The sequence below is a fragment of the Nonomuraea sp. NPDC004186 genome (genome assembly GCF_053603495.1).
This window is the reverse complement of sequence record NZ_JBSGFQ010000090.1, coordinates 1-53,725: the sequence shown is the minus strand read 5'-3', so window position 1 is coordinate 53,725 and position 53,725 is coordinate 1. Positions and strand designations below refer to the sequence as shown.

Annotated in this window: 48 protein-coding genes; 41 read left to right on the top strand and 7 right to left on the bottom strand. The window is 70.2% G+C overall.

Annotated elements, in window-relative coordinates; all coding sequences use genetic code 11:
• Positions 1-234: 234 nt before the first annotated feature.
• Complete coding sequence (locus ACWEPL_RS47600) at positions 235-1,806, bottom strand: glycoside hydrolase family 10 protein (RefSeq protein ID WP_363972135.1); 1,572 nt, start codon at positions 1,804-1,806, stop codon at positions 235-237.
• Between the two features lie 130 nt (positions 1,807-1,936).
• Positions 1,937-4,078 (bottom strand): elongation factor G-like protein EF-G2, encoded by a 2,142-nt coding sequence (locus ACWEPL_RS47595; protein WP_355198435.1) that lies wholly within the window; start codon positions 4,076-4,078, stop codon positions 1,937-1,939.
• 145 nt (positions 4,079-4,223) lie between these two features.
• Between ACWEPL_RS47595 and pgsA the strand changes: the two genes are divergently transcribed.
• From pgsA to ACWEPL_RS47485, 22 genes are all read left to right on the top strand, one after another.
• Positions 4,224-4,847, top strand: a complete 624-nt coding sequence (gene pgsA / locus ACWEPL_RS47590) for a phosphatidylinositol phosphate synthase (RefSeq protein WP_350727160.1) — start codon at positions 4,224-4,226, stop codon at positions 4,845-4,847.
• Positions 4,844-5,752, top strand: a complete 909-nt coding sequence (locus ACWEPL_RS47585) for a phosphatidylinositol mannoside acyltransferase (protein ID WP_363972131.1) — start codon at positions 4,844-4,846, stop codon at positions 5,750-5,752. The genes pgsA and ACWEPL_RS47585 overlap by 4 nt, the downstream gene beginning before the upstream one ends.
• Entirely contained in the window at positions 5,749-6,879 is a 1,131-nt protein-coding gene (locus tag ACWEPL_RS47580; protein ID WP_452440140.1) for a glycosyltransferase family 4 protein, read from the top strand. The genes ACWEPL_RS47585 and ACWEPL_RS47580 overlap by 4 nt, the downstream gene beginning before the upstream one ends.
• Positions 6,876-7,418: a hypothetical protein gene (locus tag ACWEPL_RS47575; RefSeq protein WP_355198438.1), complete on the top strand. Its 543-nt coding sequence runs from the start codon at positions 6,876-6,878 to the stop codon at positions 7,416-7,418. The genes ACWEPL_RS47580 and ACWEPL_RS47575 overlap by 4 nt, the downstream gene beginning before the upstream one ends.
• Positions 7,419-7,479: 61 nt before the next feature.
• Positions 7,480-8,499, top strand: a complete 1,020-nt coding sequence (locus ACWEPL_RS47570; RefSeq protein WP_363972127.1) for a DUF3048 domain-containing protein — start codon at positions 7,480-7,482, stop codon at positions 8,497-8,499.
• Between the two features lie 114 nt (positions 8,500-8,613).
• Positions 8,614-9,528, top strand: coding sequence for a pyridoxal 5'-phosphate synthase lyase subunit PdxS (gene pdxS / locus ACWEPL_RS47565; RefSeq protein WP_350727165.1), 915 nt, complete (start codon positions 8,614-8,616; stop codon positions 9,526-9,528).
• Positions 9,529-9,745: 217 nt separating this feature from the next.
• On the top strand, positions 9,746-11,422 hold the full coding sequence (locus ACWEPL_RS47560) for an alkaline phosphatase D family protein (protein ID WP_452440139.1): 1,677 nt from the start codon (positions 9,746-9,748) through the stop codon (positions 11,420-11,422).
• Positions 11,423-11,509: 87 nt separating this feature from the next.
• Positions 11,510-11,938, top strand: coding sequence for a MarR family winged helix-turn-helix transcriptional regulator (locus tag ACWEPL_RS47555; protein WP_185077116.1), 429 nt, complete (start codon positions 11,510-11,512; stop codon positions 11,936-11,938).
• A 47-nt stretch (positions 11,939-11,985) separates the two neighbouring features.
• Complete coding sequence (locus ACWEPL_RS47550) at positions 11,986-13,191, top strand: MFS transporter (protein WP_452440138.1); 1,206 nt, start codon at positions 11,986-11,988, stop codon at positions 13,189-13,191.
• Positions 13,192-13,203: 12 nt separating this feature from the next.
• Positions 13,204-14,052, top strand: coding sequence for an endonuclease/exonuclease/phosphatase family protein (locus ACWEPL_RS47545; RefSeq protein WP_452440137.1), 849 nt, complete (start codon positions 13,204-13,206; stop codon positions 14,050-14,052).
• Between the two features lie 63 nt (positions 14,053-14,115).
• The gene (pdxT, locus tag ACWEPL_RS47540) at positions 14,116-14,694 is read left to right on the top strand and encodes a pyridoxal 5'-phosphate synthase glutaminase subunit PdxT (RefSeq protein WP_363972120.1); all 579 of its coding nucleotides are present in this window, start codon (positions 14,116-14,118) and stop codon (positions 14,692-14,694) included.
• A gap of 3 nt (positions 14,695-14,697) precedes the next feature.
• Positions 14,698-15,450, top strand: a complete 753-nt coding sequence (locus ACWEPL_RS47535) for a YebC/PmpR family DNA-binding transcriptional regulator (protein ID WP_350727170.1) — start codon at positions 14,698-14,700, stop codon at positions 15,448-15,450.
• Positions 15,451-15,630: 180 nt separating this feature from the next.
• Positions 15,631-17,418, top strand: a complete 1,788-nt coding sequence (locus ACWEPL_RS47530; RefSeq protein ID WP_452440134.1) for a hypothetical protein — start codon at positions 15,631-15,633, stop codon at positions 17,416-17,418.
• A 60-nt stretch (positions 17,419-17,478) separates the two neighbouring features.
• Positions 17,479-18,621 carry a GNAT family N-acetyltransferase gene (locus ACWEPL_RS47525; RefSeq protein ID WP_452440133.1) on the top strand — a complete coding sequence of 381 codons (1,143 nt, stop codon included), beginning with the start codon at positions 17,479-17,481 and terminating at the stop codon, positions 18,619-18,621.
• 117 nt (positions 18,622-18,738) lie between these two features.
• Positions 18,739-19,269, top strand: coding sequence for a crossover junction endodeoxyribonuclease RuvC (gene ruvC / locus ACWEPL_RS47520; protein WP_192785834.1), 531 nt, complete (start codon positions 18,739-18,741; stop codon positions 19,267-19,269).
• Positions 19,270-19,453: 184 nt separating this feature from the next.
• On the top strand, positions 19,454-20,074 hold the full coding sequence (ruvA, locus tag ACWEPL_RS47515) for a Holliday junction branch migration protein RuvA (RefSeq protein ID WP_364257440.1): 621 nt from the start codon (positions 19,454-19,456) through the stop codon (positions 20,072-20,074).
• 498 nt (positions 20,075-20,572) lie between these two features.
• Positions 20,573-21,613, top strand: a complete 1,041-nt coding sequence (ruvB, locus tag ACWEPL_RS47510) for a Holliday junction branch migration DNA helicase RuvB (protein ID WP_363972111.1) — start codon at positions 20,573-20,575, stop codon at positions 21,611-21,613.
• Positions 21,614-21,831: 218 nt separating this feature from the next.
• Positions 21,832-22,215, top strand: coding sequence for a preprotein translocase subunit YajC (gene yajC, locus ACWEPL_RS47505; RefSeq protein ID WP_350727175.1), 384 nt, complete (start codon positions 21,832-21,834; stop codon positions 22,213-22,215).
• 43 nt (positions 22,216-22,258) lie between these two features.
• Entirely contained in the window at positions 22,259-24,073 is a 1,815-nt protein-coding gene (gene secD / locus ACWEPL_RS47500; protein WP_363972109.1) for a protein translocase subunit SecD, read from the top strand.
• 1 nt (position 24,074) lies between these two features.
• Positions 24,075-25,070, top strand: coding sequence for a protein translocase subunit SecF (gene secF, locus ACWEPL_RS47495; protein ID WP_363972107.1), 996 nt, complete (start codon positions 24,075-24,077; stop codon positions 25,068-25,070).
• Between the two features lie 292 nt (positions 25,071-25,362).
• Entirely contained in the window at positions 25,363-25,881 is a 519-nt protein-coding gene (locus tag ACWEPL_RS47490) for an adenine phosphoribosyltransferase (protein ID WP_350727178.1), read from the top strand.
• A 187-nt stretch (positions 25,882-26,068) separates the two neighbouring features.
• A complete protein-coding gene (locus tag ACWEPL_RS47485) occupies positions 26,069-28,258 on the top strand; it encodes a RelA/SpoT family protein (protein ID WP_355198457.1) in 2,190 nt (729 codons plus the stop codon).
• Between the two features lie 32 nt (positions 28,259-28,290).
• Here the strand turns inward: ACWEPL_RS47485 and ACWEPL_RS47480 are convergent, their stop codons facing one another.
• The 3 genes from ACWEPL_RS47480 to ACWEPL_RS47470 form a co-directional block, all read right to left on the bottom strand.
• Positions 28,291-29,382, bottom strand: a complete 1,092-nt coding sequence (locus tag ACWEPL_RS47480; protein ID WP_350727180.1) for a cupin domain-containing protein — start codon at positions 29,380-29,382, stop codon at positions 28,291-28,293.
• A gap of 150 nt (positions 29,383-29,532) precedes the next feature.
• Positions 29,533-30,762 (bottom strand): DUF349 domain-containing protein, encoded by a 1,230-nt coding sequence (locus tag ACWEPL_RS47475; protein WP_363972104.1) that lies wholly within the window; start codon positions 30,760-30,762, stop codon positions 29,533-29,535.
• A gap of 62 nt (positions 30,763-30,824) precedes the next feature.
• A complete protein-coding gene (locus ACWEPL_RS47470; protein WP_350727182.1) occupies positions 30,825-31,712 on the bottom strand; it encodes a peptidylprolyl isomerase in 888 nt (295 codons plus the stop codon).
• A gap of 138 nt (positions 31,713-31,850) precedes the next feature.
• Between ACWEPL_RS47470 and ACWEPL_RS47465 the strand changes: the two genes are divergently transcribed.
• Genes ACWEPL_RS47465 through aspS form a run of 3 tightly spaced genes read left to right on the top strand, consistent with a single transcriptional unit; the run spans position 31,851 to position 35,535 of the window.
• Positions 31,851-32,531 (top strand): MBL fold metallo-hydrolase, encoded by a 681-nt coding sequence (locus ACWEPL_RS47465; protein WP_350727183.1) that lies wholly within the window; start codon positions 31,851-31,853, stop codon positions 32,529-32,531.
• The gene (gene hisS / locus ACWEPL_RS47460) at positions 32,531-33,787 is read left to right on the top strand and encodes a histidine--tRNA ligase (RefSeq protein ID WP_363972101.1); all 1,257 of its coding nucleotides are present in this window, start codon (positions 32,531-32,533) and stop codon (positions 33,785-33,787) included. Before ACWEPL_RS47465 ends, hisS begins: the two co-directional genes overlap by 1 nt.
• Entirely contained in the window at positions 33,784-35,535 is a 1,752-nt protein-coding gene (gene aspS, locus ACWEPL_RS47455; RefSeq protein ID WP_452440132.1) for an aspartate--tRNA ligase, read from the top strand. The genes hisS and aspS overlap by 4 nt, the downstream gene beginning before the upstream one ends.
• Positions 35,536-35,588: 53 nt before the next feature.
• Here the strand turns inward: aspS and ACWEPL_RS47450 are convergent, their stop codons facing one another.
• On the bottom strand, positions 35,589-36,497 hold the full coding sequence (locus tag ACWEPL_RS47450; protein ID WP_363972097.1) for a peptidylprolyl isomerase: 909 nt from the start codon (positions 36,495-36,497) through the stop codon (positions 35,589-35,591).
• Between the two features lie 168 nt (positions 36,498-36,665).
• Between ACWEPL_RS47450 and ACWEPL_RS47445 the strand changes: the two genes are divergently transcribed.
• From ACWEPL_RS47445 to ACWEPL_RS47405, 9 genes are all read left to right on the top strand, one after another.
• Positions 36,666-37,148, top strand: coding sequence for a DUF2231 domain-containing protein (locus ACWEPL_RS47445; protein WP_350727187.1), 483 nt, complete (start codon positions 36,666-36,668; stop codon positions 37,146-37,148).
• An 82-nt stretch (positions 37,149-37,230) separates the two neighbouring features.
• Positions 37,231-38,472: a replication-associated recombination protein A gene (locus ACWEPL_RS47440; protein ID WP_452440141.1), complete on the top strand. Its 1,242-nt coding sequence runs from the start codon at positions 37,231-37,233 to the stop codon at positions 38,470-38,472.
• 450 nt (positions 38,473-38,922) lie between these two features.
• Positions 38,923-39,315 (top strand): DUF948 domain-containing protein, encoded by a 393-nt coding sequence (locus tag ACWEPL_RS47435; RefSeq protein WP_350727188.1) that lies wholly within the window; start codon positions 38,923-38,925, stop codon positions 39,313-39,315.
• Positions 39,312-39,542: a hypothetical protein gene (locus ACWEPL_RS47430; protein ID WP_350727189.1), complete on the top strand. Its 231-nt coding sequence runs from the start codon at positions 39,312-39,314 to the stop codon at positions 39,540-39,542. Before ACWEPL_RS47435 ends, ACWEPL_RS47430 begins: the two co-directional genes overlap by 4 nt.
• Before the next feature lie 17 nt (positions 39,543-39,559).
• Positions 39,560-42,232 (top strand): alanine--tRNA ligase, encoded by a 2,673-nt coding sequence (alaS, locus tag ACWEPL_RS47425; RefSeq protein ID WP_363972094.1) that lies wholly within the window; start codon positions 39,560-39,562, stop codon positions 42,230-42,232.
• A 1-nt stretch (position 42,233) separates the two neighbouring features.
• Positions 42,234-42,713: a Holliday junction resolvase RuvX gene (ruvX, locus tag ACWEPL_RS47420; RefSeq protein ID WP_363972092.1), complete on the top strand. Its 480-nt coding sequence runs from the start codon at positions 42,234-42,236 to the stop codon at positions 42,711-42,713.
• A gap of 160 nt (positions 42,714-42,873) precedes the next feature.
• Positions 42,874-44,241 carry an endolytic transglycosylase MltG gene (gene mltG / locus ACWEPL_RS47415; RefSeq protein ID WP_452440131.1) on the top strand — a complete coding sequence of 456 codons (1,368 nt, stop codon included), beginning with the start codon at positions 42,874-42,876 and terminating at the stop codon, positions 44,239-44,241.
• 211 nt (positions 44,242-44,452) lie between these two features.
• Positions 44,453-45,607 (top strand): endolytic transglycosylase MltG, encoded by a 1,155-nt coding sequence (gene mltG, locus ACWEPL_RS47410; RefSeq protein ID WP_363972086.1) that lies wholly within the window; start codon positions 44,453-44,455, stop codon positions 45,605-45,607.
• 431 nt (positions 45,608-46,038) lie between these two features.
• The gene (locus tag ACWEPL_RS47405; protein ID WP_452440130.1) at positions 46,039-46,893 is read left to right on the top strand and encodes a shikimate dehydrogenase; all 855 of its coding nucleotides are present in this window, start codon (positions 46,039-46,041) and stop codon (positions 46,891-46,893) included.
• A 176-nt stretch (positions 46,894-47,069) separates the two neighbouring features.
• Here the strand turns inward: ACWEPL_RS47405 and ACWEPL_RS47400 are convergent, their stop codons facing one another.
• Positions 47,070-47,417, bottom strand: a complete 348-nt coding sequence (locus ACWEPL_RS47400; protein WP_452440129.1) for a type II toxin-antitoxin system Phd/YefM family antitoxin — start codon at positions 47,415-47,417, stop codon at positions 47,070-47,072.
• Positions 47,418-47,574: 157 nt separating this feature from the next.
• Between ACWEPL_RS47400 and infC the strand changes: the two genes are divergently transcribed.
• The 7 genes from infC to ACWEPL_RS47365 all read left to right on the top strand — a co-directional run.
• Positions 47,575-48,219 (top strand): translation initiation factor IF-3, encoded by a 645-nt coding sequence (gene infC, locus ACWEPL_RS47395; protein WP_452440128.1) that lies wholly within the window; start codon positions 47,575-47,577, stop codon positions 48,217-48,219.
• Between the two features lie 125 nt (positions 48,220-48,344).
• Positions 48,345-48,539 (top strand): 50S ribosomal protein L35, encoded by a 195-nt coding sequence (gene rpmI / locus ACWEPL_RS47390; protein WP_043622108.1) that lies wholly within the window; start codon positions 48,345-48,347, stop codon positions 48,537-48,539.
• Between the two features lie 24 nt (positions 48,540-48,563).
• Positions 48,564-48,947 carry a 50S ribosomal protein L20 gene (gene rplT, locus ACWEPL_RS47385; protein WP_185077087.1) on the top strand — a complete coding sequence of 128 codons (384 nt, stop codon included), beginning with the start codon at positions 48,564-48,566 and terminating at the stop codon, positions 48,945-48,947.
• Between the two features lie 265 nt (positions 48,948-49,212).
• The gene (locus ACWEPL_RS47380) at positions 49,213-50,016 is read left to right on the top strand and encodes a TrmH family RNA methyltransferase (RefSeq protein WP_355198475.1); all 804 of its coding nucleotides are present in this window, start codon (positions 49,213-49,215) and stop codon (positions 50,014-50,016) included.
• Between the two features lie 50 nt (positions 50,017-50,066).
• A complete protein-coding gene (locus ACWEPL_RS47375) occupies positions 50,067-51,158 on the top strand; it encodes a sensor histidine kinase (RefSeq protein WP_350727196.1) in 1,092 nt (363 codons plus the stop codon).
• 130 nt (positions 51,159-51,288) lie between these two features.
• Positions 51,289-52,338: a phenylalanine--tRNA ligase subunit alpha gene (gene pheS, locus ACWEPL_RS47370; protein WP_363972913.1), complete on the top strand. Its 1,050-nt coding sequence runs from the start codon at positions 51,289-51,291 to the stop codon at positions 52,336-52,338.
• On the top strand, positions 52,338-53,725 hold a 1,388-nt coding region (locus ACWEPL_RS47365; RefSeq protein WP_452440126.1), incomplete at its 3' end, for a phenylalanine--tRNA ligase subunit beta. The genes pheS and ACWEPL_RS47365, both read left to right, overlap by 1 nt.

Sequence of the window (53,725 nt, the reverse complement as noted above, 5' to 3'; positions counted from 1 at the left end):
GCCGCGTTCGATGCCGAGGAGATCGAGCAGATCGTCACGGAGGAGCTGGGCGGGTCGGCCATGTTCGCCTCCCGGTTCAGTGCGGGTTCCGGCGTGGTGCGGGGCCGATGTGGTGTGCTCTCCGCGTGGTGCGGGCCCAGGGCGGCGCGGGCCCGGTGTGGTGCGGGCCCAGGGCGGCGCGGGCCCGGTGTGGTGCGGGCCCAGGGCGGCGCGCTTTCCGCGTGGGTGGCGGTGTCAGGGGGCCGGGGTCTTGACCTTGGTGGTCTTGCTTTCGTGGCCGAGCCGGTCCACGGCCGTGACCGCGTAGGTCCCGTCCGGCGCGGCCGTGAACGACGGGCTCGTCACGACGGCGACCAGGTTGCGGGCGTCCGTGCCGTGGCAGTCCTTGCCGGACTTCGGCACCTGGTACACCGCGTACGTCCGCGCCCCCTGGGACGGCTTCCAGGACAGCTGGGTGCCGTTGGCCTTGAGCCCGGCGGGGGCGGGAGGGGCGGAGCCGCCGCGTTCCTTGATCAAGGGCAGCAGGGCGGGGCGGGAGTAGTGGTTCTTGGCGACGCGGTCCACGGACCCGAGAGGGTTGTCCAGGAAGTTCTTGGCGCTGAAGTAGACCTCGCCCTTGACCTGCTTGTGGTCACGGTTGACGCCCACCTCGGCGGCCAGCTCGCCGGGCTTCGTCCAGGCCCGGTCGTCCTTGGCGCCCACCCGGTAGAGCCCCTGGCCGATGTACAGCTGCACGTCCGTGCCCTTGACCTCGTCGGACCACCAGGCCGCCAGCGTGTCGTAGTCGGCCAGCTTGTGGCCGCGCGGCCAGTAGAGCTGCGGGAGCACGTAGTCGACGGTGCCCGACTTGATCCAGGCGCGCGCGTCCGCATAAATCGAGTCGTACGCGGACATGCCCGAAGTGTCCGAGCCGGTCGGGTCGTTCGACTTGTTGCGCCAGATGCCGAAGGGGCTGATCCCGAACTTGACGTACCCCTTGGCGTCGTGGACGGCCTTGTCCACCTGGGCGACGAGCGTGTTGACGTTGTCGCGCCGCCAGGCGGCGAGCTTCTTGCCGTCGCCGTACTTCGCGAACGCCGCCGCGTCGTCGAACTTCTGCCCCGCCGCCGGATACGGGTAGAAGTAGTCGTCGAAGTGCACCCCGTCGATGTCGTACCGGGACACCACGTCCGTGATGACCTTGGTCACGTGGTCGCGGACGGCGGGCAGGCCCGGGTTGTAGTAGAGGCGGCCGCCGTACTTGATCGTCCAGTCGGGGTGCTTGCGCGCCGGATGGCCGGCGGGCAGCTTGGCGGTGCTGTCGCCGTAGGAGGCGCGGTACGGGTTGAACCAGGCGTGGAACTCCATGCCGCGCTTGTGCGCCTCGTCGATGAGGAACGGCAGCGGATCCCAGCCGGGGTCCTTGCCGGCCGTGCCCGTCAGATATTGGGTCCAGGGCTCCAGCGACGACTTGTACAGCGCGTCGGAGGCGGGCCGGACCTGGACGAAGACCGCGTTGAGGTTGCGCTTGGCGGCGCCGTCGAGGATCTTGACGTACTCGGCCCGCTGCCGGTCGGGCGAGAGCCCGGTCTTGGAGGGCCAGTCGATGTTCTGGGTGGTGGCGATCCACACCCCGCGCAGCTCGCGCTTGGGATAGCGGGCGTCGGCCTTGCAGGCCGCGGCGGATGCGTCGGGTGCGGCGGCGACGGCCGTCTTCTTCTTGGTCGCTGCTGGGCTCTCCCCGGCCCCGGGGCCGAACACGTAGGCGGCGGAGGTGGTGACGACCGCGAGAGCAGCAGCGGCTAGGAGTGGGCGTCCAGTTCGCATAATGCCACCCAGTGTGGCAGTTGCTCCGGCATGCTCGGTACGAAAAAAAGAAATCGACTCGTGATGCTTCTGTGACAAAAGTAAACGGCTGGGCCGGGAGGGAGCAAAGCCCTCCCGGCTCTGTCCAGCCTCAGTCCGCGGTGACGGCCACTTTGCTCGCGAGGTTCGGCGGAAGGGGCTCGTAGCGCAGGAAGGCCCGCTGGAACGTCCCGGTGCCGTGCGACATGGATCTCAGGTCGATGGCGTACCGGGTGATCTCCAGCTCGGGCACCTCGGCCTTGACCAGCGTACGACCCGTGCCGACGGGCTCCGTGCCGAGCACCCGCCCGCGCCGCGACGACAGGTCGGACATCACCGACCCCACGTAGTCGTCGGCGACGAGCACCGACAGCTCGTCCACCGGCTCCAGCAGCAGCGTCGGCACCTTCGCCGCCGCCTCCTTCAGCGCGAGCTGGCCGGCGATCTGGAAGGCCATGTCGGAGGAGTCGACCGAGTGCGCCTTGCCGTCGTACAGGGTGACGCGCACGTCCACCATCGGGTAGCCGGCCACGACGCCCCGCTCCATCTGGGCCCGCACGCCCTTCTCCACCGACGGGATGAACTGCCGCGGCACGACGCCGCCCACGATCTTGTCCACGAACTCGAACCCGCCGCCCGACGGCAGCGGCTCGACCTCGAGGTGGCAGATCGCGTACTGGCCGTGGCCGCCGGTCTGCTTGACGTTGCGGCCCATCGCCTGGCACTTGCCGCCGAACGTCTCGCGCAGCGGCACCCGCAGGTCGACCCGCTCGACCTCGACGCCGTGGCGCTTGGCCAGGCGGTCGAGCAGCACGTCGGTGTGCGCCTCGCCCATGCACCACAGGACGAGCTGCCTGGTCTCGGCGTTGTTCTCCAGCCGCAGGGTCGGGTCCTCGGCCACCAGCCGGGCCAGGGCCTGCGACAGCTTGTCCTCGTCGGCCTTCGACTTGGCCCTGATCGCCACCGGCAGGAGCGGGTCGGGCATGGCCCAGGCGGTCATCAGGAGCGGCTGCTCGACCTCGGACAGGGTGTCACCGGTCTCGGCCCGCGACAGCTTGGCCACCGCGATGATGTCGCCCGCGACGCCCTTGGCCGCGGGACGCTGCTGCTTGCCCAGCGGGCAGGTCAGGGTGCCGATGCGCTCGTCCACGTCGTGGTCCTCGTGCCCGCGGTCGGCCAGGCCGTGCCCGGACACGTGCACGGTCATGTCGGGGCGCAACGTGCCCGAGAAGACGCGTACGAGGCTGATGCGGCCCACGTACGGGTCGCTGGTGGTCTTGACGACCTCGGCCACGAGCGGGCCGTCGGGGTCGCAGGCGATGTTCTTGACCGGCTTGCCCGACAGGTCGGTGATCTCGGGCAGCGGGTGTTCGAGGGGCGAGGGGAAGCCCTGGGTCATGATCTCGAGGATCTCCGGCGCGCCGACGCCGAGCCCGCTGCACAGCACCGGGTAGAAGCTGCCGCGCGCGACGGCCTTCTCCAGGTCCTCCACCAGGACCTTGGTGTCGATGGGCTCGCCTTCGAGATAGCGCTCCATGAGCGATTCGTCTTCGCTCTCCTGGATGATCCCCTCGATCAGCTCGCCACGGCGCTCCTCGATCTGCGCCGCGTAGTCCGGGCCGGGCTCCTTCTCCGTGCGGGTGCCCGTGGCGTAGTTGTAGAACTTCTGCGACAGCAGCCCGATCAGGCCGTTCACGTGGCCGTTGGTGATGACGGGCAGGTAAAGGGGCGCGACGCCGTCGCCGAAGACGTCCTGGCACGTCACGAGGACCTCGTCGAAGTCGGCCCGCTGGTGGTCGATCTTGGTGATCACCACCGCCCGCGGCATGCCGACCTGGGCGCACTCCTCCCACAGCATCTGGGTGAGGCCGTCGATCCCCTCGGAGGCGGAGACCACGAACAGCGCGGCGTCCGCCGCGCGCAGTCCCGCGCGCAGGTCGCCCACGAAATCGGCGTAACCGGGGGTGTCGAGAAGGTTGATCTTGATGCCGTTGTGCACCAGCGGCGCCACGGCGAGGTTGACCGACCGCTGCTGACGGACCTCCACCTCGTCGAAGTCGCTGACCGTGTTGCCGTCCTCCACCCGGCCGGCGCGCTGGACGGTGCCGGTCGCGGCCAGCAGCTGCTCGGCGAGGGTCGTCTTACCCGCTCCTGAGTGGCCGACCAGCACGACATTGCGTATCGCATCCGCCCTGTCGGCCGTGGGTGCCCTGCCCGCGGCTCCCGCAGTGCCACCGGTGTTCTTCTCTGCCACAACAGCCTCCCACGTCGCCGGATGTTCCAACGACCGCGCCCCAGCGGAGGGTGTCTGGAAACCGCATGGACGCGGTGTGTTCACCAAATACCCCTGTGGCGGATATCACAAGGGGGGTGGGGCAAAGAAAGTTGTCAGGCGTTCCATGGCCTACGATCGGACCGCGATGCTCAAACTCCTGCGCCCGGCCATGACCCGGATACTCACCCCGCTGGGCAGGGCCCTCGTCGGCCGCGGGATCGGCCCGAACGCCGTCACGGCGATCGGCACCCTCGGCACGGTCGTGTCCGCCCTGCTCTTCTTCCCCCTGGGTCAGCTGACCTGGGGCGCTCTCGCGATCACCGTCTTCGTGCTCTTCGACCTGCTCGACGGCGTGGTGGCGAGGCTCGGCGGGAAGGGCGGCTCCACCTGGGGCGCGTTCCTCGACTCGACGTTCGACAGGGTGGCCGACGCGGCCATCTTCGCCGGGCTGATCCTCTACTTCATCTCCAAGCACGACACGCTCATGGCGGCCGTGACGCTGGTGTGCCTGATCGCGGGCTCCCTGGTGTCGTACGCCAAGGCCAGGGCGGAGGGGCTCGGGCTCACGGCCGACGTGGGGCTGGCCGAGCGGCCCGAGCGGCTGGTCGTCGCGCTCGTCGCGGCCTGTTTCGCGGGGCTCGGCGTTCCGTACATTCTTCCCGTGGGCATGTGGCTGCTCGCCGCGGCCAGCGTGTTCACCGTGGGGCAGCGCGTGGTGGCCGTCCACCGGCAGACGAGGGAGAGATGAGCGACAAGGCGTCCTTCGGTGATCGTGTCGTGGCCGCGGGGTTCGCGGCGGGCTGGAAGCTCGTGCCGCTGCTGCCCGAGCGCCCGACGGCCGCGGTCTTCCGCTTCCTGGCCGACCGGATCTGGAGCAGGCGGGGCAAGTCCGTACGCCGCCTGGAGTCCAACCTGGCCAGGGTGACCGGGCTCGACGCGGGCAGCCGCGAGATGCGCGAGCTCAGCAGGGCCGGCATGCGCTCGTACTTCCGCTACTTCCACGAGATCTTCCGGCTGCCGTCGATGAGCGTCGAGGAGATCGTGCGGCGCAGCCACACCATCGGGGCCGAGCACGTCCACACCAACGTGGCGGCCGGGCGGGGCGTGGTGCTGGCGCTGCCCCACATGGGCAACTGGGACCAGGCGGGGGCGTGGCTGGTGGGCATCGGCCATCCCTTCACGACGGTGGCCGAACGGCTCAAGCCGGAGTCGCTGTTCCGCCGGTACGTGGCCTTCCGCGAAGGGCTCGGCATGGAGGTGCTGCCGCTGACCGGCGGCGACGGGCACAACTTCGGCACGCTGGCCACCCGCGTGCGCAAGGGCGGCGTCGTGTGCCTGCCCGCCGAGCGCGACCTGACCAAGGGCGGCGTCGAGGTGCGCTTCTTCGGCGCGGCCACCAAGGTTCCCGCCGGGCCGCCGCTGCTGGCCGTGCAGACGGGGGCCGCGCTGCTCCCGGCCATCCTCTACAACGTCGGCGACGACTGGGGCATCCACATCCACGAGGAGGTCCCGGTCCCGGCCGAGGGCACCCGGCAGGAGAAGGTCGCGGCGGTGGCGCAGGGGCTGACCGACGTGTTCGAGAAGGGCATCTCCGAGCACCCGGAGGACTGGCACATGTTGCAGCGGCTCTGGCTGGAAGACCTCGCGCGATGAGGATCGGCATCGTCTGCCCCTACTCGTGGGACATGCCGGGCGGGGTCAAGCAGCACATCGACGACCTGGCCCAGGCGCTGATCGCGCAGGGGCACGAGGTGTCGGTGATCGCGCCGGCGGCCGACGACGACGAGCTGCCCCCGTACGTGACGGGCGCGGGCCGGGCGGTGCCGGTGCCGTACAACGGGTCGGTGGCCAGGATGTCGTTCGGCTTCCTGTCGGCCGCGCGCGTGCGGCGGTGGGTGCGTACGGGCGGGTTCGACGTGCTGCACATCCACGAGCCGCTGATCCCGAGCCTGGGCGTGCTGGCCTGCTGGGCGGCCAGGGGGCCGATCGTGGCCACGTTCCACGCCTCGTTCACGCGCTCGCGGGCCATCGCGGTGGCCGAGCCGTTGCTGCGCAGCGCGCTGGAGAAGCTGATGGGCCGCATCGCGGTCTCCGACGCGGCCCGCAAGAGCCTGGTCGAGCAGTTCGGCGGCGACGCCGTGCTGATCCCCAACGGCGTCACCGTCTCCCGCTACACCGACGCCGAGCCGCTCGACGGCTGGGGTCCCGACGGCGCCACGATCGGCTTCCTCGGCCGGATGGACGAGGAGCGCAAGGGCCTGCCGATCCTGCTCGACGCGTTCAGGACCCTCGCGGCCGAGCGGCCGGGCCTGAAGCTGCTCCTGGCCGGGCCCGGCGACGCCAAGGACGTCTACGAGCGGGTGCCGAAGGAGTTCCACGACCGGGTGACCGTGCTGGGCATGGTGAGCGAGGCCGACAAGATCCGCGCCTACCACTCGGTCGACGTGTTCTGCGCGCCCAACACGCGCGGGGAGAGCTTCGGCATCGTGCTGGCCGAGGCCATGGCGTCCGGGGCGACGGTGCTGGCCAGCGACATCCCGGCCTTCCGCAGGGTGCTGGGCGAGGGGCAGGCGGGCGCGCTGTTCGCCAACGGCGACGCCGGCTCGCTGGCGCGCGAGGCCGGCGCGCTGCTCGACGCGCCCGAGCGGCGGGCCAAGCTGGCCGCCGAGGCGCTGGTGGCGGTGCGGAAGTACGACTGGTCGACGGTGGCGCGGGACGTCGTACGCGTCTACGAGACGGTCGCCACGAGCGGGGCGGGGCGCGTGGAGGAAGATCTGTGACATCCACCATCATCGTGCTGGTCGTGGGCCTCGTCGTGGTGCTCACGGCCGTCTACATCTCCTGGCGCGCGGGCCGGCTCGACCGCCTGCACATCCGGCTGGAGCTGGCCCAGGAGTCGCTGGACGCCGCGCTGATGCGGCGCAGGGCGGTGGTGCTGGAGCTGGCCGGCTCGCGCCTGCTCGACCCCGCGACCTCCCTGGTGCTGGCCGCCGCGGCGCACGAGGCCAGGAGCGCGGGCCCGGAGGAGCGCGAGCACGCCGAGAGCGACCTGTCGCGCACCCTGCGCGCGGTCGTGGACCAGGAGCGGTTCAGGGAGAAGCTGGCGGAGTCGCCCGGTGGTGGCGATCTGCTGGACGAGCTCGACTCGGCGGTGGCCAAGGTCGTCTACTCGCGCCGCTTCTACAACAATGCTGTTGCGGTCACGCGGGCGGCGCAGCGGCGCTGGCTGGCCAGAACCCTCCGCCTGGCGGGCCATACCGAATATCCGCAATTCTTCGAAATCGATGACAATCCGCCGGCGGCTATGGCAACTGAATGACCTCATTTGAGGAAGCCAGTAAGCTTCATCCCGTTTTCGGGCTGAAGCGAGGAGTGTTCACGTGCGGCTACCCCGGATGATCACGGTCACACTGGCCGGAGCGGCGGTGCTGCTGCCTGTCGCGGCCTGCTCCTCCTCGGAGGCGCCCGCCCCGGGTAAGGCGCCCCAGGCCGCCACGGCCGCGCCCAGCGAGGAGCCCACCGAGGCGCCCGAGGGCCACCCCTTCACGGGCAAGCCGTACGACGGCCTGAAGCCGGTGCTCGCGGTGAAGATCGAGAACACCGCGGCGGGCAAGCCGCAGCTCGGCCTCAAGAGCGCGGACATCGTCTACATCGAGCAGGTCGAGGCCGGCCTGACCCGGCTCATGGCGATCTTCTCCTCCAAGGTGCCGGCGAAGGTGGGCCCCGTCCGCAGCGCCCGCATCTCCGACCTGCACATCACGCCGCAGTTCGGCAAGCCGGCCTTCGCCTACTCGGGCGTGCAGACCAAGATGCTGCCGTTCGTGGCCAAGGCGTCGCTGTTCGACGTCGGCGACACGCGCAACCCCGGCGCGTACTTCCGCCAGCCGGGCCGCTTCGCCCCCTACAACCTCTTCGCCAACACCAAGGACCTCCTCGGCAAGGCCCCCAAGGCGAGCAAGGCCAAGGACATCGGCTTCACCTTCGGCGACGCCCCGGCCGAGGGCGGCGTGGACAAGAAGTCGTACAGCGTCAAGTGGCCCGCGGCGCGCTTCACCTTCGCCTGGTCGGAGGAGAAGAAGCAGTGGCTGATCTGGCAGGACGGCAAGAAGGACATGGCGGCGGAGGGCGGCCAGCTCGGCGCGCCCACGGTGGTCATCCAGTACACCAAGACCGAGCGCTCGGAGTTCCACGACAAGAACCAGAGCTACACGCCGCTCGTGCACACCACGGGCAAGGGCAAGGCGATCGTGCTGCGCGACGGCAAGGCGTACAAGGCGAACTGGGAGCGGGAATCCGAGGACACCGGTACGACGTTCACCACGGAGAGCGGCGACCCGATGAACTTCGCGCCCGGCCAGGTCTGGGTGGCGCTCGCCAGCCGCAAACCCGTCATCCCCTAGCGCCTATCTGTCCAAGTATGGCGATAAATCCTGACATCTTGGCATGTCGGGGGAGGGGTCCTTCAGGACCTACCATGGGGTTGATAACTTACCGAAGCCGTGAGAGCCGTGAGGATGACCGTGTCGACCAGCACGCCTGAAAGCACCCCCGTCACCGGAACCGCCCGTGTCAAGCGTGGCATGGCCGAGATGCTCAAGGGCGGCGTCATCATGGACGTCGTCACCCCCGAGCAGGCCAAGATCGCCGAGGACGCCGGCGCGGTGGCCGTCATGGCCCTCGAGCGCGTGCCCGCCGACATCCGCGCCCAGGGCGGGGTGTCCAGGATGAGCGACCCCGACATGATCGACGGCATCATCGCGGCCGTGTCGATCCCCGTGATGGCCAAGGCCCGCATCGGCCACTTCGTCGAGGCCAGGGTCCTGCAGGCGCTCGGCGTCGACTACGTGGACGAGTCGGAGGTGCTGACCCCCGCCGACTACGCCAACCACATCGACAAGTGGCAGTTCACCGTGCCGTTCGTGTGCGGGGCCACCAACCTGGGCGAGGCCATGCGCCGCATCACCGAGGGCGCGGCCATGATCCGCTCCAAGGGTGAGGCCGGCACCGGCGACGTCTCCAACGCCGTCACCCACATGCGCACGATCCGCGCCGAGATCAAGCGCCTCACCTCGCTGCCCGAGGACGAGCTCTACGTCGCGGCCAAGGAGCTGCAGGCCCCGTACGAGCTGGTCGTCGAGGTCGCCAAGACCGGCAAGCTGCCGGTCGTGCTGTTCACCGCGGGCGGCATCGCCACCCCGGCCGACGCCGCGATGATGATGCAGCTCGGGGCCGAGGGCGTGTTCGTGGGCTCGGGCATCTTCAAGTCGGGCGACCCGGCCAAGCGCGCCGCGGCCATCGTCAAGGCCACCACCTTCTACGACGACCCCGACGTCATCGCCAAGGTCTCGCGCGGCCTGGGCGAGGCCATGGTCGGCATCAACGTCGACGAGATCCCGCAGCCGCACCGCCTGGCCGAGCGCGGCTGGTAGGCGGCGCGTCGTTGCGGCTCGCCCGGCCCGCCCGTGTGACATGATCACGTACGGCAGGCGGAGGCACACCACAGCGTGACGATGAAAATCGCCAGAAGAGGCGGCATCCGCGAAGGATGTCGCCTTTTTGGTGTTGTGTGGCGTTCACCAAGTAGTCATGATCTTCAGTAAAGCTACCTGGCGTCCCCCTCACCCTTGATCGTCACAGGAGCGTCTCGTGTCCAAGCTGAACCGCCGGCACTTTCTGGTCACAGGGTTAGCGGCGGGCGCCGCCGTGACCATCCCCGCGACCGCCGCCTTCGCCGATCCCGGCACCGATCCCGACGTCGCGGCGGCTTCGCGCGAGCTGCGTACCGACCCCTTCACGCTCGGCGTCGCCTCCGGCGACCCGGACCACGAGGGCTTCGTCCTGTGGACCAGGCTCGCCCAGGAGCCGCTGGCCGAGGACGGGTTCGGCGGCATGCCGCAGCGGCCGTTCCCGGTGCAGTGGCAGGTGTACGCCGACGAGAACTGCCGCCGCGTCGTCCGCTCCGGCGTGAGCGTGGCCACGCCCGAGTGGGGCCACAGCGTGCACGTCGAGGTCGACCGGCTGGGCTCCGACCGCGAGTACTGGTACCGCTTCCGCGTCGGCAAGTACGTCTCGCCGGTCGGACGGGCCCGCACCGCGCCGCACCCGCTCTCGTACGGGAGCTCGCTGGCCATGGCGTTCGTCTCGTGCGCCCAGTACGAGCACGGCTACTTCACCTCGTACCGCAGGCTGGCCGAGGACAACCCGGACCTCGTCCTGCACCTGGGCGACTACCAGTACGAGTACACCAAGGACACCTACACCATCCCCGGCGGCAACGTCCGCGACCACGAGGGCCCCGAGACCGAGACCCTGGCCAACTACCGCCAGCGCCACGCCCAGTACAAGGCCGACCCCGACCTGCAGGCCGCGCACGCCGCCGCGCCGTGGCTGGTGGTGTGGGACGACCACGAGGTCGACAACAACTGGGCCGACGAGATCCCCGAGAAGCCCGAGGTCCCCCAGCCGAACTTCCTGGCCAGGCGCGAGGCCGCCTTCCGCGCCTACTACGAGAACATGCCGCTGCGCCGCACCTCCATCCCGCGCGGCATCGACATGCAGCTCTACCGGCGGATCCGGTGGGGGCGGATGGCCATGTTCCACATGCTCGACACCCGCCAGTACCGCGACGACCAGGGCTGCGGTGACGGCTACCGCGACTGCCCGGCCGCCGTGGACCCGGCGCGCTCGATCACGGGGAACGAGCAGGAGTCCTGGCTGCTGGACGGCTTCCACCACTCCCGCGCGCAGTGGGACATCATCGGCCAGCAGGTCTTCTTCGCCCAGCGCGACAACAACGCCGGCCCCGCCAAGATCACCAGCCAGGACGCCTGGGACGGCTACGTCGCCTCCCGGCAGCGCATCACCCAGGGCTGGGTGGACGCCAAGGTGCGCAACGCCGTCGTGCTGACCGGCGACGTGCACGCCCACTGGGCCAGCGACCTCAAGCTGAACTACGACGACCCGACCGGGCCGTCGGTGGGCGCCGAGCTGGTGGCCACCTCGATCTCGACAGGCGGCAACGGGGCGGACTCCGACCCGTCCACGCACCCGTTCCTGGCGATCAACCCGCACCTGAAGTTCTACAACAACCAGCGCGGTTACGTGCTGACGAAGATCGAGCGGGACCAGATGACCGCGGACTTCAGGGTGGTGCCGAAGGTGCAGACCCCGGGAGCCGAGGTCTACACGCGGGCCACGTTCGTCGTGGAGGACCGGGTGCCGGGGGTGCAGCAGACGTACCTGAGGCCGCTCGACCCGACGCTGCGTGCCCAGCAGCAGCTGACCGTGGAGGAGACGGTCCGCCTGGAGACCGAGCGTCCCTGACGATCGTTCCGGAGAGCGGCACCCCGGCCCGGGGTGCCGCTTTTCTTTCGGCGGAATATTAGCCAGGCTAAGTTAGTTGGGCTAAGCATGAGGGACGACCCCACCCGCCTGGCCGAGCAGGTCTCCACGGTGCTGCGCCACCTGGTCCTCCTGCTCAGGCGCACCGTCGCCGGCCAACCCGTCACCAGCCAGCAGTACGCCGTGCTCGGCTCGCTCGAACCCGGCCCGCGCCGCATGACCGAGCTGGCCGAGGAGCACGCCGTCCAGCTGCCCACCATGACCGTGCAGATCAACCGCCTGGAGGACGCCGGCCTGGTGGCGCGCGGCTCCGACCCGGCCGACGCCCGCGTCAGGACGGTGGAGCTGACCGGCGAGGGCCGCGACCGGCTGCTCGCCGTGCGGCGGGCCAGGATCGCCCACCTCAGCCAGGAGCTGGCCGCGCTCACCGACGACGAGCGCGCCACGCTGGCGGCCGCGCTGCCCGTCCTGGCCAAGCTCGGCCGCAACCCCCGGTAAAGCCCGGCAAAGCCCGGTAAAGCCGCAACCCCCGGTAAAGGAGCCCCATGCAATCCGGCGGCGGAATTCTTCGCCAGCCCACGTCCGTCTGGGCCACCGCGTTCGCCGCGGTCGTGGCCTTCATGGGCATCGGCCTCGTCGACCCCATCCTCCCCTCCATCGCCCAAGGTCTGAAGGCCACCCCCAGCCAGGTGTCGCTGCTGTTCACCAGTTACTTCCTGGTGACGGCGGTGGCGATGCTGATCACCGGCTGGGTCTCCAGCCGCATCGGAGGCAAGCGGACGCTGCTGGCCGGGCTCGCGCTCGTCATCGTCTTCGCCGCGCTCGCCGGCACCTCCACCAGCGTCGGCGAGCTCGTCGGCTTCCGCGCGGGCTGGGGCCTGGGCAACGCGCTGTTCGTGGCCACCGCGCTGGCCGTCATCGTGGGCGCGGCCAGCGGCGGCGCCGAGGCCGCGATCATCCTGTACGAGGCCGCGCTCGGCCTGGGCATCTCCGCCGGCCCGCTGGTGGGCGCCCTGCTCGGCGACTGGAACTGGCGGGCCCCGTTCTTCGGCACCGCCACCCTCATGGCCGTCGGCTTCGTCCTGATCGTCACCCTGCTCAAGGCCACCCCCAAGCCCGCGGCCAGGACCAGCCTCGCCGCCCCGATCAAGGCGCTCGCCCACGGCGGCCTGTCCACCACGGCCTTCACCGCGCTCTTCTACAACTTCGCGTTCTTCACCGTGCTGGCCTTCACCCCGTTCATCCTGCACATGTCGCCGTACGGCATCGGCGCCGTCTTCTTCGGGTGGGGCGTCTGCGTGGCGCTGGCCTCGGTGTTCGGCGCGCCGCCGCTGCAGCGCAAGATCGGCTCGGTGAACGTGCTGCACCTGGCGCTGGCGCTGCTGGCGGTGTTCCAGATCGGCATCGCGCTGTCCGGACATGTCGGGATCATCCTGTTCACCGTGCTGTCCGGCATCCCCATCGGCCTCAACAACACCGTCTTCACCGAGTCGGCCATGGAGGTCTCCGACGCGCCCAGGCCCGTCGCCTCCGCGGGCTACAACTTCGTGCGCTGGATGGGCGGCGCGCTGGCCCCGTTCATCGCCACCAAGCTGGGGGAGGAGATCGGCGTCGCCGTCCCGTACGCGCTGGGCGCCGCCTGCTGCTTCGTCGGCATGGCCATCCTCTACGTCCGGCGCCACCACCTGCGCGTCCTGAGCCGGGTGGACACCGACCACACACTCCAGGACGCCGTGGCTCCCGCTGGTTGATAATTTCCTGACATGGTGGGACCTGTCCTGTTACTCGTGGCCGGATTGCTCGCGGCTCCCCCGAGAGCCGAGCTGTCCGTGATGACCTGGAACGTCTGCGCGGGCACCAACTCGGCGTGCCCCCTCTACCGCGCGGGCGCGCTCGAACTGGCGCAGAGCATCGGCGGTTACGCGATCAAGAACGGCCCTCCTGACGTGATCTTCCTGCAGGAGTTCTGCACGGGCGCGGCCGGCACGCTCGAACTCTGGCTGGAACAGCGCACCGGTCGGAACTGGACCATCGGCTCATGGGGCCTGACCTCCCACGACGGCACCCCGTACGCCTGCCACCCCGACCGCCTCGGCCGCCCGCGCGGCGCGCAGAGCATCGCGGTCGCCGTGGCGGGCGACGCCGCCACCTTCGAGGCCCACCCGCTGCCCGCCCCGCCCTGGTACGTCACGCGCGCCGTCCTCTGCGCCACCGTCCCCGCCAGGAAGGTGCGCGCCTGCGGCACCCACCTGTCCTCGGGCCGGGCCGACGACGACCGCCAACCGGGCGCCCCCTACCGGACCAGGCAGATCAGGCGGCTGCTCGAGATCGCGGCCGAGCCGGGACACCGCACGATCCTCGGCGGAGACCTCAACGTGGCGCCCCCGGACAGCGGATACGGCAGCGCCGCCGGCCGCCGGGCCGTCGCTCCGCTCTACCGCGCGTACCAGGAATGCGACCAGCGCGGCACGCGGCGCACCGGCCGGTGGACGAGGGAGGGTAAAAAGCTCGATTACCTGTTCGCGCCCGAAGGCACGGTGCGGAGCTGCCGCGTCGGGCGGGACGTGACGCTGTCCGACCACAAGCCCGTCCACGTCAAAGTGGCCCCTTAGGAAGATCCCAGGCCATCCTGGTGTTGAATTGTCGGAACCCGCACCCAGACGGAAGGATCGACTGTGCCCACGATCGGTGTACTCGCTCTCCAGGGAGACGTGCGCGAGCATGCGCGCATGCTTCAGGAGGCAGGAGCGTCGGCCACCGCCGTGCGCCGACCGGCCGAGCTGGACGCGGTCGACGGCCTGGTCATCCCCGGTGGGGAGTCGACCACGATGTGGAAGCTCGCCGAGACCTTCGACATGCTGGAGCCGCTGCGGATGCGGATCAAGGAAGGCATGCCCGCCTACGGGTCCTGCGCCGGCATGATCATGCTGGCCGACAGGATCGAGGACGGAGTCGCCGGACAGCAGACGATCGGCGGCATCGACATGGTGGTCAGGCGCAACGCGTTCGGCCGCCAGGTCGACTCCTTCGAGTCCGACCTGGACTTCGCGGGGGAGCGGGTGCACGCGGTGTTCATCCGCGCTCCCTGGGTCGAATCCATCGGCGGCGACGTCGAAGTGCTGGGCAGGTGCGAGCCTGGGGATAGGATCGTCGCGGTCCGTCAAGGGCCGTTGCTCGCGACGTCGTTCCACCCCGAGCTGACCGGGGACGCGCGCGTGCACCGTTACTTCGTAGACATGGTGAGGGAGCTCTAGGTAATGTCCGGCCACTCCAAATGGGCGACGACGAAGCACAAGAAGGCCGCGCTCGACGCCAAGCGCGGCAAGCTGTTCGCGAAGCTCATCAAGAACATCGAGGTGGCGGCACGGACCGGTGGCCCCGACCCGGACGCCAACCCCACGCTCTTCGACGCCATCTTCAAGGCGAAGAAGAACTCCGTGCCCAACGACAACATCGAGCGCGCCCGCAAGCGGGGCGGCGGCCTCGAAGCCGGTGGCGCCGACTGGCAGACCATCATGTACGAGGGTTACGCGCCCGGCGGCGTCGCGGTGCTCATCGAGTGCCTCACCGACAACCGCAACCGCGCCGCCTCCGAGGTCCGCGTCGCGCTGACCCGCAACGGCGGCTCGCTGGCCGACCCCGGGTCCGTCTCCTACATGTTCAACCGCAAGGGCGTCGTGATCGTGCCCAAGCAGGACGGGCTCGACGAGGACACCGTGCTCATGGCCGTCCTCGACGCGGGCGCCGAGGAGGTCAACGACCTGGGCGAGTCGTTCGAGGTCGTCTCCGAGGCCGGTGACCTGGTGCCGGTCCGCAAGGCGCTGCAGGAGGCCGGGCTCGACTACGACTCGGCCGAGTCGAGCTTCCTGCCGACGATGAGCGTGCCGCTCGACGAGGAGGGCGCCAAGAAGGTGTTCCGCCTCATCGACGCGCTGGAGGACAGCGACGACGTCCAGAACGTCTTCGCCAACTTCGACGTGCCGGACGACGTGCTGGCGGCGCTGGACTAGCAGTCGCACGACGTAAGGGCTCGGCCACGCCGGGCCCTTAGTCATGCGTGCCCGCCCTCATGCGGCGCTCCGGGGCTTCCTCCGGGCGTGAGAAGAGCTCCGGGGCTTTCTTCGGCGCGGGTGGGTTCCGGGGCTTTCTTCGGGTGCGAGAAGGGACGGGGCAGCGTAGGGTCGGGCGACGTGACTTCCCCCACCCCTCCACAGGCCCCCTCTCCGGCGCTCGGCTGGCTGCTGGCCGTGCCCGCGCTGCTCGGCACGCTGATCTCGCTCGTGCTGCCCACGGCCCAGACAATCTGGCTCAGCCTGCAGAGGGGCGGCGTCCTGCGCGAGAGCACGTACGTGGGGTTCGCCAACTACGGCAGGCTGCTGGGCGACGGCGAGTTCTGGCGGGCGGCGTGGTTCACGCTGTCGCTGGTCGCGATGCCGTTGCTGGTGGCCGTGGTGGTGGCGCCGCTGCTGGCGGTGGCGCTCGACCGGGCGGGCACGTGGCCGCGGAGGGCCGGGCGGATCGCGCTGTCGCTGGCGATCGTCACGTTCTCGCCGGTGGGGGTGGCGGCGGCCTGGATGCGCGGGCTGGCGCCGGACGCGCCGGGTCTGGCGGGGCTGGCCGAAGGGCTGCGCGATCCCGCGACCGCGCCTGGAACGCTCCGGCTGATCGTCGCGGCCGGCACGTTCGGGGTGGTGTGCGCGCTGGCGGTCATGGCGTTCCTGCCCGCCCTGCGCGCCGGCTCCGTCCCGCAGGGCTTCTCCGATGCGCGGGACTTCTCCGATGCGCGGGGCTTTTCCGGGCCGTCTCGCGGCGGTGTGGGGCCCGCGATGCTCGTGGTGGGGGTGCTCGTCGCGATCGCCACGGTCGCGATCGGGCTCCAGACGTTCTCCTTCGGCCTCGTGCTCACCCGGGGCGGCCCTGAGCGCTCCACAGAGACGCTCGCAGGGCTGGAGTACGACTCCGCCTTCCGGATGGCCGAGTTCGGCCCTGGCGCGTCCGTTGCGACCCTCACGGGGGTGATCCTCGGCGTGCTGGGCATCGTCGCGACGGTCGTCGTGGCGGCCTCCCGGCTGAGCGTCACGCTGACCCCGCGTACCGCGCCTGAGCCGGGTGCGGCCGTGCCGACCTCACCTGGGGGAGTGCCGACCGCCCCTGCGGCGGGGCCGATCTCGCCGGGGGCGGCCCCTGCGGCTGCTCCCGTGGTGGCGCCGGGCGCGGCCGCTGGACGTGGTGCCGGGACCGTCGGCATGGCCGTCGGGATCGTGGCGCTGGTGGTCTTCCTCGCCGTCGCGCTCGTGTGCGCCTGGCCGTGGATCGACGGCGTGCTCGCCTCGCCCACCTCGGAGGCGGGCTCCCTGCGTTCCCAGGTGAACACGTGGGTCCCGGCGATCGGCGGAGCGGTCGTCTCGGTGGGCGTCGCCTACCTGGCCGCGCTCGGGATCGGCGGCCTGCGACCGCTGGGGCGCGGGAGCGAGTGGCTGCTGCTGGTGTTCGCGCCGTGGCTGTTCGTCGGTACGGGGCCCCTCGGCGTCGCCAACTGGCAGAACATGCGCAACATGGGCCTCATCGACTCCTTCCTGGCCCTCGTCCCACCCCTTCTCGTCAGCGTCCCGGCCCTGCTCGTGCTCACGCTCCTGTGCAAGGGGCTGGCCGAGCGCACCGACAAGGACTTCTTCGGCGGCGTGTTCCTGCCGTCGCTCCCCATGGCGGGCATCCTCGCCGGGGCCGTCGCCCTGATGAACGCCCAGGACCTGCTCTGGCCGCTGCTGGTCGCCCAGAAGCCGACGTTGTTCACCGCGCCGGTGGCGCAGATGGCCCAGCTCGGCTCCTTCGCCGCGGCGAAGCCCGACGTCGGCGCCGCCACGCCGCTGCTCGTCGTCGCCGTCGCGCTGGTCGCCGTCGTGGCCGCCCAACTGCTCTACCTCGACAGGCTCGCCATCGCCACGAACGGCTCGCGGGCGCGCACCGCCGCCGCGTAGGCGCGGCACCCCGCCGCCCAAAGTGGACCGGCGGCGCGGCCCGCCATAGGTTGGGTCCTCGTGGAGATTCGCAACCTGATCGCTGAAGACCTCGACGACGTTCTTGACCTGCGCAGGCGCTCTTTCGGGCCGCTGCCCCCCGGCGACAACGAGAAGTGGCGCCGGGCGGTGCTCCCGGCGCTCGGTGAGGGGCGCTATCTGGGCGCGTTCGACGGCTCCAGGCTCGCCGGGGCCGCGCGGCTGCGCCGGTTCACGCAGTGGTGGCACGGCAGGCCGCAGCCGATGGCGGGCGTCGCGGGCGTCACCGTCAATCCCGAGGACCGTGGCCGCGGTGTCGGCAGCCTGCTCATGCGGGCCGTCGTGGAACGGGCCGCCTCCCTCGGCGACGCGGTCTCCGCGCTCTTTCCGGCCACCACGCCGATCTACCGCTCGATCGGCTACGAGCACGCCGGAGGCCAGTACAAGGTGCGGCTCCCGGCCGAGACGCTGCGCCAGATCAGGCCGTCCGGGCAGGTCAAGCTGCGCAGGATGGGTCCGGACGACGCGGCCGAGGTCGTCTCCCTGCTGCACCGCGTCCACTCCGCCACCCGCGCCAGCGGCCCCATCTCCTGGGACGAGGGCACCTGGGCCCTGTGGCTGGAGAACAAGGACGACTTCCTCTACCTGGCCGAGGACGGCTTCGTCGTCTACCGGTGGCGCGGCGACGACATGCAGGTGGAGAACCTGGTCGCCGGCTCGGGGGAGACCGCCCGGGCATTGTGGTCGCTCGTCGGCAGCGCGTCGTCGGTCGCGCGCCATGTCGTCGCCGCCGTGGCTCCGGACGACCCGGTGCTGTGGATGCTGCGGGAGCGGTCCAACGAGGAGGTGCGGCAGGCGCGGTGGATGTTCAGGGTGCTGGACGTGCCGGCCGCGGTCGAGCGGCGGGGTTATCCGGCGTACGTGAGCTGCGAGGCCGTGGTGACCGTGGACGATCCGCTGGGCGGCGGGGGGTCGTGGCGGCTGGAGGTCGCGGGCGGGTCCGGTGCGGTGACGCCCGTCGAGGAGCCCGGGGTCACGCTCTCGGTGAACGGGTTCTCGGCGTTGTACGCGGGGGTGCCGACGGCGACGCTGCGGTTGAGCGGGCTGATGTCCGGTGACGACCGGTACGACGAGGCGCTCGACGCGGCGTTCGCCGCCAGGCCGTACATGCTGGACTACTTCTGATCGGAGGCTCGCCGGCGGCTCCCTTCCCCGGCGTGCGGGCGATTACCGGTGCGTGGGCGCCCCCGCCGGGGTAAAGTCTCGTGCCGAACAGGTGTTCGGCGACGGGAGGGCGGGCCGGTGCGGGTGATGGGCGTCGATCCGGGGCTGACCCGGTGCGGCCTGGGCGCTGTCGAGGGGCGGCCGGGCGCGCCGCTGACGCTCGTGGCCGTCGGGGTGGTGCGCACCGGGGCCGACGAGGAGCTCGGCGCGCGGCTCGTCGGCATCGAGGCCGGCATCGAGCAGTGGCTCGACGACGTACGGCCCGACGCGGTGGCGGTCGAGCGCGTCTTCAGCCAGCACAACGTACGCACCGTCATGGGCACCGCTCAGGCGGCCGGGATCGCCGTGCTGTGCGCGGCCAGGCGCGGGCTTCCCGTGGCGCTGCACACGCCGTCCGAGGTCAAGGCGGCCATCACCGGCAGCGGCACCGCCGACAAGAAGCAGATCGGCGCCATGGTCACCCGGCTGCTGCGCCTGAGCGAGATGCCCAAGCCCGCCGACGCGGCCGACGCGCTGGCCCTGGCGATCTGCCACGTGTGGCGAGGCGGCGCCCAGCACCGCCTCGCCGCCGCCCTCGCCAAGGCCACCCGGAAGGACACCAGGCCGTGAACATCCGCTTCGGGAGCTCTGGCGGCTCTGAGGGCTTTGGGGGCTCTGGCGGCTTTGGGGATGGCGCGCCGCGCGGCCGGTCCGCGCGCCCGCGGCGTGTCGTCCGTGATCATGCGGGAGGATGTCGGGCTGTGACCCTCGCCGGTGGTGTGCGGGCCCCGGCGGCGTGGAAGGATGGTGGGCTGTGATCGCGTCGGTGTCGGGCAAGGTGGCCGCGATCGCTCCCGACGGAGCCGTGATCGAGGTCGGTGGCGTCGGCATCCTCACCCACTGCACTCCGGGCACGCTCGCCACGCTGCGGATCGGGGAGGAAGCGCGCCTGGCCACGTCGCTGGTGGTGCGGGAGGAGTCGCTCACCCTCTACGGGTTCGCCACGGACGACGAGCGGGCCGTGTTCGAGCTGCTGCAGACGGCCAGCGGGGTCGGGCCCAAGCTGGCGCTGGCGATGCTCGCCGTCCACACGCCCAACGCGCTGCGCGTCGCCGTGGCCAGTGCGGACCTCAAGGCGCTCACGCAGGTCCCGGGGATCGGGCAGAAGGGGGCGCAGCGGATCGTGCTGGAGCTGAAGGACCGGCTCGGCACGCCGGAGGAGGCGGTCAACGCCGCGCTCAACGGGGAGCGGCGCGTGGCGGCGTGGCGCGATCAGGTCCACTCGGGGCTGGTGGGGCTGGGCTACTCCAGCAAGGACGCCGACGAGGCCGTCGCCGTCGTGGAGCCGGTCGCCGACGCCGACCTCGCCGCCGGACGCCGTCCCCAGGTCGCCGCGCTTTTGAAGGCCGCCCTGCAATCCCTGAGCGTCCGATGACCCGCCGCCCCGTCCCTCCGCGAGCCCGGCTCTTTCGCGCCGACGTGACGGCGCGCGCCGCTCTCGCCGAGGTGACCGCTCGTGCTGCGCTCGCCGAGGTGACGGCGTGCGCCGCTCTGGCCAAGGTAACCGCACGCGCCGACGCCGGTTTCCGTCTGTCATGGCCGGTCGTGAAGGCTCACGGGCTGCTCGCCGTGACGAGCGAGTCGCAGGCCCGGCACCGTGGCCCGGCCGGTCGCCGACCGCGTTGCGCCGGTCTCCACCGCACCACCTCCCGCCGTCGCGGCGCGGTGGGCTCCGGCCGGGTGCCGGGAGCGCCCGTCGCGGCGCCGTCCGGGCTCCGGCTTGGCGCCGTCGCGCCGCCCGGCGGAACCCCGGGCGACGTCGTGCTGTCCGGGCGCACGCCTGGCGACGTTGCGATGCCTCGGCGCCCCGCTGGCGATGGTGTGAGGGGTTCGTGGGGTGTTGGCGATGGAGCCGGTGTGAGGGGGTGTGAGTATGGGGTTTGAGCGGGAGTTGGTGTCGTCCGAGGCCGGTGGCGACGAACTGCAGATCGAGGCGGCGCTGCGGCCCAAGCGGCTCGGCGAGTTCATCGGCCAGGGCCGGGTGCGCGAGCAGCTCTCCCTAGTGCTCGAGAGCGCCCTGCGCAGGCAGCGGCCGCCCGACCACGTGCTGATGAGCGGGTCGCCCGGGCTCGGCAAGACCACGCTGTCCATGATCATCGCCGCTGAGCTCAACGCGCCGCTGAGGATCACCTCCGGCCCAGCGCTGGAGCGGGCCGGCGACCTGGCCGCCATCCTGTCCACGCTCGCCGAGGGCGAGGTGCTGTTCATCGACGAGATCCACCGGATGGCCAGGCCCGCCGAAGAGATGCTCTATCTCGCCATGGAGGACTTCAGGGTCGACATCGTCGTCGGCAAGGGCCCGGGAGCCACGGCCATCCCGCTCGACATCGCGCCGTTCACGCTCGTCGGCGCCACCACCCGCGCCGGGCTGCTGCCCGCGCCGCTGCGCGACCGGTTCGGGTTCACCGCGCACATGGACTTCTACGAGGTCGGCGAGCTCGAGCAGGTGCTCTACCGGTCGGCCAGGCTGCTCGGCGTGGTCCTGCCCGACGACGGGGCGCACGAGATCGCCAGGCGGTCCCGGGGGACGCCCCGCATCGCGAACCGGCTGCTCAGGCGAGTGCGGGATTTCGCGGACGTAAGGGCCGACGGGGTGATAAACCGGGAAATAGCGGCGGCGGCCCTCAACCTGTACGAAGTCGACGCCGAAGGGCTCGACCGGCTCGACAGGGCGGTCCTGGACGTGCTGCTGAAGAAGTTCGGCGGCGGCCCGGTCGGCCTGTCGACGCTGGCCGTGGCCGTAGGGGAGGAGCCGGAGACCGTCGAAGTGGTGGCAGAGCCGTTCCTCGTACGCCAGGGCCTGCTGGCCAGGACCCCGCGCGGCCGGGTCGCGACGGCGGCCGCCTGGAGTCATCTCGGCATGACCCCGCCCCCCGACGCGTTCGGAGCAGCGGTATTCGACTCAGACGGCTGATCACAGAACGGTTGCAACCGTTTCAAAATGGGAACTTCCCCGCGCGCCGAAACGCTGCCTCGTTGCCGCGTTTCGCAACAACGGCCTACACTCCGTGGCTTGGCTGGCTGTGTAGGCTGACGGGCTGAGCGGCGCGGCCCCGACGCAACGCACGGAATTTCCGGCGCGAGGCCGGTGTCAACTTCTTGTACGACAATGGAAGGTCGCCCCTTATGGACATGGGACAACTCGGTAGCATCCTGCCGCTGATTCTGCTGGTGGTGGTGTTCTACTTCCTGCTGATCCGCCCTCAGCGCAAGCGTCAGCAAGAGGCGATCCAAATGCAGAACTCCCTGGCTCCGGGCGCCCGGGTCATGACCACGACCGGGCTGTTCGGCACCGTGGTGACGGTGGACAATGAGGACGTGGTCCTCGAGATCGCACCGGGGATCGAGACCCGCTGGGTGAAGGCCGCGATCGGCCGTGTGGTCACGCCCGGGGACGCTCCCGCGGCGGACGAGTCCTCGGACGACGACGCCGCACCGGGTGAGGAGGGCAAGAAGGAGTCCGAGGCCACCGTGGATCGCAACGATGACCAGGACTCCAGCACCAAGCAGTCCTGACTAAGCTCTGCGACAAACCTCTATCTGAAAGAACTGACGACCAGTGGCCCGACCGACCAGCCGCCACAGCCGACCGGGGCGAACGCTCCTGGTGCTGCTGGCGCTCATCCTCGCCCTGGGCGGGACGATGTTCCTGCAGAAGGCGTTCACGCCCAAGCTGGGTCTCGACCTCGCCGGCGGCACGACGGTGACTCTGTCCCCGGTGACCCAGAACAACACGGCACCGCCGGATGAGATTCTCGATCGCGCAGTCAACATCATCCGCGATCGAGTCAACGGCAACGGCATCTCCGACGCGGAGGTCGCCAGGTCCGGCAGCAACATCATCATCTCGATCCCGGGCGTCGGACAGAGCGAGGCCATCAAGCTGGTCGCCACCACCGCGGAGCTGCGCTTCCGCCAGGTGCTGGCCATGGAGGCCACGCAGGTTCCGCAGAACCTGGCCACCAACGCGCCGACGCCGAACCCGTCGGCTTCGGCGAGCCAGTCCGCCACCCCCAAGTCTGACAAGTCCGGCTCGCCCGCGGTCTCCACGCCCAAGCCCAGCGCGTCCCCGACGGGCAAGGCGTTGTCGTCCGCGCTGACCGCGCCGACGCCCGCCGCGTCGGGGCAGCCGGCCGCCACGGACAACCCCCAGCAGCCGGCCGCCACGGACAACCCTCAGAAGCAGCAGAAGAAGGGCCAGGACGCCAAGGCCAGCCCGACGGCGGCCCCGTCCGGCCAGCCCAGCACGCCGCCCGCGCAGAACCCCAACGCCGGCGTCAACACCCAGGGCATCGACCCGGCGGTGCTGGCCCAGTTCAACAAGCTCGACTGCGCCAACCCGGCCAACCGCGGCCAGGGCGTCCAGGACGACCCGAAGAAGCAGTTCGCCGGCTGCGAGACCGACGGCAGCTACAAGTACGTCCTCGACGTCGCCAAGGTCGTCGGCACCGACATCGACACGGCTTCGGCGGGCGTCCGGCAGGGCACCGTGGAGTGGGTCGTCCAGCTCGACTTCAAGAGCAAGGGCGCGGCCGAGTGGAGCAAGCTCACCACGGCCGCCTACAACTCCCAGGAGCCGCGCAACAAGGTCGCGGTCGTGCTCGACGGCGTCGTCATCACCGCCCCCAACATCATCAGCCCGATCCCCGGCGGCCGGGCCGAGATCACCGGCGGGTTCGACCAGCTCAGCGCCACCGCGCTGGCCGACCAGCTCAAGTACGGCGCGCTGCCGCTGAAGTTCAACCGCAGCTCGGTCGACACGGTCTCCTCGACGCTGGGCCAGGACCAGCTGCAGGGCGGTCTGGTCGCGGGCCTCATCGGCCTCGTGCTCGTCGTGGTCTACTCGATGCTCTACTACCGCGGCCTCGGCATCGTGGCGGTGCTGAGCCTCGTGGTCGCCACGATCCTGACGTACACGGCGGTGGTCGTGCTCGGCCACAACGCCAACTTCCGGCTCTCGTTGCCGCACATCATCGGCCTCGTGGTCTCGATCGGCATCACCGCCGACTCCTTCATCGTCTACTTCGAACGCATACGTGACGAGATGAAGGAGGGCCACCGGACCCTCCGCGCGGCCGTCGAGGTGGCCTGGGTCCGTGCCCGGCGCACGATCCTGATCGCCGACGCCGTCATGTTCATCGCCGCGATCGTGCTCTACTTCCTGGCGGTGGGCGGCGTGGCCGGGTTCGCCTTCGCGATGGGCCTGACCACGCTGATCGACATCGTGGTGGTGTTCCTGTTCACGAAGCCGTTCATCGCCCTGCTGGCGAGGCTGAAGTTCTTCGCCAAGGGGCACCCGCTGTCCGGCCTCGACGCCGAGCGCATGAGCGAGGTCGGCTCGTCCGGCCGCCCGACCACTCCGCAGGAGGCCTGAGATGGGACTGGCGCGTCGCCTCTACCGCGGCGAGATCAATGTCGACTTCGTCGGCCAATGGAGGCTCTGGTACAGCCTGTCGGGCATTCTGCTGCTCATCTCGATCGCGGGTCTGCTGATCAACGGGCTCAACCTGGGCGTGGAGTTCAGAGGCGGCACGGTCTTCTCGTTCAAGTCCGAGCAGGCCACCGTCCAGCAGGTCCGCGAGGCCGTCCTCGATCAGGGCGCGCACCAGGCGATCGTCCAGTCGGCCGGCACCAGCGGCTGGCGGGTGACCACCGAGAGCCTCCCGGAGAACACCAGGGAGCAGGTGCAGTCGCAGATCGCCAAGGACTTCAACACTCCGGTCGGGCAGGTCAGCGTGCAGGCCATCGGCCCGTCCTGGGGCGGTGAGGTCTCGCAGAAGGCCTGGATCGGCCTGGGCGTGTTCATGCTGGCGATCATCCTGTACCTGTCGATGGCGTTCGAGCCGAAGATGGCCATGTCGGCGATCGTCGCGCTCATCCACGACCTCGTCATCACGGCCGGCATCTACGCCTGGTCGGGCTTCGAGGTCACGCCGGCCACGCTGCTGGGCTTCCTGACCATCCTCGGTTATTCGCTCTACGACGCGGTCGTGGTGTTCGACATGATCAAGGAGGTCACGGCCAAGCTGGGGCACACGTCGAAGATGACGTACTCGATGGCGGCCAACAACGCGCTCAACCACACGCTGATCCGGTCGCTGAACACCTCGCTGGTCGCGATCCTGCCGGTGGCGGCGATCCTGTTCATCGGCACCACGCTGCTCGGCGCGGGCACGCTGAAGGACCTGTCGCTGGCGCTGTTCGTCGGCATGATCGTCGGTACGTACTCCTCGCTGTGCGTCGCCACGCCGCTGCTGGTGACGTTGAAGGAGCGGGAGCCGAAGTACCAGGCCATCGCCAGGAGGCTGGCCTCGACGGGAAGCGGCAAGGGGCCGAAGGGTTCCAAAAGCGCGGCCGTAGCCAAGGGATAACCGGCGCACAGACACGTACGACGCCCTCAGCCTTCACGGGATGGGGGCGTCGTTGTGTGTGTGCGCGGGATGCACCATCGTGACTCCTCCGCTTCCTGAGAGGAAGCGGCTTCTCGCTTTCCCCGGCAGAGGTATCCGGAGTCGGCGACGGCCAAGCCCTGACCGGTGCCCTGCTGGGGCACGAGGAAACGCTATCAGGGAGGCGATTCCCCAGCCGGATGATTCCGGCAGTAACCTCTCGAGGTCCGATGGAGCCCGGCACACCGCCGGTGCACGATTGCGAGGAGACGCCATGACCGAGCTGAGCACGATGATCCTGGACAGGATCAGGGACGTGCCCGACTACCCCAAGCCGGGCGTGATGTTCAAGGACATCACCCCGCTGCTGGGCGACCCGGTCGCCATGGCGGCCGTGGTGGACGAACTGGCCGGGCTCCACCAGGTGGACAAGATCGTGGGCATCGAGGCGCGCGGGTTCATCCTCGCGGCTCCGGTGGCGTACCGGGCGGGGGCGGGTTTCGTACCGGTACGGAAGAAGGGGAAACTGCCCGCCGAAACCCTCGAAGAGTCCTACGATCTGGAGTACGGCTCCGCGACCATCGAGGTCCACCGTGACGCCTTCACGCCCGGCGACCGCGTTCTCGTGGTCGACGACGTGCTGGCCACGGGCGGCACCGCGAGGGCTGCCGTGGAGTTGGTGAAGAGGGCCGGCGCCGAGGTCGTCGGCATCGCCGTGCTCATGGAACTGGCCTTTCTCAAGGGACGTGAGCGGGTGACGGGAGTGGACCTGCACTCCCTCGTGATCGTCTGAGCCCGACCCGCGACGGCCCAGGTTCGCCGCCTGGATACACTGGGGGATCTGGACTCGAACGTGAGGAGCCATTGCGTGAGGAGTCTGTGTGCCCCGTGATGTGGTCGTGCCCGACGTAACCGACTCCGGCAACGCCGAGGCGTCCGGCGTTCCAGCGGTGCGTCGACGGCGATTTGGGGGTGGGGCCATGAATCCGGTGCTGGAGCCGTTGTTCCGCACGGTCCGCGCCACCCACCCCAAGGCCGACCTGCGCGTGATCGAGCGTGCGTACGACGTCGCCGCCTACCACCACCGCGACCAGAAGCGGAAGTCCGGCGACCCGTACATCACCCACCCGCTGGCCGTGGCCACGATCCTGGCCGAGCTCGGCACCGACGACGAGACCCTGTGCGCCGCGCTGCTCCACGACACGGTGGAGGACACCGCCTACAGCCTCGACGAGCTGCGCGGCGACTTCGGCGACACCATCGGGTCCCTGGTCGACGGCGTGACCAAGCTGGACAAGGTGAAGTTCGGCGACGCCGCGCAGGCCGAGACCGTGCGCAAGATGGTCGTCGCCATGTCGCGCGACATCCGCGTGCTGATCATCAAGCTCGCCGACCGGCTCCACAACATGCGCACCATGCGCTACCTCCCCGAGCACAAGCGCCACCAGAAGTCGCGCGAGACGCTGGAGATCTTCGCCCCGCTGGCCCACCGCCTGGGCATGAACACGATCAAGTGGGAGCTCGAGGACCTGGCCTTCGCCATGCTCTACCCCAAGCGCTACGACGAGATCGCGCGCATGGTGTCGGAGCGGGCGCCGCGCCGCGACCTGTTCCTGCAGGAGGTCATCGAGAAGGTCTCCGGCGACCTGCGCGAGGCCAAGATCCGCGCCGTCGTCAAGGGCCGGCCGAAGCACTACTACTCGGTCTACCAGAAGATGATCGCCCGCGACGTGGCCTTCGACGACATCTACGACCTGGTGGGCATCCGCGTCCTCGTCGACAGCGTGCGCGACTGCTACGCCGCGCTCGGCACCATCCACGCCCGGTGGAACCCGGTGCCGGGGCGGTTCAAGGACTACATAGCGATGCCCAAGTTCAACATGTACCAGTCGCTGCACACCACGGTGATCGGTCCCGAGGGCAAGCCGGTGGAGCTGCAGATCCGCACCCACGCGATGCACCACCGGGCCGAGTACGGCGTGGCCGCGCACTGGAAGTACAAGGAGGAGGTCGGCAGCCCCGGCCCCACCGGCAAGGTCAAGCCGGGCAGCGACATGGCCTGGCTGCGCCAGCTCCTCGACTGGCAGAAGGAGACCTCCGACCCGGGCGAGTTCCTGGAGTCGCTGCGGTTCGACCTGTCGGTGTCCGAGGTCTACGTGTTCACCCCGAAGGGGCAGGTCATCGCGCTGCCCGAGGGGGCCACGCCGGTCGACTTCGCGTACGCCGTGCACACCGAGGTGGGCCACCGCTGCATCGGCGCCCGGGTCAACGGGCGGCTGGTGCCGCTGGAGTCGCGGCTCGGCAACGGCGACACGGTCGAGATCTTCACCTCCAAGTCGCCGGACGCCGGGCCGTCGCGCGACTGGCTCAAGTTCGTCAAGTCGGGCCGGGCCCGCAACAAGATCCGGCAGTGGTTCTCCAAGGAGCGCCGCGAGACCGCGATCGAGGCGGGCAAGGAGGCCATCGGGCGGGCCATGCGCAAGCAGGGCCTGCCGCTGCAGCGGCTGATGTCCGGCGAGGCGCTGCTGGCGCTCGCCCGCGACCTGCGCTACCCCGACGTCTCCGCGCTCTACGCGGCCGTGGGGGAGGGGCACATCGCGGCGCAGGCCGTCGTGCAGAAGCTGGTGGCCTCGATCGGCGGCGTCGACAGCGCCGAGGAGGACATCGCCGAGACCTCGCTGCCCACCCGGTTGCGCGGCCGCCCCCGCGGTGGCGGCGCGGGCGTGGTCGTGGCGGGCGACGCCGACGTGTGGGTACGCCTGTCGAAGTGCTGCACCCCGGTGCCCGGTGACGAGATCGTCGGGTTCGTCACGAGGGGGCACGGGGTGTCGGTGCACCGCGGCGACTGCACCAACGTGCAGCAGCTCAAGGAGCAGCCCGACCGGCTCGTCGAGGTCAGCTGGTCGCCCAGCGACGACAGCGTGTTCCTGGTCGCGATCCAGGTGGAGGCGCTGGACCGGCCGCGCCTGCTGTCCGACGTCACGCGTACGCTCTCCGACCAGCACGTCAACATCCTGAGCGCGTCGGTCACGACGTCCCGGGACCGGGTGGCGATCAGCAAGTTCACGTTCGAGATGGGCGATCCCAAGCACCTGGGGCACGTGCTCAAGGCCGTGCGCAGCATCCAGGGCGTGTTCGACGTCTACCGCGTCAGCGGCGCCGGCAACTGACCGCTTCCGGGGCGCCGGGCCCCGGCGGCGGGTCAGCGGGGGCGGAGGTCGGGGAGGTTGACGACGATGGCCTCCTGGGTGCTGCGGGCGATGACGACCACGGCCTCCTGTGACGGGTCCGGATTCTCCTCGCGATGGGGCACGTACGGCGGCACGAAGATGTAGTCGCCGGGCTTGGTGTCCAGCCGCACCTCCCGCCCGTCCTCCAGGAACACGAACGACGGCGTGCCGCTGACCACGTAGATGGCCGTCTCCGAGGCCCCGTGGTGGTGGTCGGACGAGCGCGTGGCGGGCGCGACGTGGGTCTGGCCCATCCAGAGGCGGACGGACCCGGCCGTGGCCCCGCTGATGGCCGCGAGCCTGCGCATGCCGGAGCTCTGCGCCGTCTCGCCCGAGAGCTCCCCTGAGGGCACGTGACGCAGCGGCTGGTGGAACGGGTCACCCTCGGCCCTGTAACCCTCCCAGAGACGCCCTCCAGCGCGTTCCAGGACGTCCGAGGCGACGGCGGCCAGCCGTGCCGAGTCGTCGACGGCGCCGAGCAGCGCCTCCGCCAGCACCGGGTCGTGGGCGCGCAGCTCGCGCAGCAGCCACTTGCCGCTCCCCTGCCACCTGCGCCCCAGTCCGAGCGCCATCCTGGCGGTCTCCTGCGCCACCTGCCACCGGATGAACGTCCGCTCGCCGGCGTCCGTGGCCCCCGAGAGGTCGTCCAGGAGGTCGGAGAGGGCGTATCTGGCCCGTTCGGCCTGCGAGCTGGTCAGACCGCCCGGTCCGGCCGTCAGGCGCTCGCTCAGCGCCGCCTGGAGGTCGCTGGCCCGGCCGCTGGTCCGGTCGGTCAGCACCGCGCCCTCGGCGCACATGCGGGCCAGGCTCGGCTGACGCCGGTCGAAGTCCTTGTCGAGGTAGGCGCGCAGGCTGGTCTCGCTGTGCACGAACAGCTCCACGGGCCACTCGCGCCACCGCAGCGACTCGCGGTAGGGGGTGGGCAGGCCGTCGAGCACCACGACGACGTCGAGGTCGGAGGTGCTGGTGCGGCGCTCGGTGAGGGCGCTGCCGCCGACGAAGGCGTACAGGGCCCCCGGGAACATCTCCTCGACGAGGGCACGTGCGGCGCTGACGGGATCCATGCCCGCCAGCCTAGGTCTCAGCCCCTTCCGCCGCCGCCCCATTTCACGCACCGCCGCCACTCGCTCGCGCACGGTCGGCGCACGGTCGGCGCACGGTTGGCAGGGCCCGGTGGAGGCCCGCCGAGGCCTCCACGGGCATTTCCACCGGGGTCAGCTGAACTCGGCGAGCGTGCGCTCGGCCTCCTCCAGCCACGAGCGCCGGGCGATCAGCGCCTCCTCGGTCTCCTTGATGTCCTTGGCGCGACCGGCCGTCTGCGCCTTGGACAGCCGCTTCTCCAGCTGATCGATCGAGGTGCGCAGCTGGTCGACGGTGCTCTGCGCGCGGGCCCGGGCCTCCGGGTTGGAGCGCTTCCACTCGGCGTCCTCGGCCTTGCGCACGGCCTCGTCCACCTTGCGCAGCCCGCCCTCGAGCCGGTCGCGCTGCTCGCGCGGCACCGGGCCGGCGGCCTCCCAGCGCTCCAGGAGGTTCCGCAGCGCCGAGCGGGCCGTGCGCACGTCCGTGACCGGGAGGATCTTCTCGGCCTCGGCCAGCAGCACCTCCTTGACCTCCGCGTTGGCGGCCAGCGAGGCGTCGCGCTCGGCGAAGACGGCGGAACGGGCCTGGAAGAACTGGTCCTGCGCGCCCTTGAAGCGGGCCCACAGCTCGTCCTCGGCCTCGCGCGAGGCCCGGCCGGCGCTCTTCCACTGCTGCATCAGCTCGCGGTAGATCGCCGCGGTCTGGCCCCAGTCGGTCGAGTCGGCCAGCGCCTCGGCCTCGGCGACGATGCGCTCCTTGGCCGCCCGCACGCCCTCGCGCTGCTCGTCGAGCCCCGCGAAGTACGTCTTGCGCCGCTTGGCGAACGCCGTACGGGCCGCCGAGAGCCGCTTCCACAGCGCGGCCTCGGTGACCCGGTCGATGCGGTCGGCGGCCTTCCACTCCTCGACGAGCTGGCGCAGCCGCTCGCCACCCGACTTCCAGTGGGTGGTCTCGTCCGCGATGCGCTCGGCCTCGGCGACGATGCGCTCCTTGACCGACCTGGCCTCGGCGCGCGCGTGCTCGCGGGCCGCCTTGACCTCCTCGCGGCGCTGGGCGACCAGCTCCGTCAGGCCGTCGAGCCGGGCCGTCAGCGCGTCGAGGTCGCCGATGGCGTGGGCGTCGGCGACGGCCTCACGCAGCTTGGCGATGTTCGCCTCGGCCTGGGCAGGAGCCAGGTCGGTGCCCTTGACGCGCTGTTCCAGCAGCTGCACCTGACCGGCCAGCTCGTCGTACTTGCGATGGAAGTAGGCCAGTGCCTCTTCGGGTTCACCGGCCTGCCAGGAGCCGACGGCCCGCTCTCCCTCAGCCGTACGCACGTAGACGGTGCCGTCGTCGTCTACCCGGCCCCACGGGTCGGTGCTCACCGTGTCCTCCCGCACTTTCCATCAGACCCTTCGGGACTACTTCGTCCCTAGTTTGTATTACGTCAGCTCTTGCTGGCGATTGTCACGTCTTTGATTTCGACGGTTTGCTTCGGCGCCCCCGTCCCGTCGCCGGCGTCCCCGATGACGCCTGCTTTGTTCACCTTGTCCAGGATGTCGAGCCCCTTGGTGATCGTACCCACCGGCGTGTAATCCGGCGTGAGTCCGATGTCTCCGAAAACGAGGAAGAACTGGCTGCCCGTGCTGCCCGGCGCCTGCGTTTTGGCCATGGCCATCACGCCGCGCTTGTACTGGGCGCCCTGGAGGTTCTCCTCGGCCATGACGTAGCCGGGGCCGCCGGTGCCGTCCTGGCTCTTGCCGTCGGCCTTGGCCGACGGGTCGCCGCACTGCAGCATCGGGAACTGGGCGCTGCCGAGCCGGTGGCACTTGCTGCCGTCGTAGTACTTCTTCTTCGCCAGGAACTCCAGCGAGTTGGTCGTGCAGGGCGCCTTGGCGTTGTTCAGCTCGACGACGATGTCGCCCTGGTTGGTCCTGAGCGTCATCGTCTTGGTCGCCGGCGTGGTCTTGACCTTGGCCGGCGGCATGCCGACATCCTTGACCTGCCCGCCTCCGGCGTCCTTGACGTAGTCGCACGTGCCCGTCGCCGCGTCGTACGGCTTGGGCCCCGCCGCGGCCGAAGCCGAGGCCGAGGCCGACGGCGCGGCGGTGTCGGCGGCCGACGCCGTGGGCGAGGAGGCCGCGTCGGTCCCCGCGTCGTTGCCGCCCAGCAGCGCGACCGCGGCGACGATGCCGCCGATCACGATCACGACGCCCACCGAGGAGCCGATGATCGCCGTGCGCTTGGCCTTCTGCTCGCGTTCGACCCGGCGATGCATCTGCCGCTCGTAGTGCTCACGAGCGAGCTGCCTCTGCCGGTCCTTCCCCGTGGCCACCGCTTTGCCTCCCATAGTCAATCAACTGAGGTGGGCGAATCGTATCGGCCAACGGGTAATGATTCGCAGCCCGGCGACCCGCACCGGTACCCTTCGGTTACATTCCCATTGGCTTTTCGACGAGATCACCTGAGGCAGATGCTCATCGCCGGCTTCCCCGCAGGGGCCTTCCAGACCAATTGTTACGTTGTCGCGCCCGCGGCCGGCGAGGAATGCGTGATCGTCGATCCAGGTCAGGACGCGACCGAGGGCGTCGACGAGCTGCTGCGCGAGCACCGGCTCAAGCCGGTCGCGGTCCTGCTCACCCACGGCCACCTCGACCACGTCTGGTCGGTGGCCCCGGTCTGCGGCGCGCGTGACGTCCCCGCGTGGATCCACCCCGACGACCGCCACCTGCTGAGCGACCCGGCCGCCGGCTGGTCGGGCACGAGCGCCTCGATGTTCGGCGGGCTGACGCTGAGCGAGCCCGACGACGTGCGCGAGCTGTCCGACGGGGCCGTACTGGAGCTGGCGGGCCTCGAGCTCGTGGTCGACCACACGCCCGGCCATACCAGGGGGTCGGTGAGCTTCCGGCTGCCCGGCGACGAGATCATGTTCTCGGGCGACCTGCTGTTCGCCGGCTCCATCGGCCGCACCGACCTGCCCGGCGGTGACTACACGACCATTTTGCGCAGCCTGGCTGCCAAGTGCCTGACGCTGCCTGACGATACGGTCGTCCTGCCGGGCCACGGACCACAGACGACGATCGGCCGCGAGCGCGCTACCAACCCATATTTGAAGGAAGCGGCGCCGCAGTCCGGTCCCACACGAGGGATCTAATGAGCTTCCAAGCACCTAAAGGTGTCAAAGAGTACGTTCCACCGCAAGCCTCGACGTTCTACGCGATTCGCGGAGCTTTCGCCGAGACGGCCAGGCGGGCCGGATACTCGTACCTGGAGACCGCGGTCTTCGAGGACACCCAGCTGTTCGCCCGTGGCGTCGGCGAGTCCACCGACGTCGTGAGCAAGGAGATGTACACCTTCACCGACCGCGGCGGCCGGTCGCTGACGCTGCGCCCGGAGTTCACCGCCGGCGTGCTGCGCGCGGTCCTGGAGTACGGCCTGCACCGCGGCCAGCTCCCGGTCAAGGTCTGGACCGACGGCCAGGTGTTCCGCGCGGAGGCGCCCCAGGAGGGCCGCTACCGGCAGTTCTACCAGCTCGACCTGGAGGCCATCGGCAGCGAGGATCCGGCCGTCGACGCCGAGACGATCGCGCTGGCCTGGCAGTGGTACGCCGCGCTCGGCCTCACCCAGGTGCGGCTGCTCCTCAACTCGCTGGGCTGCAAGGAGTGCCGCCCGATCTACCGGGCCCGGCTGCAGGAGTTCCTGCGCGCGCTCGACCTCGACGAGGCCACCAGGGCCCGCATCGAGATCAATCCGTTGCGCGTGCTCGACGACAAGCGCCCGGAGGTGCGCGCCCAGCTCGAGGGCGCGCCGCTCATCGGCGACCACCTCTGCGCCGACTGCGAGGCCTACCACGGCCGGGTCAAGCAGCTCCTGGCCGACCTGGACATCCCGTGGGAGGACGCGCCCAGGCTGGTGCGCGGGCTCGACTACTACACCCGCACCACCTTCGAGTTCGACCACCCGCTGCTGGGCGCGCAGTCCGGCATCGGCGGCGGCGGCCGCTACGACGGGCTCTCCGAGGCCATCGGCGGGCCGGCGCTGCCCGGCATCGGCTTCGGCCTCGGTCTCGACCGCACCGTCATCGCCCTGGAGCGGGAGGGCGTCGTGCTCGACACCCCGGCCCGCTGCGAGGTGTACGGTGTGGCGCTGGGCGACGAGGCGGCGCGGGACATGTTCAAGCTCGTGAGCGAGCTGCGCGCGGCCGGTGTCGCCGCCGACATGTCCTTCGGCGGCAAGGGGCTCAAGGGCGCGATGAAGGGGGCCGACCGTTCCGGCGCCCGTTTTGCCCTGATCCTGGGCGAGCGCGACCTGGCGGCCAAGGCCGTGCAAGTGAAGGACCTGACCACCGCTGAGCAGACCGAGGTGCCCTTGGCCGAGGTCGTCGACTTTTTGAAAGGGAAACTGCAGTGATCCGCACGCACAAGGCCGGGTCGCTCCGCGAGGAGCACACCGGGCAGCAGGTGACGCTCGCAGGATGGGTGGCCCGCCGGCGTGACCACGGCGGCGTGGTCTTCATCGACCTGCGCGACGCCTCCGGCTCGGCGCAGGTGGTCTTCCGCGAGGAGGACCACGCCCACGACCTGCGCGCCGAATACTGCGTGAAGGTCGTCGGCCAGGTCAGGGTCCGCCCCGAGGGCAACGAGAACCCCGACCTGCCCACCGGCGCGATCGAGGTCGTGGCCGAGCAGGTCGAGGTGCTGAGCGAGTCCGCGCCGCTGCCCTTCCCGATCGAGGGCAACGTGGGGGTCTCGGAGGAGGCCCGGCTCAAGTACCGCTACCTCGACATCCGCCGCCAGCAGGTGGCCAACGCCATGCGCACCCGCTCCAAGGCCACCTACCTCGCCAACGAGGTGATGCACGAGCTGGGCTTCGTCTACGTCGAGACGCCGACCCTGACCCGCTCCACGCCCGAGGGCGCGCGCGACTTCCTGGTCCCGGTGCGCCTGCAGCCCGGCAACTGGTACGCCCTGCCCCAGTCGCCCCAGCTGTTCAAGCAGCTCCTCCAGGTCGCCGGCCTCGAGCGCTACTACCAGCTCGCCAAGTGCTACCGCGACGAGGACCTGCGGGCCGACCGGCAGCCGGAGTTCACGCAGATCGACGTCGAGATGTCCTTCGTGGACCAGGAGGACGTCATCGAGGTCGGCGAGAAGCTGATCGGCCGGCTGTGGAAGGAGATCGCCGGCTACGAGCTGCCGACGCCGCTGCCGCGCATGACGTACGCCGACGCGATGGCCCGCTACGGCTCCGACAAGCCGGACCTGCGCTTCGGCCAGGAGCTGGTCGAGATGACCGGCTACTTCGCCGGCACGCCCTTCCGCGTCTTCCAGGCCGAGTACGTCGGCGCCGTGGTCATGCCGGGCGGCGCCTCGCAGACGCGCAAGGAGCTCGACGGCTGGCAGGAGTGGGCGCGCAGCCGCGGCGCCAAGGGCCTGGCCTACGTGCTCGTCCAGGAGGACGGCACGCTGGGCGGCCCGGTCGCCAAGAACCTCACCGAGGAGGAGCTCTCCGGGCTCGCGGCCAAGGTCGGCGCCGAGCCGGGCGACGCGATCTTCTTCGCGGCCGGCCCGAAGCACTCCTCGCGCGACCTGCTCGGCGCGGCCCGCCTGGAGATCGGCCGCCGCTGCGGCCTGATCGACGAGTCGGCGTGGGCGTTCCTGTGGGTCGTCGACGCCCCCATGTTCGAGCCCGTGTACGACGAGGTGGGCCGCGAGATCGGCTGGACCGCCGTGCACCACCCGTTCACCGGGCCGAAGCCGGAGTGGGCCGACAACTTCCAGGACCACCCGGGCGAGGCGCTGGCGTACGCGTACGACATGGTCTGCAACGGCATGGAGATCGGCGGCGGCTCGATCCGTATCCACCGGGCCGAGATGCAGCAGCGCGTCTTCGACGTGCTGGGCATCTCCAAGGAGGAGGCGGAGAGCAAGTTCGGCTTCCTGCTGGAGGCGTTCAAGTACGGGCCCCCGCCGCACGGCGGCATCGCCTACGGCTGGGACCGCATCTGCATGCTGCTGTCCGGCGGCGACTCGATCCGTGACGTGATCGCGTTCCCGAAGACGGCCTCCGGCTTCGACCCGCTCACGGGCGCGCCCACGCCGATCACGGGCGAGCAGCGCAAGGAGGCGGGCGTCGACGCCAAGCCCAAGACCGAGGTCTAGGCATGTGAGAACGGCGGGCACCGGAGCCGGTGCCCGCCGTTCTCGCTGTCGCCCTACTTGAAGGTGATGTTCTTGATGATCACCGGGTTCTTGGGCGCCGTGGTGCCGCCGTCGCCGGTGATGTCGGCATCGTTGAGGAGCAGGTCCTTGCCGCTGGTGGCCAGCCCCTGCAGCATGTCCATGCCCTCGCTGACCACGCCGATCACGTTGTAGCCCGAGCCGATCTGGCTGTTCTCGTCCGACAGCGAGATGGCGAACTGGCTGTTGTTCTGGCCCATCGCGTCACCCGCCTGGGTCATGAACACCACGCCCTTCGACAGGGCGATGTCGGTGTTCTCGTCGCCGTAGACGTACCCCGCGGTGCCCTGGCCGTCGGTCGGGTTCTTGCCGTCGGCCTTGGCCAGCGGGTCGCCGCACTGCAGCAGGTGCACGCCGGACACGTCGGGCGTGACCAGGCGGTGGCACTTCATGTTGTCGTAGAACTTCTTCTTCGCCAGGAAGCTGAGCGAGTTGACCGAGCACGGCGCGGCGTCGGTCATGAGATCGATGACGACGGTGCCGCGGTTGGTGACGATCGTCATCTTCTTCAGCTTCATGTTGGGCTTCTTGCCCGGCAGGCCGACGAACTTGTTCGGCACCCCCGTCTCCCGCTTGTAGGTGCAGGAGACCGGGCCGGTCTTGGCCGACGGCGTGGCCGACGGCTCCGTGGAGGCGGAAGCGGAGGCGGAGGCGGAAGCGGAAGGGCTGCTCTCCGCCGAGGCCTTGCCGGGTTCCTTGTTGACCAGCGTGGTCGCGGCGAAGATGCCGCCCGCGACAACGACGACGGCCACGCCCGCGCCGATGAAGGTGTTCCGCCGTGACTTGGTGGTCTGGGCGGCGGCGCGCTTCGCCTGCCGTTCCTTGTGCTCCCGCGCCAGCTCGCTCTGGCGGTCTTCCTCGTTCTGGCGGTCGTCGCCGCTCACCGCTATGTCCTCTCAATTTGCCCGTGCATGACCAAACAACTCCGCGCATGCTACCGGCCTTCGATATGTGCCGGACGTAAGTGGTGAAAGCGGCAGAGGACGACATGTGAGGTCGCGAACCATATGGTGCTGAGATTCGTAGTTGAAATGAGAACTAAGGAGCACCCCATGTTCGACCAGATCCTCGGCCTGCCGGCGCATCCACTGATCATTCACTTCGCCGTCGTGCTGACCCCGCTGCTGGTGGCCGCGGCGGCCGTCTACGCGATCGTCCCGCGCTGGCGCACGTACGTGGCGTGGGCGGTGGTGCTGCTCTCCCTGGCCTCCCCGGTGGCGGTCTTCGCGGCCAAGGAGAGCGGCGAGAGCCTCAAGGCGGCCCGCTTCGCCACGGCGGACGGCGCGCTGGGGTCCCGCATCACCACGCACCAGAGCTTCGCCAACCCGCTGCTGCTGTCGGTGCTGGGGCTGGCCGTGGCCGCGCTGCTGCTCGTGTACGCCACCAGCCCGGCCCGCGACTCGGTCGGCCGCGACCGGTTCGGCCGGGCCACGACGCTGACCCTGTCGGCGCTGACGCTGGTGCTGGCCGCGGTGGCGGGCTACTACGTCTTCCGCGCAGGGGACTCGGGCGCGCGAGCGGTCTGGGGAGCGTAGTCCGCGCGTGTAATCTCATGATGTGGATAGCCTGTTCGATTCCGCGGCCGAAGAGGCCACCCCGCAGCCCCTCGCGGTGCGGATGCGACCGCGCACGCTCGACGAGGTGATCGGTCAGCGGCACCTGCTCGGCCCGGGCACCCCGCTGCGGCGCCTGGTCGAGAGCGAGGCTCCCATGTCGCTGTTCCTGTGGGGGCCGCCCGGCACCGGCAAGACCACGCTCGCCTACGTCGTCTCCAACGTCACCGAACGCCGCTTCGTCGAGGTCTCCGCCGTGTCGGCGGGCGTCAAGGACGTACGCGCCGCCATCGACAACGCGCGGCGCGAGCTCGGCATGAGCGGACGGCAGACGGTGCTGTTCGTGGACGAGGTGCACCGCTTCAACAAGGCCCAGCAGGACGCGCTGCTGCCCGCCGTCGAGAACCGCTGGGTCACCTTCATCGGCGCGACCACCGAAAACCCGTTCTTCTCGGTCATCTCACCGCTGCTGTCGCGCTCGCTGCTGCTCACCCTGGAGTCCCTGACAGAGGACGACATCCGCGCCGTGCTGGAGCGGGCCGTCTCCGACCCGCGCGGCCTCGGCGGGCGCGCCACGCTCGCGCCCCAGGCCCTGGAGCATCTCGTACGCCTGGCGGGCGGCGACGCGCGCAGGTCGCTGACGTACCTGGAGGCGGCCGCGCTGCTGGCCGACGACATCACCGTGGAGGTGGTGGAGAAGGCCGTCGACAAGGCGGCCGTACGCTATGACCGGCAGGGCGACCAGCACTACGACGTGATCAGCGCGTTCATCAAGTCGATGCGCGGCTCCGACGCCGACGCGGCCCTCCACTACCTGGCCCGCATGATCGAGGCCGGGGAGGACCCCCGCTTCATCGCCCGCCGCATCGTCATCTTCGCCTCCGAGGACGTCGGCATGGCCGACCCCACCTGCCTGCAGACCGCGGTGGCCGCGGCCCAGGCGGTGCAGCTCATCGGGCTGCCGGAGGGGCAGATCAACCTGGCGCACGCGGTCATCCACTGCGCGATGGCCCCCAAGTCCAACGCCGTGGTCAAGGCCATCGGGGCGGCCATCGGCGACGTCCGCCGCGGCCTCATCGGCCAGGTCCCCGGCCACCTCCGCGACGCCCACTACCCGGGGGCGGCCAAGCTGGGGCACGGGGACGGCTACAAGTACCCGCACGACTTCGACCATGGGCTGGTGTGGCAGGAGTACGCGCCCGAGCAGGTGCGGGACCGCCGCTACTACGAGCCGACCCGCCACGGCGCCGAGGGCCCGGTCGCGGACCGCTGGGCCAAGATCCGCGACTTCCTCCGCGGCTCCTGACCCCCGTCTCGGCGGGGTGGTGGTGCCGGCGTGGCGGGTCAGGGCCGCTGAAGCCGGCGCTTTCACTTTCCGGCGCCGGGTCGGCGGGTCGGGGTGCGATGGCGTTCGGCGCAACGTGTGCGGTGCGGTGGCGGGCGGCGAAAGGTCGTGCGGTGGGTGGGTCGGAGCCGGTGGCCGGGGTGTTCCGGACGTCCGGGAGTGTGGGTGCCGTTGGGGGAGGCGTGTGTGGCAGGGTGGGGGATGGCGTAGGTTTGGGGTGCGCGGGCGTTGGGACACGGCCCGGGCCGGGGACGGCTGGTGGCGCACGGGATCGGGGCGGCACGCGGGCGGTCGTGGAAGCGCCGGACGCCGACGCGGCAGCACGGTCAAGGCCGGCGTCCTCACCAAGGTTGTCACTCGAACGCGATAAGGTCTTGCCGTTCCGGCCCAGCGTACGAGGGAGATGAGCGCATGCTTACCGCTGGAGAGGTCGCCGGCCTGATCGCGGCCACCGGCTGGATAGTCCTGGTCTGCGTGCTCGCCATGGTGCTCATCAAGCTGGCCAGGCTGCTCACCGAAACCACCAAGGCGGTCTCCGACCTGAACGACCGCCTGACGCCGCTGCTCGACGACATGAGCGTCACGGTCAACGAGACCAACCGGCAGCTGATCGCCGTCGAGGCCATCACCAAGGACGTCAAGCAGGTCAGTGGTCACGCGGCCAAGCTCAGCGCGGTGACGCAGACCATCTTCACCGGGCCGCTGATCAAGGTGTCCTCGCTCGCGTACGGCGTCCGCCGAGCTATCGAGGCCCGCAGGCCCCGCAAGGCCGTCCCGAGGACGCGTCAGGGGCAGGCGCGATGATCAGACGGCTGTTCTACCTGTCGCTGGGCGCGTTCCTCACCTTCTGGGTGATGCGCAGGCTGCAGGCGCTCCACCCCGACCACGTCGCCCGCAGGACTGCCAACGGCGCCGCGGGGATGCTCCGGCAGGTGAGAGACTTTACTTCCGACGCGCTCGGCGAGGCCGCGGAGCGCGAAACCGAGTTGCGAGCCCGCTTCGGGCTCGGCAACGCTGAAGACAACAACTAACGCAAAGGATGGCCAACATGGAGTCGGCAGAGATCGCCCGCCGCTTCCTGCGCTTCTTCGAGGAGCGTGGGCACAAGGTAGTGCCCTCGGCCAGCCTGATCGCTGAGGACCCCACGCTTCTCCTGGTTAATGCCGGTATGGTGCCGTTCAAGCCGTACTTCCTGGGGCAGCGCAAGCCTCCGGCGTCCCGGCTGGCCACCGCGCAGAAGTGCGTGCGCACCCCCGACATCGACGAGGTCGGCAAGACCACGCGGCACGCCACGTTCTTCCAGATGCTGGGCAACTTCTCCATCGGTGACTACTTCAAGGCCGAAGTGATCCCGTTCGCGTGGGAGCTGCTCACCCGCTCCGAGTCCGACGGCGGCTTCGGCTTCCCCGAGGACAAGCTGTGGGCGACGGTCTACCTCGAGGACGACGAGGCCTACGACCTCTGGCGCAACCGCGTCGGCCTGCCCGAGCACCGCATCCAGCGGCGTGGCCTGGAGGACAACTACTGGCACATGGGCGTGCCCGGCCCCGGCGGCCCCTGCTCGGAGATCTACTACGACCGCGGCGCCGAATACGGCAAGGAGGGCGGCCCCGTCGCCGACGAGGACCGCTACCTCGAGGTGTGGAACCTCGTCTTCATGCAGTACCAGCTCAGCCAGGTCCGCACCAAGGTCGACTTCGACGTGGCGGGCGAGCTGCCGGCGAAGAACATCGACACCGGCATGGGCCTCGAGCGCATGGCCGCGATCCTGCAGGGCGTCGACAACATCTACGAGATCGACACCACGTACAAGATCCTCGACAAGGCGGCCGAGCTCACCAAGACCCGCTACGGGCGCGACCCGCGGGCCGACGTGAGCCTGCGCGTGATCGCCGACCACGTCCGCACCGGCACCATGCTGGTGGCCGACGGCGTGCTGCCCAGCAACGAGGGCCGGGGCTACGTGCTGCGCCGCATCCTGCGCAGGAGCGTGCGCAACCTGCGCCTGCTCGGCTCCGGCGACGACCGCTACATGCACGAGCTGACCGACGTCGCCATCAACGTCATGGGCGAGCAGTACGCCGAGCTCAAGGTCGACGCGCCGCAGATCCACGCGGTCATCGACGCCGAGGAGGCGTCGTTCCTGGGCACGCTGCGCACCGGCACCGCGATCTTCGACGTGGCCGTCGAGGAGACCAAGCGCAAGTCCGGCACCACGCTCTCCGGCGACCAGGCGTTCCAGCTCCACGACACCTACGGCTTCCCCATCGACCTGACGCTGGAGATGGCGTCCGAGCACGGGCTCAAGGTCGACGAGGAGGGCTTCCGCCGGCTCATGAAGGAGCAGCGGGAGCGGGCCAAGGCCGACGCCGCGGCGAAGAAGACCGGCAACGCCGACATCTCCGTCTTCGGGCAGCTGCTGGAGAAGGCGGGCAAGGTCGAGTTCCTCGGCTACGACCAGACCGAGGCCGACACGAGCGTGGTCGGCATCCTGGTCGACGGCGTGCCCGTCCCGGCGGCCGGTGCGGGCGCGACCGTGGAGGTCGTGCTCGGGCGCACCCCGTTCTACGCCGAGGGCGGCGGCCAGCTCGCCGACCAGGGCGTGATCCGCACCAGCGGCGCCGAGGTCGAGATCGTCGACGTGCAGACGCCGCTCGCGGGCCTGGTCGTGCACCGCGGCAAGATCCGCAGTGGCGAGCTCAAGGTCGGCGACGACGCGCAGGCGGAGATCGACCTCGAGCGCCGCCGCGCGATCTCGCGCAGCCACAGCGCCACCCACCTCGTCCACCGCGGCTTCAAGAACGCGCTCGGCGAGACGGCGGCCCAGGCCGGCTCGGAGAACTCGCCCGGCCGCTTCCGCTTCGACTTCACGGCGGCGGGCGCGGTGCCGGCCAGCGTGCTGCGCGACGTCGAGGACGAGGTCAACGCCGTGCTCATCAACGACCTCAAGGTCAACGCCTTCTACACCTCGCAGGCGGAGGCCAGGGCGATGGGCGCGCTGGCGATGTTCGGCGAGAAGTACGGTGACGAGGTCCGCGTCGTCGAGATCGGCGACTACTCGCGCGAGCTGTGCGGCGGCACCCACGTTCACAGCTCGGGCCAGCTCGGCCTGGTCAAGGTGCTGGGCGAGCAGTCGGTCGGCGCGGGCGTGCGCCGCGTCGAGGCGCTTGTCGGCATCGACGCCTTCCGCTTCCTGGCCCGCGAGAGCGTGCTGGTCGCGCAGCTCACCGAGCAGCTCAAGGCGCGCCGCGAGGAGCTGCCCGAGCGCATCGACGGCATCGTCACCCGGCTGCGCACGGCGGAGAAGGAGCTGGAGAAGATCCGCTCCGCCCAGGTGCTCCAGGTGGCCGGTGATCTCGCCGCCAAGGCGGGCGACCTGCGTGGAGTCTCCGTTGTGACACACCGCGCGCCTGATGGCACCGGTGCGGATGATCTGCGTAAGCTCGCGCTGGATGTGCGTGGCAGGTTCCCGGCGGACCGGCCGGCGGTCATCGTGATCGCCGGCGTCCCCTCCGACCGACCTGTGGTGGTTGCTGCGGTCAACGAGGCGGGGCGCGAGCGCGGGCTCAAGGCCGGGAAGCTGGTCGGCGTCGCCGCCAAGGCTCTTGGGGGTGGCGGTGGCGGCAAGGACGACGTCGCGCAGGGCGGCGGCACACGGCCGGACGCGATCGGCGACGCGCTGCAGCAGGTCGAGCAGGCTGTCGCGGATCAGCTCGGCTGATATGAGGTTCGGCACGCGGATCGGCGTGGACGTCGGATCCGTACGTATCGGCGTGGCCCGCAGTGACCCTTCCGGGTTTCTGGCCACGCCGGTCGAGACCGTCAGGCGAGGCAAGGGCGACCTCGACCGCATCGCCGCGATCGTCGCGGAGCACGAGGCGATCGAGGTGATCGTGGGGCTGCCCACCTCGCTGTCCGGACGTGAGGGGCAGGCGGCGGGGCTGGCCCGCCAGTTCGCCGCCGATCTCGCGGTCCGGCTCGCGCCGACGCCCGTGCGGCTGTTCGACGAGCGGCTGACCACGGTCGCCGCCACGCATGGGCTGCGTGCCAGCGGCATGAAAGCCAAGAAGCAGCGCGGCGTCGTGGATCAGGCCGCGGCCGTCGTGTTGCTGCAGGACGCGCTCGACTCCGAACGCGCCACCGATAGACCCCCAGGCAGGCCCGTCGTACCGCCCCCAGCGGCCGACGGACCTGCCTCATGAGCGCGCGCGATACGGGGGTCGCGCCCGCGCAGGCGGAGTACCCGGCAGGACGCATGGCCAGGACGTGGCCGCAGGTCCGCTGCCGGGTCGATCGCAGGGCTGACGGCTCGGCGGCTGTGAGGGTTCTGGTCGTCCGCATCGCTGACGGTGGGGTGGCCGCGTGAACGGCAGGCCCGATGGCGAGGACGACCTCGGCGACATGATCCCGTTCTCCTCCGGCGACTCCGAGCAGGACAGGCCGGAGGACCCGGCGGAGCGCGACCCGAACCCGGAGCGACAGCGGCCCGAGCCCGATGCGACGGCCGGACCTGATGCGGCGGCGGAGCCTGATGCGGCGGCGGGAGTCGGCGCAGCGGAAGCCGGGACGGCGGAAGTAGGCACGGCGGAGGTCGGCGCGGTGGAGGCGGGGACGGCGGAAGTCGGCGCTGCGGAAGCCGGGACGGTGGAGGCCGGGACGGTGGGGGAGGCGGAGGTCGGGGTGCCGGCCGCGCCTCGCCAGCGGGCCTTGCGCAAGGCCGGGATGGTCTCCGCGGGCCTGATCGTGTCCCTGGTGGCCTTGGGGGCGGGTGGGATCGCGGTGCTCAAGCCGTACCTGAGCCCCGAAGACTTCGACGGGCCCGGCAGCGGCGCCGTGACGGTGCGGATCGCGCCGGGTTCGAGCGCGCAGGCCATCGGCTCCATGCTGGCCGAGGCCGGGGTGGTGGCGAGCGCGCAGTCGTTCGTACGGGTGACGGAGGAGCGCGCGGTCACCAACCGGCTGCGGCCCGGGCACTACCGGATGCGCAAGGGCATGGCCGCCAAGGCGGCGCTCGACCTGCTGCTCGCGCCCTCGTCCAGGGTCGTGCGGCGCGTCACCGTCCCCGAGGGTCTGCGGACGTCCGAGGTGCTGGCCCGCGTGGCCAAACTGGCCGGGCTGCCGCTCAAGGAGCTGCAGGGCGTCGACAAGGCTCTCGTCGGCCTGCCCTCGTACGCGGAGGGGCTCGAGGGGTTCCTCTTCCCCGCCACGTATGAGATCGAGCCCGGTGACACGGCCGTGGACGTGCTCGCGGCGATGGTCGAGCGCTTCCAGCTCGCGGCCCGCCAGATCGGCCTGGAGAAGGAGGCGGCCCGCAAGCACGTGACGCCGCTGGAGGCCGTCACGGTGGCCAGCATGATCCAGGCCGAGGGCGGGGTCGACGCGGATTACCCGAAGATCTCCAGGGTGATCTACAACCGCCTCCAGAAGGGCACCCCGCTGGAGATCGACAGCACCGTCCTGTACGCGCAGAACCGGCGGAGTCTGAAAATTACGGAGCGTGACACCAAGGTCGACTCTCCTTACAACACCTACCAGCACAAAGGGCTGCCGCCCGGGCCTATCGCGAATCCCGGGGAGAAGGCGCTGATGGCGGCCCTGAACCCAGCCCAAGGTGATTGGCACTGGTTTGTGACGACAGATCCGGCGCATAGAATCACCAAATTCACCGACAAAGAGAGCGAGTTCGTGAGATACCGGGAAGAGCTGAATAAGAACCTCGGGACGAGTTGATGTTCGGCGGGACCCCCTCCGTCCCGGCGCGAATGCCCCAAAACGGGTCATGCGTCCTCTTTCCATCCCTTAGCATGGCTACCCAGAGTGATCTCCGCTGGTCGTGGGAGCATGTCCGGCGGGCCCCCCAGTTCCGCTCGGTGACCCAAGCCGGTTTGGCGGTTTCGCTTGACGCCCGGCCGGTCATACCGGGAGATTGGCCAGCGCACCTATGAACGATCTCGATCTGAACACTCTCCTCGGCGCCGAGGACGACGGCGGTCGTACCCGGCGCACTCGCGGCGGCCGTGGCGGCCGCCGACGGCGCCGACGCCGCAACCGTGGCGGCTTCATCGCGCCGCTGCTCGCCTTCGTCGTGCTGGCGGGCATCATCGGCGGCGGCGGTTACTACGGCTACATGTGGCTCAACGACGCGCTCGTGCCCGACGACTACACCGGTCAGGGCACCGGCGAGGTCGTCGTGGAGATCAAGGACGGCCAGAGCGCCTCGGACGTGGCGCAGGAGCTGGAGAAGCAGGGGGTCGTGGCCAGCGCCAGGGCGTTCACCAACGCGATCGCCAACGCCAACAGGAGCGGCTCGCTGCAGCCCGGCTCGTACAAGCTGCGCAAGAACATGTCGGCCGCGAGCGCGGTGGCGCTGCTCATCCCGGACAACCGGATGCGCGCCACGGTGACCCTCAAGGAGGGCCTGCGCCTGTCCGACACCTTGAAGACGTTGGCGCAGGAGACCGGCAAACCCGTCAAGGACTTCGCCGCGGCGGCCAAGGACGTGGATCAGCTAGACCTGCCGAAATACGCCAAGGGCAAGCTCGAGGGATACGCCTTCCCGGCCACGTACGAGGTCCAGCCCAAGACCACGGCGTCGCAGATCCTGGGAGCGATGGTCAAGCGGTTCAACCAGACGGCTGAGCAGATGGACCTCGAGGGCGGCGCCAAGGCACTCGGCCACACGCCGCACGAGATCATGGTCATCGCCAGCATCGTGCAGGCCGAGGCCGGTCGCCAGGAGGACATGCCGAAGATCGCCCGCGTCATCTACAACCGGCTGGAGCGCAAGCCGCAGATGAAGCTGGCGATGGACAGCACGGTCATGTACGCGCTGAACAAGTACCGCACCTATGCCACCCACGCCGAACTGCAGACCAAGTCCCCTTACAACACCTACATGTACGAGGGGCTGCCGCCCGGCCCGATCGCCAACCCCGGCGACCACGCCATCCAGGCCGCGCTGACCCCGGCGAAGGGGGATTGGCTGTACTTCGTGGCCACTGACCCCAAGAGCAGCATCACCGAGTTCGCCACCACCGAGGCCCAGCGTCAGGCGCTGCTGGCCAAGTGCGCCAGGAACGGTGGCTGCGGCGGCTGACCTCCGACGCCCGCCCACCGCGCCGTCGTGGGTGGGCGTCCTTTAGGCCGGTTCTGCCCGATCCGGACACGCGCCGCACGGCGGGTGGCGGGGTCTGCATGGGGACACCCGTTCTTGGCGGGCCGCCGTAGGGCGGGTGCCGGGTCTACGTGGGGACACCCGTTCTTGGCGGGCAGCTGTGCGGTGGGTGGCGGGGTCTGCGTGGGGACATCCGTTCTTGGCGGGCCGCCGTAGGGCGGGTGGCCAGTTTGCGCGGGTGACACCCATCCTTTACGGCTGCGCACGGTGGGCACCTCCCGCCGACCTGCGCCGCCCCCCGTCCAAGGGACGCTTCTCAGGTGATGGGACGACCCGCCGTGACGCGCGCCCCGTGGGCCGTCCAGGTGGCAGAGCGTTGGCGATAGGGTCTTGCATGGTTGGAAGGAGTGTGGATGCGGGCTGCGGTGATGGGGTCGCCCATCGGTCATTCGCTCTCGCCTTACCTGCACCGGGCCGCGTACCAGGCGATGGGGCTCGACGGGTGGAGCTACGAGGCGTTCGAGTGCGACGAGGCGCGGCTGCCCGCGCTGCTGGGCGAGCTGGTGCCCGTGCGCGGCCAGGTCCCCGGCGGTGAGAACGCGTGGGCGGGGCTCTCGCTGACCATGCCGCTCAAGCGGGCCGTGCTGCCCCTGCTCGACACCGTGTCCGACCTGGCCGTCGAGGTCGGCGGGGCCAACACCGTGGTCTTCCACGACGGGCGCCGGCACGGCCACAACACCGACGTCTACGGCATCGAGCAGGCGCTGGCCGAGGCGGGCGTGCCCGCGCCGGGCTCGGCGACCGTGCTCGGCGGAGGGGCTACGGCGGCCTCGGCGCTCGCGGCGCTACGTAACCTCGGGCTGTTCTCGGCGACGCTGCTGGTGCGCGACCCCGCGCGGGCGGGGGAGACGGTGGAGGTGGCCGAGCGGCTGGGCGTGGCGCTGGCGGTGGAGACGTTCGACAAGCTCGACGCCTTCACGCGGGTGGATCTGGTGGTCTCGACGCTGCCAGGCGGGGCGGCGGACGCGTTCGCCGACCGGCTGGCGCGGGTGCCCGCGCTCTTCGACGTGGTCTACTCACCCTGGCCGACCGGTGCGGCGGCGGCCGCCCGGGCCGCGGGCGGCACCGTGGTCGGGGGGTTCGCGATGCTGCTGCACCAGGCGGTGCGGCAGGTGGAGCTGATGACGGGCCGGACGGATGTGCCGGTGGAGGCCATGCGCGCGGCCGGCGAGGCGGAGCTCGCCAGGCGGTCATCTCGAACGGGTTGATCACGGTCACGCCGGTGTCCGCGAGCCACCTCTCCAGCACCAACGCCTGCTGGGGGTCGCTCTTCCGGCGCAGCTCGATCCCCCAGCGGATCTCGCCGATGGACAGGACGCCGAGGTAGAGAGTCGGCCCCAGGTTGCCATGTGGCTTCGTACCTCGGAGATGATGTGGCCGGCGCTCACCAGCCGAGGCCCACTTCTCGCGGAAGACTCCTGTCGCGTGCGACCTCCAGATCGTCCGGCCAGTCCGGCTCGCTGAGCAGGAACTCCTTGAAGTCCGGCTGCCTACCCTTGAGCCGGCGGTACTCCTCCATGCCGAGGATCACCACCACGTCCTTGCCGTGCTTCGTGACGACCTGCGGCCCCTCGTCGTGAGCCTTCCTGCCGACTTCACTGAAAGGCTGCTTGGCCTCTTGCAGCTGCCATCCGGTCGCTTCCGTCTGGATCGGTGCAGGGGCCGGGCCAGCGGGGATGATTCGAGAGCCTCTGGTCGTTGTGGTAATGTAGCTCTCTGATCGGTCCGGCATGCCATTGCTGGACGCGCAAGCGGAGGTCTCCCTCCCACCTGCGTCACCGGAAAGGTGGCCGGGTCCAGGATCACGCCGGACTACTCCGGGGAGCTCAAGGCCACGAAAGCCGAAGAGCTCAGTGGCCCCGCATGCGCGACGTGCGGGGCTTTTCGCGTTGGCGAGGAGCTCCCGGCACGACGAGCACGTAGGGATCGCAAACCTAGGAGGCCCCATCAGCACTGAGCCCCGCATCAACGAGCGTATCCGAGTTCCCGAGGTTCGCCTCGTGGGCCCGAACGGCGAGCAGGTAGGCATCGTCTCGATTCACGACGCCCTGAAGCTCGCCCAGGAGGCCGACCTCGACCTCGTCGAGGTCGCGGCCACGGCTCGACCGCCCGTGTGCAAGCTCATGGACTACGGCAAGTTCAAGTACGAGTCCGCGATGAAGGCGCGCGAGGCGCGCAAGAATCAGGCGCACACGATCATCAAGGAGATCAAGCTCCGGCCGAAGATCGACCCGCACGACTACGAGACCAAGAAGGGTCACGTGGTGCGGTTCCTCAAGGCAGGAGACAAGGTCAAAGTCACGATCATGTTCCGTGGTCGCGAGCAGTCCCGGCCGGAGTTGGGTTTCCGGCTTCTGCAGCGGCTCGCGGACGACGTCCAGGAGCTCGGTTTCGTGGAGTCCCACGCCAAGCAGGACGGCCGTAACATGATCATGGTGATCGGTCCGCATAAGAAGAAGGCTGAGGCCAAGGCCGAAAAGGCCGCAGCCAAGGCACAGCGTGGCGGCGAGGACACTTCCCCACAGGAAGGATGACCCGCGGTTGGGGTTAGCCTTACAGAGCGCCCCGATTAAGCCACCAGCAGACGAAGACGCCGCGACCGGGTCGGCCCAGCACCGGCCCGGCCCGTGGCACGACCGAAACGAGGAGAGACGGCGACATGCCGAAGATGAAGACGCACAGCGGTGCGAAGAAGCGGTTCCGGCTTACCGGCACCGGCAAGATCAAGCGTCGCCGTGCCAACCGCGCGCACTACAACGAGTGGAAGTCGTCCACGCTGACGCGCCGTCTCAAGAACGAGGTCGTCCTTTCCGACGCCGATTCCAAGAAGATCAAGAAGCTGCTCGCTAAGTAGCGCGATTCCCCGGGGAGAAGAAACATGGCACGCGTGAAGCGGGCGCTCAACGCCAAGAAGAAGCGCAGGGTCGTCCTCGAGAGGGCGAGCGGTTACCGTGGCCAGCGGTCGCGTCTGTACCGCAAGGCCAAGGAGCAGATGCTCCACTCGATGACGTACGCCTACCGGGACCGCAAGGACCGCAAGGGCACCTTCCGCCGTCTGTGGATCCAGCGGATCAACGCCGCCGCCCGCCAGAACGGCATGACCTACAACCGCCTGATCCAGGGTCTGCGCCTGGCCGGCGTCGAGGTCGACCGCAAGATCCTGGCCGACCTCGCGGTCAACGACAGCCAGACCTTCGCCACGCTCGTCGAGGCCGCCAAGAAGGCGCTTCCGGCGAACGTGAACGCTCCGGCCGCGAGCTGAAAGCCGCGAGCTGAGGCGCTCGTCTTAATCGAGGGGCCCACCGATGACGGTGGGCCCTTTGTTGCTGTGTGGGGCGCTGCCACGAGGGGCGTCCAGGTGTGGGGCGCTGCCACGAGGGGCGTCCAGGTGTGGGGCGCTGCCACGAGGGGCGTCCAGGTGTGGGGCGCTGGCACGAGGGGCGTCGCGGTGTGGGACGTTCCGTGAGGGACGCTGCTGTGTGGGACGTCGCCGTGAGCGATGTAGCTGTGTGGGACAGGGAGAGAGCATGGCCGGGTCCGAGCTGACCAACGTGAAGTCGCCGCGGGTGAAGGCGGCCAGGCGGCTCACCAAGCGGGCCTTCAGGGAGCAGGACCGCAGGTTCCTGGCCGAGGGGCCGCAGGCGGTGCGCGAGGCGCTCAAGCTCGACGGCGTGACGCTGGAGTTGTTCAGCACCGCCGAGGCCGAGCTGCGCCACCCCGAGCTGATCACCGAGGCCCGTCTGAAGGGCGTGCCCGTGCACCGGGCCAGCGGCGAGGTCATGTCGGAGCTGTCACAGACCGTGACCCCGCAGGGGCTGGTGGCCGTCTGCACGCTCGTACACGTGCCCCTGGACAAGGCGCTGGCGGAGCAGCCGCGCCTGGTCGCCGTGCTCGCCCACGTGCGCGACCCGGGCAACGCCGGCACCGTCATGCGGGCGGCCGACGCCGCCGGCGCCGACGCGGTGATCTTCACCGACGCCTCCGTCGACCCGTACAACGGCAAGTGCGTACGCGCCAGCGTCGGCAGCCTGTTCCACTTGCCGGTCGTCATCGGTGCACCGGTGAGCGCCGCCGTGCGTCAACTCAAGGAGCGGGGTTTGCGCGTGCTGGCGGCCGACGGCACGGGCAAGCACACGCTCGACGATGTTGATCTTAGCGGACCCACCGCGTGGATCTTCGGCAACGAAGCCTGGGGACTGCCGGAGGACGTACTGGCTGAGGCCGACGATGTGGTCAGAGTGCCCATCTACGGACAGGCGGAAAGCCTGAACCTGGCCACCGCCGCGGCGGTATGCCTTTACTCCTCGGCTAGGGCTCAGCGAGTGCCCTAGGCGGCGGGAAACCCGCTATTGTCGGCGTTGTAGGCGGAGGGGGCGAGGTCGTGCACGGCGCAGACACCGACGGGCGAGTTGTGGCCGCCGCGTGCACGATAGCCATCGACGACCTTCCCGACGGCCTCATCGTGACCGACCGTGACGGCTGCGTGCTGGCCGTAAATCGGGCCGCCGCCCGGCTCACCGGCGTCCCCATGGAGCGCGCGGTCGGCAGGCACATGAACGACGTGTTCCCGTTCCGCGACCACGACGGGCGCGACTGGTGGAAGGCGCTCGACCCCGAGGGCGGGATGCGCATCAGGAGCAGGGCGCCGGAGCGGCCGCTGCACCTGCCCGGCGGCCAGGAGCTGTATGTCGCGGCCAGGCTCGTACGCGAGCCGGAGCGCGGCGGCGAGGTCGATCGCGTCACGATCACCCTGCGCGACGGCGGCGCTCGCGCCCGGCTGGAGCGCAGCCGCGCCGACCTGGTCTCGACCGTGGCCCACGAGCTGCGCTCGCCGCTGACCAGCGTCAAGGGCTTCACCGCGACCATGCTGGCCAAGTGGGAGCGCTTCACCGACGAGCAGAAGCGCGTCATGCTCGAGACCGTCAACAACGACGCCGACCGCGTCACCAGGCTCATCACCGAGCTGCTCGACGTCTCGCGCATCGAGTCGGGGCGGCTGGAGGTGCGCCGCCAGGTCGTCGACGTCCCCGCCAGGGTGCGCAGGCTCATCGCGGGCCGGGTCGCGGCGGGCGAGACCGAGGGGCGTTTTCGCCTGATCGTCGGCGACGACCTGCCGGAGATGTGGCTCGACCAGGACAAGATCGACCAGATCCTGGGTAACCTGGTGGAAAACGCGCTGCGCCACGGGCGCGGCACTGTGACAATTGAGATCGAGTCCGTCGGATGGGGAGTTGCCGTGTCGGTGCGCGATGAGGGCGAGGGCATCGAGCCCGAGCTGGCTCCGCGCGTCTTCAGGCAGTTCTGGCGAGGCGGCAACAGCCGCCGGCGCGGTGGCACCGGGCTCGGCCTCTTCATCGTCAAGGGCCTGGTCGAGGCGCATGGCGGCACGATCACCGTGCAGCGGGCGCCCGAGGGCGGGGCGGAGTTCCGATTTACCGTGCCCACCGGCACGCCCGACTTCGCCACCCCTTAGCGATCGAGTCGGCCCCGGTGGGCGGGCCCCACTAGACTCTTTTCCGCTCAAGCCCTGGATACGGAGCTCACTCTTGTCTGACTACGACCCCGTCGAGGTGACACCGTTGCATGCCGACGAGGTGTCCCGCATGGAGGCCGACGCCATCGCGGCGATCAAGGCGGCCGACAGCCTCGACGCACTCAAGCAGGCCCGGCTGGCGCACGCGGGCGACCGCTCGCCCATCGCCCTGGCCAACCGCGAGATCGGCGCCCTGCCGCCCGCCGCCCGCGCCGAGGCCGGCAAGCGCGTCGGCACCGCCCGTAGGGCGATCAACGAAGCGCTCGCCGCCCGCCAGGCCGAGCTCGAGGCCGAGCGCGACGCGCGGGTGCTCGTCGAGGAGACCGTCGACGTCACCCTGCCGTGGGACCGGCGGCCGCGCGGCGCCCGCCACCCGCTGACCACGCTGCAGGAGCGCATCGCCGACGCGTTCGTCGCCATGGGCTACGAAGTGGCCGAGGGCCCCGAGCTCGAAGGCGAGTGGTTCAACTTCGACGCGCTCAACATCGCCAAGGACCACCCGGCCCGCTCGGAGCACGACACGTTCTACGTGGCAGCGCCGGGCCACGCCGACTCCGGCATGGTGCTGCGCACGCAGACCTCGCCGGTGCAGATCCGCGCGCTGCTCCAGCGCGAGCTGCCGGTCTACGTGATCTCGCCTGGCAAGACGTTCCGCACCGACGAGCTCGACGCCACCCACACCCCGGTCTTCCACCAGACCGAGGGGCTGGCCGTGGACGAGGGCCTGACGATGGCCCACCTCAAGGGCACGCTCGACCGGTTCGCGGAGGTGATGTTCGGCAAGGGCATCACGACCCGCTTCCGGCCCAACTACTTCCCGTTCACCGAGCCGTCCGCCGAGATGGACCTCAAGTGTTTCGTCTGCCGCGGCAGCTCGGCGATCCCCGGCAACCCGCCCTGCCGCACCTGCAAGTCGGAGGGCTGGATCGAGTGGGGCGGCTGCGGCATGGTCAACCCGCGCGTGCTCATCGCCTGCGGGGTCGATCCGTCGCGGTACTCCGGGTTCGCGTTCGGCATGGGCATCGAGCGGACGCTGATGTTCCGCCACAACGCCGAGGACATGCGTGACATGGTCGAGGGAGACGTGCGCTTCACGCTCCCGTTCGGAATGGAGATCTGATGAAGGTCCCGCTTTCCTGGCTGCGGGAGTATGTCGATCTCCCGGCGGTCACCGCCCACGAGGTGGCCGACAAGCTCACGGCCGCCGGGCTCAAGCTCGAGTCGATCACCTCGCACGGCCACGACGTCAAGAACGTCGTCGTCGGCGAGGTGCTCGTGATCGAGGAGCTGTCCGGCTTCAAGAAGCCGATCCGGCACTGCAAGGTCGAGACCGGTGAGGCGACGCCGCGCGAGATCGTCTGCGGTGCCACCAACTTCGTCGCCGGCGACCGCGTGCCCGTCGTGCTGCCCGGCGGCGTACTGCCCGGCGGGTTCGAGGTCGGGGCGCGCAAGACGTACGGGCGCATGTCGGAGGGCATGATCTGCTCCGAGCGCGAGCTCGGGCTGAGCGACGACCACGGCGGCATCATGGTGCTGCCGGCCGACACCCCGATCGGCACCGACGTGGTCGAGCTGCTCGGCCTGCGTGACGACGTGATCGAGCTGGAGATCACGCCCGACATCGGCTACGCGCTGTCGATCAGGGGCGTGGCCCGCGAGGTGGCGACCGGGTTCGGGGTGGCGTTCCGCGACCCCGCCGACGTCGAGCTGCCCACCGAGACCGGCACGGCGTGGCCGGCGTCGATCGCCGACCCGACCGCGTGCGACAGGTTCGTGCTGCGCGAGGTCACCGGCTTCGACCCTGCCGCCCAGAGCCCGCTCTGGATGCGGATCCGCCTCACGCGCGCCGGCATGCGGTCGGTGTCGCTGGCCGTCGACATCACCAACTACCTGATGCTGGAGCTCGGGCAGCCGCTGCACGCGTTCGACCGCGGCAAGCTGCGCGGCGAGATCGTCGTGCGCCGCGCCGTCGCGGGCGAGCGGCTCGAGACGCTCGACCACGTCGTACGCGAGCTCGACCCCGACGACATCCTGATCACCGACCAGTCGGGGCCGATCTCGATGGCCGGCACCATGGGCGGGCTGGAGACCGAGATCTCCGACGCCTCGACCGACATCGTCATCGAGGCCGCCCACTTCTCCGCGACCGGCATCTCGCGCGAGTCGCGCAGGAACGGGCTGGTGTCGGAGTCGTCCAAGCGGTTCGAACGCGGCGTCGACCGGGAGCTGCCCCTCGTCGCCTCGTGGCGGGCCGTGCAGCTGCTGGCCGAGCTGGGCGGCGCGAGCATCCAGCCCGGGGTCACGCACGCCGAGGTCGAGGTGTCGCCCGCGCGCATCGCGATCCCGTCGAGCTATCCGGGCACCGTGGCCGGCGTCCCCTACTCCAAGGAGACCGTCGTCTCCCGGCTGCAGCCGGGGCCACCACCAATGCCCCTTGGTCTTCCGTGGCCGCGGGCTCTCCGTGGTGGGTCGCGGCCGGGACTTCTGACCGGCGGCAGCCCGCGGTG

Excerpts from the sequence above, each read along its gene's own strand:
- ACWEPL_RS47600 (WP_363972135.1), bottom strand. The coding sequence starts at position 1,806 with ATGCGAACTGGACGCCCACTCCTAGCCGCTGCTGCTCTCGCGGTCGTC.
- pgsA (WP_350727160.1), top strand. The coding sequence starts at position 4,224 with ATGGCCTACGATCGGACCGCGATGCTCAAACTCCTGCGCCCGGCCATG.
- ACWEPL_RS47585 (WP_363972131.1), top strand. The coding sequence starts at position 4,844 with ATGAGCGACAAGGCGTCCTTCGGTGATCGTGTCGTGGCCGCGGGGTTC.
- ACWEPL_RS47580 (WP_452440140.1), top strand. The coding sequence starts at position 5,749 with ATGAGGATCGGCATCGTCTGCCCCTACTCGTGGGACATGCCGGGCGGG.
- pdxS (WP_350727165.1), top strand. The coding sequence starts at position 8,614 with ATGACCGTGTCGACCAGCACGCCTGAAAGCACCCCCGTCACCGGAACC.
- ACWEPL_RS47555 (WP_185077116.1), top strand. The coding sequence starts at position 11,510 with ATGAGGGACGACCCCACCCGCCTGGCCGAGCAGGTCTCCACGGTGCTG.
- ACWEPL_RS47550 (WP_452440138.1), top strand. The coding sequence starts at position 11,986 with ATGCAATCCGGCGGCGGAATTCTTCGCCAGCCCACGTCCGTCTGGGCC.
- ACWEPL_RS47545 (WP_452440137.1), top strand. The coding sequence starts at position 13,204 with ATGGTGGGACCTGTCCTGTTACTCGTGGCCGGATTGCTCGCGGCTCCC.
- ACWEPL_RS47535 (WP_350727170.1), top strand. The coding sequence starts at position 14,698 with ATGTCCGGCCACTCCAAATGGGCGACGACGAAGCACAAGAAGGCCGCG.
- ruvB (WP_363972111.1), top strand. The coding sequence starts at position 20,573 with ATGGGGTTTGAGCGGGAGTTGGTGTCGTCCGAGGCCGGTGGCGACGAA.
- yajC (WP_350727175.1), top strand. The coding sequence starts at position 21,832 with ATGGGACAACTCGGTAGCATCCTGCCGCTGATTCTGCTGGTGGTGGTG.
- secF (WP_363972107.1), top strand. The coding sequence starts at position 24,075 with ATGGGACTGGCGCGTCGCCTCTACCGCGGCGAGATCAATGTCGACTTC.
- ACWEPL_RS47490 (WP_350727178.1), top strand. The coding sequence starts at position 25,363 with ATGACCGAGCTGAGCACGATGATCCTGGACAGGATCAGGGACGTGCCC.
- ACWEPL_RS47485 (WP_355198457.1), top strand. The coding sequence starts at position 26,069 with ATGAATCCGGTGCTGGAGCCGTTGTTCCGCACGGTCCGCGCCACCCAC.
- ACWEPL_RS47480 (WP_350727180.1), bottom strand. The coding sequence starts at position 29,382 with ATGGATCCCGTCAGCGCCGCACGTGCCCTCGTCGAGGAGATGTTCCCG.
- ACWEPL_RS47465 (WP_350727183.1), top strand. The coding sequence starts at position 31,851 with ATGCTCATCGCCGGCTTCCCCGCAGGGGCCTTCCAGACCAATTGTTAC.
- hisS (WP_363972101.1), top strand. The coding sequence starts at position 32,531 with ATGAGCTTCCAAGCACCTAAAGGTGTCAAAGAGTACGTTCCACCGCAA.
- ACWEPL_RS47445 (WP_350727187.1), top strand. The coding sequence starts at position 36,666 with ATGTTCGACCAGATCCTCGGCCTGCCGGCGCATCCACTGATCATTCAC.
- ACWEPL_RS47440 (WP_452440141.1), top strand. The coding sequence starts at position 37,231 with ATGCGACCGCGCACGCTCGACGAGGTGATCGGTCAGCGGCACCTGCTC.
- ACWEPL_RS47435 (WP_350727188.1), top strand. The coding sequence starts at position 38,923 with ATGCTTACCGCTGGAGAGGTCGCCGGCCTGATCGCGGCCACCGGCTGG.
- ACWEPL_RS47430 (WP_350727189.1), top strand. The coding sequence starts at position 39,312 with ATGATCAGACGGCTGTTCTACCTGTCGCTGGGCGCGTTCCTCACCTTC.
- alaS (WP_363972094.1), top strand. The coding sequence starts at position 39,560 with ATGGAGTCGGCAGAGATCGCCCGCCGCTTCCTGCGCTTCTTCGAGGAG.
- ruvX (WP_363972092.1), top strand. The coding sequence starts at position 42,234 with ATGAGGTTCGGCACGCGGATCGGCGTGGACGTCGGATCCGTACGTATC.
- mltG (WP_363972086.1), top strand. The coding sequence starts at position 44,453 with ATGAACGATCTCGATCTGAACACTCTCCTCGGCGCCGAGGACGACGGC.
- ACWEPL_RS47405 (WP_452440130.1), top strand. The coding sequence starts at position 46,039 with ATGCGGGCTGCGGTGATGGGGTCGCCCATCGGTCATTCGCTCTCGCCT.
- ACWEPL_RS47400 (WP_452440129.1), bottom strand. The coding sequence starts at position 47,417 with ATGCCGGACCGATCAGAGAGCTACATTACCACAACGACCAGAGGCTCT.
- rpmI (WP_043622108.1), top strand. The coding sequence starts at position 48,345 with ATGCCGAAGATGAAGACGCACAGCGGTGCGAAGAAGCGGTTCCGGCTT.
- rplT (WP_185077087.1), top strand. The coding sequence starts at position 48,564 with ATGGCACGCGTGAAGCGGGCGCTCAACGCCAAGAAGAAGCGCAGGGTC.
- ACWEPL_RS47380 (WP_355198475.1), top strand. The coding sequence starts at position 49,213 with ATGGCCGGGTCCGAGCTGACCAACGTGAAGTCGCCGCGGGTGAAGGCG.
- pheS (WP_363972913.1), top strand. The coding sequence starts at position 51,289 with ATGGAGGCCGACGCCATCGCGGCGATCAAGGCGGCCGACAGCCTCGAC.